The 57,671-nt window shown below is 33.2% G+C and carries 64 protein-coding genes and 1 tRNA gene (2 of these 65 running past the window's edge); 51 read left to right on the plus strand and 14 right to left on the minus strand.

Annotated elements, in window-relative coordinates; all coding sequences use genetic code 11:
• The 11 genes from CLV33_RS04245 to CLV33_RS04295 form a co-directional block, all read right to left on the minus strand.
• On the minus strand, window positions 1–465 hold the start of the coding sequence (locus CLV33_RS04245; RefSeq protein WP_105472854.1) for an N-6 DNA methylase. It extends 1,575 nt beyond the left edge of the window; 465 of the gene's 2,040 nt are visible here — the first part of the coding sequence; its start codon is at window positions 463–465; its stop codon lies beyond the left edge, outside the window.
• A 25-nt stretch (window positions 466–490) separates the two neighbouring features.
• Window positions 491–685, minus strand: coding sequence for a helix-turn-helix transcriptional regulator (locus tag CLV33_RS04250; protein ID WP_211297534.1), 195 nt, complete (start codon window positions 683–685; stop codon window positions 491–493).
• A 121-nt stretch (window positions 686–806) separates the two neighbouring features.
• Complete coding sequence (locus CLV33_RS04255; RefSeq protein WP_105472856.1) at window positions 807–1,835, minus strand: DUF3871 family protein; 1,029 nt, start codon at window positions 1,833–1,835, stop codon at window positions 807–809.
• A complete protein-coding gene (locus CLV33_RS04260) occupies window positions 1,816–2,781 on the minus strand; it encodes an AAA family ATPase (protein WP_244906380.1) in 966 nt (321 codons plus the stop codon). The genes CLV33_RS04255 and CLV33_RS04260 overlap by 20 nt, the downstream gene beginning before the upstream one ends.
• A 28-nt stretch (window positions 2,782–2,809) precedes the next feature.
• Entirely contained in the window at window positions 2,810–4,018 is a 1,209-nt protein-coding gene (locus tag CLV33_RS04265) for a site-specific integrase (RefSeq protein ID WP_105472857.1), read from the minus strand.
• A gap of 69 nt (window positions 4,019–4,087) precedes the next feature.
• Window positions 4,088–5,365, minus strand: a complete 1,278-nt coding sequence (locus CLV33_RS04270; protein ID WP_105472858.1) for a DUF3987 domain-containing protein — start codon at window positions 5,363–5,365, stop codon at window positions 4,088–4,090.
• Complete coding sequence (locus tag CLV33_RS04275; RefSeq protein ID WP_105472859.1) at window positions 5,358–6,116, minus strand: DUF5131 family protein; 759 nt, start codon at window positions 6,114–6,116, stop codon at window positions 5,358–5,360. The genes CLV33_RS04270 and CLV33_RS04275 overlap by 8 nt, the downstream gene beginning before the upstream one ends.
• Window positions 6,109–6,396 carry a helix-turn-helix domain-containing protein gene (locus CLV33_RS04280; protein ID WP_105472860.1) on the minus strand — a complete coding sequence of 96 codons (288 nt, stop codon included), beginning with the start codon at window positions 6,394–6,396 and terminating at the stop codon, window positions 6,109–6,111. The genes CLV33_RS04275 and CLV33_RS04280 overlap by 8 nt, the downstream gene beginning before the upstream one ends.
• Window positions 6,397–6,528: 132 nt before the next feature.
• Window positions 6,529–7,326 carry a hypothetical protein gene (locus tag CLV33_RS04285; protein WP_105472861.1) on the minus strand — a complete coding sequence of 266 codons (798 nt, stop codon included), beginning with the start codon at window positions 7,324–7,326 and terminating at the stop codon, window positions 6,529–6,531.
• 115 nt (window positions 7,327–7,441) lie between these two features.
• Window positions 7,442–7,515 (minus strand) — tRNA-Arg (locus tag CLV33_RS04290).
• Window positions 7,516–7,626: 111 nt separating this feature from the next.
• Complete coding sequence (locus CLV33_RS04295) at window positions 7,627–8,715, minus strand: M42 family metallopeptidase (protein ID WP_042247203.1); 1,089 nt, start codon at window positions 8,713–8,715, stop codon at window positions 7,627–7,629.
• 104 nt (window positions 8,716–8,819) lie between these two features.
• On the opposite strand from CLV33_RS04295, the gene CLV33_RS04300 reads away from it, so the two are divergent.
• Genes CLV33_RS04300 through CLV33_RS04310 form a run of 3 tightly spaced genes read left to right on the plus strand, consistent with a single transcriptional unit; the run spans window position 8,820 to window position 10,620 of the window.
• Window positions 8,820–9,500 (plus strand): DUF4294 domain-containing protein, encoded by a 681-nt coding sequence (locus CLV33_RS04300; RefSeq protein WP_042247199.1) that lies wholly within the window; start codon window positions 8,820–8,822, stop codon window positions 9,498–9,500.
• A gap of 2 nt (window positions 9,501–9,502) precedes the next feature.
• The gene (gene trhA / locus CLV33_RS04305; RefSeq protein ID WP_105472862.1) at window positions 9,503–10,129 is read left to right on the plus strand and encodes a PAQR family membrane homeostasis protein TrhA; all 627 of its coding nucleotides are present in this window, start codon (window positions 9,503–9,505) and stop codon (window positions 10,127–10,129) included.
• Window positions 10,126–10,620, plus strand: a complete 495-nt coding sequence (locus tag CLV33_RS04310) for a GNAT family N-acetyltransferase (protein WP_105472863.1) — start codon at window positions 10,126–10,128, stop codon at window positions 10,618–10,620. Before trhA ends, CLV33_RS04310 begins: the two co-directional genes overlap by 4 nt.
• Before the next feature lie 85 nt (window positions 10,621–10,705).
• On the opposite strand, the gene CLV33_RS04315 is transcribed toward CLV33_RS04310, so the two are convergent.
• Window positions 10,706–11,092 (minus strand): group III truncated hemoglobin, encoded by a 387-nt coding sequence (locus CLV33_RS04315; RefSeq protein WP_105472864.1) that lies wholly within the window; start codon window positions 11,090–11,092, stop codon window positions 10,706–10,708.
• Window positions 11,093–11,182: 90 nt separating this feature from the next.
• On the opposite strand from CLV33_RS04315, the gene CLV33_RS04320 reads away from it, so the two are divergent.
• The 17 genes from CLV33_RS04320 (at window position 11,183) to CLV33_RS04400 (ending at window position 26,101) form a co-directional block, all read left to right on the plus strand.
• Complete coding sequence (locus tag CLV33_RS04320; RefSeq protein WP_042247043.1) at window positions 11,183–11,950, plus strand: Rossmann-like and DUF2520 domain-containing protein; 768 nt, start codon at window positions 11,183–11,185, stop codon at window positions 11,948–11,950.
• Window positions 11,931–12,461: a KdsC family phosphatase gene (locus tag CLV33_RS04325; protein ID WP_105472865.1), complete on the plus strand. Its 531-nt coding sequence runs from the start codon at window positions 11,931–11,933 to the stop codon at window positions 12,459–12,461. Before CLV33_RS04320 ends, CLV33_RS04325 begins: the two co-directional genes overlap by 20 nt.
• A 56-nt stretch (window positions 12,462–12,517) precedes the next feature.
• Window positions 12,518–13,447 carry a geranylgeranylglycerol-phosphate geranylgeranyltransferase gene (locus tag CLV33_RS04330; protein ID WP_170063974.1) on the plus strand — a complete coding sequence of 310 codons (930 nt, stop codon included), beginning with the start codon at window positions 12,518–12,520 and terminating at the stop codon, window positions 13,445–13,447.
• On the plus strand, window positions 13,447–14,040 hold the full coding sequence (locus tag CLV33_RS04335) for a Maf-like protein (protein ID WP_105472866.1): 594 nt from the start codon (window positions 13,447–13,449) through the stop codon (window positions 14,038–14,040). Before CLV33_RS04330 ends, CLV33_RS04335 begins: the two co-directional genes overlap by 1 nt.
• Before the next feature lie 30 nt (window positions 14,041–14,070).
• Window positions 14,071–14,994, plus strand: coding sequence for an aldose epimerase family protein (locus CLV33_RS04340; protein ID WP_105472867.1), 924 nt, complete (start codon window positions 14,071–14,073; stop codon window positions 14,992–14,994).
• Window positions 14,995–15,030: 36 nt separating this feature from the next.
• The gene (locus CLV33_RS04345; protein WP_042249786.1) at window positions 15,031–15,588 is read left to right on the plus strand and encodes a mechanosensitive ion channel domain-containing protein; all 558 of its coding nucleotides are present in this window, start codon (window positions 15,031–15,033) and stop codon (window positions 15,586–15,588) included.
• A 32-nt stretch (window positions 15,589–15,620) separates the two neighbouring features.
• The gene (corA, locus tag CLV33_RS04350) at window positions 15,621–16,688 is read left to right on the plus strand and encodes a magnesium/cobalt transporter CorA (RefSeq protein ID WP_042247049.1); all 1,068 of its coding nucleotides are present in this window, start codon (window positions 15,621–15,623) and stop codon (window positions 16,686–16,688) included.
• A gap of 88 nt (window positions 16,689–16,776) precedes the next feature.
• The gene (locus tag CLV33_RS04355; protein ID WP_105472868.1) at window positions 16,777–17,082 is read left to right on the plus strand and encodes an ArsR/SmtB family transcription factor; all 306 of its coding nucleotides are present in this window, start codon (window positions 16,777–16,779) and stop codon (window positions 17,080–17,082) included.
• 51 nt (window positions 17,083–17,133) lie between these two features.
• A complete protein-coding gene (locus tag CLV33_RS04360) occupies window positions 17,134–17,370 on the plus strand; it encodes a thioredoxin family protein (protein ID WP_042247052.1) in 237 nt (78 codons plus the stop codon).
• A 12-nt stretch (window positions 17,371–17,382) separates the two neighbouring features.
• The gene (locus CLV33_RS04365) at window positions 17,383–17,790 is read left to right on the plus strand and encodes an OsmC family protein (RefSeq protein WP_105472869.1); all 408 of its coding nucleotides are present in this window, start codon (window positions 17,383–17,385) and stop codon (window positions 17,788–17,790) included.
• A complete protein-coding gene (locus CLV33_RS04370) occupies window positions 17,783–18,760 on the plus strand; it encodes a permease (protein WP_105472870.1) in 978 nt (325 codons plus the stop codon). Before CLV33_RS04365 ends, CLV33_RS04370 begins: the two co-directional genes overlap by 8 nt.
• Before the next feature lie 19 nt (window positions 18,761–18,779).
• Window positions 18,780–19,217, plus strand: coding sequence for a nitrophenyl compound nitroreductase subunit ArsF family protein (locus CLV33_RS04375; protein WP_211297535.1), 438 nt, complete (start codon window positions 18,780–18,782; stop codon window positions 19,215–19,217).
• A complete protein-coding gene (locus CLV33_RS04380; protein ID WP_105472871.1) occupies window positions 19,218–19,919 on the plus strand; it encodes an aromatic aminobenezylarsenical efflux permease ArsG family transporter in 702 nt (233 codons plus the stop codon). It abuts the gene before it with no gap.
• Window positions 19,920–20,127: 208 nt separating this feature from the next.
• Window positions 20,128–20,610 carry a hypothetical protein gene (locus tag CLV33_RS04385; RefSeq protein WP_146109709.1) on the plus strand — a complete coding sequence of 161 codons (483 nt, stop codon included), beginning with the start codon at window positions 20,128–20,130 and terminating at the stop codon, window positions 20,608–20,610.
• A 173-nt stretch (window positions 20,611–20,783) separates the two neighbouring features.
• Entirely contained in the window at window positions 20,784–23,309 is a 2,526-nt protein-coding gene (locus CLV33_RS04390; protein ID WP_105472873.1) for a PIG-L family deacetylase, read from the plus strand.
• A 112-nt stretch (window positions 23,310–23,421) separates the two neighbouring features.
• Window positions 23,422–25,131, plus strand: coding sequence for a sodium:solute symporter (locus CLV33_RS04395; RefSeq protein WP_105472874.1), 1,710 nt, complete (start codon window positions 23,422–23,424; stop codon window positions 25,129–25,131).
• Window positions 25,112–26,101: a Gfo/Idh/MocA family protein gene (locus CLV33_RS04400; protein WP_105472875.1), complete on the plus strand. Its 990-nt coding sequence runs from the start codon at window positions 25,112–25,114 to the stop codon at window positions 26,099–26,101. Before CLV33_RS04395 ends, CLV33_RS04400 begins: the two co-directional genes overlap by 20 nt.
• A 206-nt stretch (window positions 26,102–26,307) precedes the next feature.
• Here CLV33_RS04400 and CLV33_RS04405 read toward each other — a convergent pair whose 3' ends face one another.
• A complete protein-coding gene (locus CLV33_RS04405; RefSeq protein WP_105472876.1) occupies window positions 26,308–27,156 on the minus strand; it encodes a DUF2911 domain-containing protein in 849 nt (282 codons plus the stop codon).
• 252 nt (window positions 27,157–27,408) lie between these two features.
• Between CLV33_RS04405 and CLV33_RS04410 the strand changes: the two genes are divergently transcribed.
• The 26 genes from CLV33_RS04410 (at window position 27,409) to CLV33_RS04540 (ending at window position 46,917) form a co-directional block, all read left to right on the plus strand.
• Window positions 27,409–28,065 (plus strand): TetR family transcriptional regulator C-terminal domain-containing protein, encoded by a 657-nt coding sequence (locus CLV33_RS04410; RefSeq protein WP_105472877.1) that lies wholly within the window; start codon window positions 27,409–27,411, stop codon window positions 28,063–28,065.
• Window positions 28,066–28,075: 10 nt separating this feature from the next.
• Window positions 28,076–29,389 carry an ABC1 kinase family protein gene (locus CLV33_RS04415; protein WP_105472878.1) on the plus strand — a complete coding sequence of 438 codons (1,314 nt, stop codon included), beginning with the start codon at window positions 28,076–28,078 and terminating at the stop codon, window positions 29,387–29,389.
• A gap of 2 nt (window positions 29,390–29,391) precedes the next feature.
• The gene (locus CLV33_RS04420) at window positions 29,392–30,024 is read left to right on the plus strand and encodes a flavin reductase family protein (protein ID WP_042246765.1); all 633 of its coding nucleotides are present in this window, start codon (window positions 29,392–29,394) and stop codon (window positions 30,022–30,024) included.
• A 67-nt stretch (window positions 30,025–30,091) separates the two neighbouring features.
• The gene (locus CLV33_RS04425; RefSeq protein WP_105472879.1) at window positions 30,092–31,561 is read left to right on the plus strand and encodes an SDR family oxidoreductase; all 1,470 of its coding nucleotides are present in this window, start codon (window positions 30,092–30,094) and stop codon (window positions 31,559–31,561) included.
• A complete protein-coding gene (locus tag CLV33_RS04430) occupies window positions 31,509–31,658 on the plus strand; it encodes a DUF2256 domain-containing protein (protein WP_081956313.1) in 150 nt (49 codons plus the stop codon). The genes CLV33_RS04425 and CLV33_RS04430 overlap by 53 nt, the downstream gene beginning before the upstream one ends.
• Window positions 31,628–32,938, plus strand: a complete 1,311-nt coding sequence (locus CLV33_RS04435; protein WP_105472880.1) for a DASH family cryptochrome — start codon at window positions 31,628–31,630, stop codon at window positions 32,936–32,938. Before CLV33_RS04430 ends, CLV33_RS04435 begins: the two co-directional genes overlap by 31 nt.
• Window positions 32,939–32,998: 60 nt before the next feature.
• Window positions 32,999–34,531: a cryptochrome/photolyase family protein gene (locus tag CLV33_RS04440; protein ID WP_105472881.1), complete on the plus strand. Its 1,533-nt coding sequence runs from the start codon at window positions 32,999–33,001 to the stop codon at window positions 34,529–34,531.
• Window positions 34,521–36,002 carry a cryptochrome/deoxyribodipyrimidine photo-lyase family protein gene (locus CLV33_RS04445; RefSeq protein ID WP_105472882.1) on the plus strand — a complete coding sequence of 494 codons (1,482 nt, stop codon included), beginning with the start codon at window positions 34,521–34,523 and terminating at the stop codon, window positions 36,000–36,002. Before CLV33_RS04440 ends, CLV33_RS04445 begins: the two co-directional genes overlap by 11 nt.
• A gap of 124 nt (window positions 36,003–36,126) precedes the next feature.
• Window positions 36,127–36,555: a hypothetical protein gene (locus CLV33_RS04450; protein WP_105472883.1), complete on the plus strand. Its 429-nt coding sequence runs from the start codon at window positions 36,127–36,129 to the stop codon at window positions 36,553–36,555.
• Entirely contained in the window at window positions 36,552–36,824 is a 273-nt protein-coding gene (locus CLV33_RS04455; protein WP_105472884.1) for a TIGR03643 family protein, read from the plus strand. The genes CLV33_RS04450 and CLV33_RS04455 overlap by 4 nt, the downstream gene beginning before the upstream one ends.
• Before the next feature lie 113 nt (window positions 36,825–36,937).
• Window positions 36,938–37,636: a GTP cyclohydrolase I FolE gene (gene folE, locus CLV33_RS04460; RefSeq protein WP_042246779.1), complete on the plus strand. Its 699-nt coding sequence runs from the start codon at window positions 36,938–36,940 to the stop codon at window positions 37,634–37,636.
• A gap of 4 nt (window positions 37,637–37,640) precedes the next feature.
• Entirely contained in the window at window positions 37,641–37,865 is a 225-nt protein-coding gene (locus CLV33_RS04465) for a hypothetical protein (RefSeq protein WP_042246781.1), read from the plus strand.
• A gap of 145 nt (window positions 37,866–38,010) precedes the next feature.
• Window positions 38,011–38,226, plus strand: coding sequence for a hypothetical protein (locus tag CLV33_RS04470; RefSeq protein ID WP_042246784.1), 216 nt, complete (start codon window positions 38,011–38,013; stop codon window positions 38,224–38,226).
• A 21-nt stretch (window positions 38,227–38,247) separates the two neighbouring features.
• Entirely contained in the window at window positions 38,248–38,931 is a 684-nt protein-coding gene (locus CLV33_RS04475; RefSeq protein WP_105472885.1) for an SDR family NAD(P)-dependent oxidoreductase, read from the plus strand.
• Window positions 38,932–38,935: 4 nt separating this feature from the next.
• A complete protein-coding gene (locus tag CLV33_RS04480; RefSeq protein ID WP_105472886.1) occupies window positions 38,936–39,472 on the plus strand; it encodes a glutathione peroxidase in 537 nt (178 codons plus the stop codon).
• Window positions 39,473–39,478: 6 nt separating this feature from the next.
• Complete coding sequence (locus CLV33_RS04485) at window positions 39,479–39,655, plus strand: Lacal_2735 family protein (RefSeq protein WP_042246788.1); 177 nt, start codon at window positions 39,479–39,481, stop codon at window positions 39,653–39,655.
• Window positions 39,642–40,103, plus strand: a complete 462-nt coding sequence (locus tag CLV33_RS04490) for a TspO/MBR family protein (protein WP_105472887.1) — start codon at window positions 39,642–39,644, stop codon at window positions 40,101–40,103. Before CLV33_RS04485 ends, CLV33_RS04490 begins: the two co-directional genes overlap by 14 nt.
• Window positions 40,104–40,105: 2 nt before the next feature.
• Window positions 40,106–40,567, plus strand: a complete 462-nt coding sequence (locus tag CLV33_RS04495) for an SRPBCC family protein (RefSeq protein ID WP_042246792.1) — start codon at window positions 40,106–40,108, stop codon at window positions 40,565–40,567.
• 2 nt (window positions 40,568–40,569) lie between these two features.
• A complete protein-coding gene (locus tag CLV33_RS04500; RefSeq protein WP_105472888.1) occupies window positions 40,570–41,874 on the plus strand; it encodes a cryptochrome/photolyase family protein in 1,305 nt (434 codons plus the stop codon).
• A 432-nt stretch (window positions 41,875–42,306) separates the two neighbouring features.
• Entirely contained in the window at window positions 42,307–43,089 is a 783-nt protein-coding gene (locus CLV33_RS04505) for a hypothetical protein (protein WP_105472889.1), read from the plus strand.
• 200 nt (window positions 43,090–43,289) lie between these two features.
• Complete coding sequence (locus CLV33_RS04510) at window positions 43,290–43,544, plus strand: DUF6364 family protein (RefSeq protein WP_105472890.1); 255 nt, start codon at window positions 43,290–43,292, stop codon at window positions 43,542–43,544.
• The gene (locus CLV33_RS04515; RefSeq protein WP_105472891.1) at window positions 43,534–43,965 is read left to right on the plus strand and encodes a type II toxin-antitoxin system VapC family toxin; all 432 of its coding nucleotides are present in this window, start codon (window positions 43,534–43,536) and stop codon (window positions 43,963–43,965) included. The genes CLV33_RS04510 and CLV33_RS04515 overlap by 11 nt, the downstream gene beginning before the upstream one ends.
• A gap of 140 nt (window positions 43,966–44,105) precedes the next feature.
• Complete coding sequence (locus CLV33_RS04520) at window positions 44,106–44,738, plus strand: hypothetical protein (protein ID WP_105472892.1); 633 nt, start codon at window positions 44,106–44,108, stop codon at window positions 44,736–44,738.
• A gap of 137 nt (window positions 44,739–44,875) precedes the next feature.
• A complete protein-coding gene (locus tag CLV33_RS04530; protein WP_105472894.1) occupies window positions 44,876–45,679 on the plus strand; it encodes an alpha/beta fold hydrolase in 804 nt (267 codons plus the stop codon).
• A 104-nt stretch (window positions 45,680–45,783) separates the two neighbouring features.
• Complete coding sequence (locus CLV33_RS04535; protein ID WP_105472895.1) at window positions 45,784–46,206, plus strand: hypothetical protein; 423 nt, start codon at window positions 45,784–45,786, stop codon at window positions 46,204–46,206.
• Between the two features lie 198 nt (window positions 46,207–46,404).
• On the plus strand, window positions 46,405–46,917 hold the full coding sequence (locus tag CLV33_RS04540) for an IS1096 element passenger TnpR family protein (RefSeq protein WP_105472896.1): 513 nt from the start codon (window positions 46,405–46,407) through the stop codon (window positions 46,915–46,917).
• Here the strand turns inward: CLV33_RS04540 and CLV33_RS04545 are convergent.
• Entirely contained in the window at window positions 46,914–47,987 is a 1,074-nt protein-coding gene (locus CLV33_RS04545) for a hypothetical protein (RefSeq protein WP_105473129.1), read from the minus strand. The two genes, CLV33_RS04540 and CLV33_RS04545, sit on opposite strands and share 4 nt — an antisense overlap.
• A gap of 122 nt (window positions 47,988–48,109) precedes the next feature.
• Here CLV33_RS04545 and CLV33_RS04550 point away from each other — a divergent pair, with 122 nt between their 5' ends.
• The 5 genes from CLV33_RS04550 to CLV33_RS04570 form a co-directional block, all read left to right on the plus strand.
• A complete protein-coding gene (locus CLV33_RS04550) occupies window positions 48,110–49,006 on the plus strand; it encodes an ABC transporter ATP-binding protein (RefSeq protein WP_105472897.1) in 897 nt (298 codons plus the stop codon).
• Window positions 49,007–49,016: 10 nt separating this feature from the next.
• On the plus strand, window positions 49,017–49,844 hold the full coding sequence (locus CLV33_RS04555; RefSeq protein WP_105472898.1) for an ABC transporter permease: 828 nt from the start codon (window positions 49,017–49,019) through the stop codon (window positions 49,842–49,844).
• 29 nt (window positions 49,845–49,873) lie between these two features.
• Window positions 49,874–52,591: a T9SS type B sorting domain-containing protein gene (locus tag CLV33_RS04560; protein WP_105472899.1), complete on the plus strand. Its 2,718-nt coding sequence runs from the start codon at window positions 49,874–49,876 to the stop codon at window positions 52,589–52,591.
• Between the two features lie 4 nt (window positions 52,592–52,595).
• On the plus strand, window positions 52,596–55,055 hold the full coding sequence (locus tag CLV33_RS04565; RefSeq protein ID WP_105472900.1) for a T9SS type B sorting domain-containing protein: 2,460 nt from the start codon (window positions 52,596–52,598) through the stop codon (window positions 55,053–55,055).
• 116 nt (window positions 55,056–55,171) lie between these two features.
• Window positions 55,172–57,671 carry the 5' portion of a T9SS type B sorting domain-containing protein gene (locus tag CLV33_RS04570; protein WP_244906381.1) on the plus strand. 2,348 nt of this gene lie beyond the right edge of the window, so only the first 2,500 of its 4,848 coding nucleotides appear in the window; it begins with the start codon at window positions 55,172–55,174; the stop codon falls past the right edge of the window.

A 57,671-nucleotide genomic window follows, 5' to 3' on the forward strand; every position in this document is an offset into this window, starting at 1 on the left:
ATTTTTATTACTTAAATCTACAGCATCTAAATAGTTGATTAATGAAGATACAACTTCAGGGTGTAGTTTTTTTCCACCAGAACCATCAGGTGCGGGTTCATTCCAACGTACCGTATTAATTACACCTTTTAAAACAGGATTAGCATCTGCAATTGCATTTACAGACTTATGCAATTTATCATTCTTTTTATCTAATGGTGCTTTTCTAACATCGTCCCAAAAATGTCCATCAGGAATAATAAAGTCATGAGCTTTATCAAGTATTTTTTGAATTTGTTTTGCATTTAATGTACCATAAAGTTCTTCTGCTTCAGCTACTTTTGTCTTTGACTCCCAATTGTAATTATCGGATAATCTTTTAAAAAATAATAGTGTTAATATGTATGCTTTATAATCTTCTACCTTACCTCTTAATATGTCCGCCATACCAAAGAGCGTATTTCCTAATGCTTGTTTAGTGATCAATTTATTCTAATAATTTTTGAATTGGTTAGATTTTATTTGGTTGAAGTAATTCTCTGGCTTCAACTTTTAATATTTCAGCTATTTCATAGAGGACTTCCAAACTTGGTTGTGTTCTATTTTGGGCATAAGCATTAACTGTATTAAAACTTTTTCCGAGTTTATCAGCTAGCCAAACTTGCTTTATACCTTTTTCTTCTAAAACTTCCTTTGTGCGATTCATTGTAAATGAAATTGAGTGATAAATATAATGTTTACTTTGTAGAAATACACAGTTTTGCTTTGTGTTTTTAATAACTATAAAAAGAAACCCAGTTTCTACTTAAAGAAACTGGGAATCCTGATCAACTCAAGAACCAATAGTAGGAATTTGAATCTCCATTAACAGTATCGGCTAATCCATTTACAAATTGAAATGCATTTAAGTTCCGATTTAAGAATGTATCGATATAACTAGACTTAACAGCTCCTGTAAATAAATTATAAAGTTTCCACAAGTCTATGCTACCATCTTTATTTCTGCAAAAATTAACATCGTTATAATAATCCTTTGCAATAGAACTAAACTGATTATCTGTCAATAGTAAACTTGGTAACTCTTGCTTTTCATTTTTCGGTAAATAGTTATAAAGTTTTGCTTTACCTATAAGTTGACCAAACTGTTTTTCACTTAAAGTAAATTGTGATAATCGCTCCATAGCATTTAGATGATAATCAGCATCATAATTGGAAACCAATTGTTCTACTTTTTCACCAAGCTCATTGGTACTCATAACTTTAATTTCGTCTTTATATCCATCTGTTGAAATATTTAAGTTTGTGCAAATTCGGTTTATCCAACCTATAAATACTTTAAAGCGTTGCACAGAATGATTACCTTGTAGATTATCCGTTGAATAAGACTTTACACCACCAACACACAATGAAACTTCATTTCCATTAATGATTTTGGTTTTTGATGGTATTTTAGAAACCCATGCAACACGCTCATAATAGATAGTTTTTTGATGGTCTTGTAATTCCTTTGTTGGAATATGCAAAGCATCAGGCGTTCTCCCTTTTACCATATGTGAAACCCTTAATTGAGGTCTATTTATTTCAACATTTCCTAAACTTGCAGAAACTGCATTAATTGCAGTTTCTACAAATTCGGTATGGCTTATTGCAACCTCGTTATTTTTAAAAACAGGCACAATGCAATCTTTTTTTAAGTGTTCCATTGTCACTTGCGTTGTATTAGCTTCTATAAATGGGTTAGGCTCTTTTCTCTCCTTTTCTGATAGTACTAGACGATTGTTTTGTAGTTGCTTAGTACTATCAGGAAAGAAAGTATTATTACTCCCTTGATTTTGCTTAACTTTTATTAATTCCATTGCTTGAGAAATTTGAAGGTTTAACTAAATTTTCTAATTGTTGTTTTTTACTTTGAAACTGACTATTTAATGTCTGCTGAAACTGTGGAAACTCCTTGTAGAGCTTCATTAACTCACTTATGGATAAACATTCATTAATCCTTGATTCAACTTCATTTTGGCTGATACTACCTTGGTTACACCAGTCCAAAAGCTGGCGACCTATTTTTGAGGTAATGACAAATTCACTTTTATTCATATATAGTCCCGTTCGGTCCTTTGAAGCTCTAACAAGGTGATTGTCATTTATTAACTCAAAGTTTAACGTCAGCTCGTACTCATAGCCGTCAGCCGTGATTTCTTTTGTACCATGTTTAACAACTTTTGATTTCCCATTACTACCAATATCTAATGAGTAATCAATTTTTCGTCGTGTAGTTGTAATAATATGGCATTTTGATTGTAGAATACTATCAATAAAGGCTTGATGTCTTTTTTTTACAGGCATCCAGTCCTGAAAACGACCACCGAGTTGTTCGTGAATTTGTAGGCAACCACCTGTTCCTGACCACTCAGGGCTGACGGAATCAATAATAATAACTTCCATACCTGCATCCTCGCAGACTTTGATAGCTTTAATATATCTTTCTGGACTAAATGGTGCTGATAAATCCAATGTATTATAGTTTCCTAGGTGACTGTAAAGTGATCCTGATGAGTTTTCACTGTCTATGAGAGCAATTTTACTCCAATCGTTTGTCATGCCATATGCTAGTAGTAATGCAGAATGGGTTTTACCAAACCCTGATGCACCAGAAATTCCAATTCTTAGCTTTACGCGTTCTCTCTGACTTTTCTTCAGTTCCATAATTTGTGTATTTAAAATGATTAATAATTGTTGTTTATGATTGTTCAGTTTTACCTGAATAAATTCCATGAAAAAAGGATGAACATTTTTAATATTCATCCTTTACATATTTTAAGAAGTTTCTTAACTAAAGGTCCAATAGTTTTTCGTTGGCATCATCAATAATGTCATTTTCAAACTCCTTTAGGTAGCTGTTAGTAACATCTAAATTTGCATGTCCCATGGATTCTGAAATTACATCTGTCCTAATGCCTTTATATTTCATTATTGTAGCATATGAGTGACGTGCAACATAACTGGTAATGTTTTTGTTAATACCTTGGATAGATGCAATCTCTTTAAGTTCTCGATTAAATACTTTAAGCATTTTATCTTTTCTATATTCAATTTGCATCGGTTCTAATCCAACTTTACCAAGTATAGGAAACACATAAGGTGTGTTTCTGTTTTGTACTTTATAATAATCCAAGATTTTCTGTACAGGTTCAAGTATTTTAATGATAAAAATCTTTCCTGTTTTAGAACGCTTATAATACACTTTTCCATCTTCAATATTCTTCCATTCTAGTTTCATCATATCTACATAATTAATACCTCGTAGATAGAAGCTAAATAAGAACATATACTTAGTATCCGTAAGATGAGGATGCTTATTTAGGTCAAGAGCTTCAAACTTTTTAAATTCTGAAACTGTTAATGCTCGTTTTACATTTTTACCTTTAAGTTTTGAAATTTTATAAACTCTAAATGGATAATTTTGAGCATTAGCTTCTCCCATTTTAATAGCATAATTGTATAATGCCCTAATGGTTCTCATTTTAAGAGAGATACCTCCATCTGTGTTTTTTCTATTTCTTAAATAAACCTCGTACTTGTCCAATAACTTAGGGGTAATATCCCTAAATAGAATATTCTTGTTTTTATTAAACTTGAAAAATGAATTTTTGACATCCTTATATGCACGTGCATTTCCTGTTTTATGTGATTTCCTGAGGTCGTTTATTCTTTCGTCCCAAAACTCTAATACAGTTGTAACATTTCCTTTCCTCTTATTTCTGAATTTATTCTCAAATTCGGATAAAGTAAAATCAATACCATTAACAGAAAATTCGTCAATGACTGCATAAGCACGTTCTTTAAACTTGTTAAGCAGTCGATTACGTTTTATATAATTTGGATGATTTCTTTTAAACTCATTGCCATCCCATTCATCTTTTGGACAGCTTAAATTCAAGCTAATACGCTTTACCTTACCATATTTAATAATTTGAAGGTAAATTGGATACTCTCCACTGGACAAGACTTTAGATTTTTGAATAACCTTTATACTTGCCATATTTTTTATATTTATTAAACATCCCCAAAACTGAGGCTGTTTTTTGTTGAAATTGCAGAAATTGCAACCTTATCCTAAAATTCTTTTATACTTACCATGTTTTAATTTACGGATAACTTTTTTCTTTCTCCATTGTTTTAATTTTTCATCCATGGTTCGCTCAGGAATACCAAATTTTTCTGCTTTCTCAATAGCTTCCTTTCTCATAAAAGTTTCATTCAAGGAAAACAGCAAATCATCTTCTTGCTGATTCAATAAGGTATCATTGAACTCGCTGAAAATTTGTAGTGCATGTCTCAAAAGATTCTTAGTCAATGAAGCCGCTATATCATAATCTACATTATTACAAATTATTTCTTGTGATAAATCAAGATTATCTTTATTGTAATTTCTGATAACGGTTAGTACCATAGCTATTCTAAATAAAATCAAGCCGTGTCTTCTAACATTAGAAATAAAATCTTCAGAATTATTTTCAAATACAGAATCTGAAATATGAGTCATTAGATTATTAAAATATTCTATTTGTTCAAGTGAAAACTTGAACTCAATTTCAGATGGGTTTTGGAATAGCTTTCCATATAGAGGATAGATACAGTCATTCCCTATAGATTCAAAATGTTTAGATATATCTTCACTATAACCAAATACATCTTTCCAACCTGAATAGTTTTTAAATTTAAAGTACATGAACCTACTAAAAAGTCCATTTTCTTTAGACTGAATTAGAGGTTTTACTTGGTCAGGTGTTCCACAAAGGACCATAGAAAGTCTAGGATTATCAATCTCTAAATTTAAGTTGTCTTTCTTACGTGTTATTGATAGTTTTTCGTGGTGAAATGCTTTACGCAAAACATCACTAAAATTTCCCCAGTCATTCGTCATAGCTCCTGTTATAGAATCAGCTTCAGACTCTAAAATAATACTCCCATAATGTGAGTCTGCTAACGATGAATATATTTGAGATGAACTTGTATTTCCTGCAATAATCTTGTACTTAATACCAGGACAATCGTCATTGTCAATGTCCTTGTTTTTTTTACAATCTTTTGCTTCTTTTTCACTATCATTTTTAATTTTTTCATGAATAGATTTTACAAGACCAATTGCATATTTTACAGCTCCTTTTCCTGATGCGGCTGGTGCAACAATAAAAAAGTATAGATTAGAGTAAACTTTGCTACCACCATATATACCATATACTTTAGGTAAACATCCACTTAAAACTCCTAAGCAAGACAGCAGAACAATATCTCGTTCTCTGTCTTTAAATAAATCAGTTAATTGTTTTAACGGTTCAGGTAGATTTTGATATACCTGTTCGTTTATTATCATATTATTATCCATTGTCTTTAATTTTTGGATATTGTCTTATTCTAAAAAACTCATTAAAATTCGGGCAATACTTTTCACCTTTCCAGTCTCTTAAATAGAAATGGTTATGATGATACCATGTACCGAATTGTTTAAAGAAAATAGGTGTTTGCGAATCTCTTAATTGATACAATAATGATAAGAACCAAGATAGCTCTGGCTTTCTGTAATTTCCATTAGTACCAGATTCACCACCAATTACAGCCCAATCAATTATATCAATCTCATCTTTTGAAAGAAATATTTCCCCTAATAAAGGTTCAAAAGAAACCCACCGTAACTCACATGGAACATCTTTAAGAGTATGAAGCCTATGAAGCTCATTCATGGATTCTATACTTACTCCAAGCCACACATTTGAGTAGTTTTTTTGACACCAATCTTTAGGTAAACATTCCTTGATTCGTTCAGGTCTTTTTGTCAAAATCTGAAAAGTATGATGCTGAGAGTTTTTGATTATTTCCCAGACTTGAGGTCTGACTTTATCAGCTTCTTGCAAAAAGAAATCTGACATTGAACATGTAAAAATCAGTTGTGATTTTTTTATTGATAGTGGTTTAAATAATTGAGAGGTATTTATAAAAACGTTTTTAGCATCTTGATTTTGATTTTCAAAATTTCGATACAAATAACAGAATTTACATCCTGCTGAAACTTTATGGCAACCCATCCATGGATTCCAAGTAAAGTTAGTCCATGAAATTGAGCTTTCTTTTTTAGCCATGATTACCACGCTTTAAAAAATTATCAACTTCATCTTCCAACTCATTAGTCCCAGACACTTCATTTCTAAGCATCCAATCATCTAAATCTGTACGCTTAAAATAGATGAGTTTGCCATTCGGCTTGTAATATGTGATTTCACCTTTAGAAGTCATTTTATATAAAAACGACTTGCTCACCTTGAGATAGCTCAATGCTTCCTCAAAGTTTAGAATATCCTTAATTACTAGGTTTTGTTTTTCTAGGATATTCTTTATTTCTATAAGAATTTCATTATTCATAATATACTTATTAGGAAGCCCATAAATTTGAAACCGCGGTATGGGATTCGATTATTATGATGCGAAATAACTATTTTATAGAAGGAAAGTTTGAAACAGTTAAGTGGTCAAAAAAATGGTTTTTTGTTTCAATTAGATTAAAAAATCTTTTTTACGTGCAATAAATTTTTGACGAAGAGCCTTAATATCTCCATTAGTTAAATTGATGTTGTCTTCTATATTATCATATAGCTCAATGCAATCTGTATTATTGTCATTTGTGTATTTAATTTGAGCTATACGAAGAAAAAAGTCTATAAATTTTAAGGCATTCGTTTGATTAAAATCTCTATTAATAAGAAATTGACATACTGTATTAACAACATAATAAGGTATATATTCTTCGGAATATTTAAAGTCTAAATTATTTTCATCCTGTAAGATAGAATTATAATCTTGTTCAGTGATTCCGTAATAATATATCAAAGCATTAAAAATATCTTTTTTTAAAAACCAATTATCTATTTTGAGTGCCTTTTCTTTTAAAGGGTTAAACTGTATGGAAGTAATATTTTTCTTGTCTGATTGGTAAAGTTTAAGAGCTTTAATAATTTGCTTTTTTTGCTTTATAGTATTTACGAAATCATTTGTAAGTGATTCGTTTAGGTCTGTTTCAAAATATAATAAATGAGTACTTTGGAAACTACATAACAACGAGATAAATTCTTGCTCAAAATCTTGTAATTTATAATGATTTAAAAGTTCCTTTAAATGGTTGATTATAAATTCTGGAATTAACCCTTTATTATAAGTATTACTAAAACTAGAAATCTCTTGAATATCAAATTCAAAAAATTGAAACGAATTTATATTCACTTCAATTAAATCATCTGAGACAAAGTTTTGATATTCGTTATTTTTATACTCTTGAAAGATATACGTTTTACTCATCCAATTTAATTTGAGAAACTAATTTATGAAAAATTGAACCCATATTGAACCCAAGGAAAAAATGAAAAAAGTAATAAAAACAAAAAAGCCACGTCATAACTGACATGGCTTTATGTGATCGCGACAGGATTCGAACCTGTGACCGTCTGCTTAGAAGGCAGATGCTCTATCCAGCTGAGCTACGCGACCATTATATTTTTAATAACTTTGCTGTTAATACTTAAATTAAAAGCGGTGCAAATATAATATATCTTGATAATAAAACAAGACAAAAGTTTTTTAATTTAACCTAAATTTTTGCTACTCGAAATAACTAAAACTTTCGCCATCTTTTATCTTTAAGACAGTCTCATAGATTAATTTAATAACATTTTCAACATCATTTCTATGAACCATTTCTACAGTAGTGTGCATATAGCGCAATGGTAAAGAAATTAATGCAGAGGCAACACCACCATTGCTATACGCAAAAGCATCGGTATCTGTTCCTGTAGCCCTGGATAGTGCAGAACGTTGAAATGGTATGCCTTTTTCCTCTGCTGTATCTGTAATTAAATCGCGTAACTTTTGTTGTACAGCTGGTGCATAGGCCACCACTGGCCCTTTTCCTATTTCTAAATGCCCTTCTTTTTTCTTTTCAATCATAGGCGTTGTAGTGTCGTGGGTAACATCGGTTATTATAGCCACATTGGGTTTAATGGTTTGGGTAATCATTTCTGCCCCTCGCAAACCAATTTCTTCTTGTACAGCATTGGTAACATACAAACCAAATGGTAATTCTTTTTTGTTTTCTTTTAGTAAACGGGCTACTTCAGCTATCATAAAACCACCCATACGATTATCTATAGCACGACACACAAATTTGTCCTTGTTTAAAATATGAAATTCATCAGGATACGTAATAACACACCCTACGTGAACCCCTAATTTTTCAACCTCTTCTTTAGTAGCGCATCCACAATCTATAAAAATATTATCGGGTTTAGGAGGCTCTTCTTTAGACTTGTTTCTTGTATGAATTGCAGGCCAACCAAATACACCCTTAACAATACCTTTTTTAGTGTGAATATTTACCACCTTACTCGGTGCAATTTGGTGATCGCTTCCACCATTTCTAATCACATAAATCAATCCGTCGTCACTTATATAATTAACATACCAAGAAATTTCATCGGCATGTCCTTCTATAACTACCTTATACTTAGCCTTTGGATTAATAACACCAACTGCACTACCATAAGTATCGGTGATAAACTCATCAACATATGGTTTTAGGTAGTCCATCCATAATTTTTGTCCGTCCCACTCATACCCAGTAGGCGCTGCATTATTTAAATATTTCTCTAAAAATTCTAATGATTTTTTGTTTAAAATCGTCTTTTTCGTCATGTGTTCAAGATTTTGCACTAAAATAATAATATAAATGTTAAATGAATGTTTAAGAGCATGTAAATTATTAATTTTGAAACTGAATTTGCTCCAGGAGACTTAACATGAATTACTTAAAATACATCTTCGTCATTATTCCTTTTTTAGCTTCTGCCCAAATAGGTAAAGTTGAACAAGATTCTACTGATGTAACGTATATAATTATTGAAGGGGATTCCATACCAAAAACCGCTATAGATCTGGATGAAGTTATGCTACTCCACAAACTAGAATTTGATAGCAAAAAAGATAGAATTCGTTACTTAATATTACGCCGTAAAACCATAAAGGTATACCCTTATGCAAAACTTGCTTCAGAACGATTAGACTCCCTAACCAAACGCTTAAAAACCATTACAAAAAAACGCCAGAGAAAGCGTTACACAAAACATGTACAAAAGTATATTGAGGGTGAGTTTTCAGAAGAGTTAAAAAAACTAACCCGAACAGAAGGACAAATTTTAGTAAAACTTATTCACCGCCAAACAGGACGTACTGCTTTTGATTTGGTAAAAGAATTGCGTAACGGTTGGCGTGCGTTTTGGTATAATACCACTGCTAATGTTTTTGATATTAAGCTAAAAAAAGAGTACGACCCGTGGAACGACAAGGAAGATTATCTTATTGAAGACATTTTACAACGCAACTTTCAAAGCGGACGCTTAGAACGACAAAAATCTGCCCTAGATATTGATTTTTATGAACTCACCGATAAATGGGTTTACAATAAAACTGAAGACAATTAACCATGCGCATACAAACGCCTTTTGAAGAAAAACTAAATGCTGCAAGTCATGCCATTGGGGCACTTTTTGGAATAACCGCCCTTATACTTCTTATTATTTTTGAAACCCAAAAAACCCATAATAGCTTAATTAGCGTAGTTGTGTATGGCATTTCTATAATTGTATTATTTACTGCATCTACCCTATATCACTCAGCCAAAACAGAATCTAAAAAATACTATTTTAGAATTATAGACCACATAAGTATTTACCTTTTAATAGCAGGCACTTACACTCCTGTACTTCTTATAACTTTAGAGCAAAGTTTAGGTTGGACCCTTTTTTATACCGTTTGGGGCATTGCCCTGTTTGGTGTTATCTTAAAACTTTTTTTTACAGGTAGGTTTGAAGTTTTTTCAACCTTACTATACCTTGCCATGGGTTGGTTAATTGTGTTTGATTTTACCAACCTATCCAACCTTATGCACAGTAATGGTATTCTCCTTTTGTTTGCTGGTGGATTATCTTATACTATAGGCATAGTGTTTTACGTTGTGGAAAAAATACCGTTCAACCACGTTATATGGCATTTATTTGTGTTGGCTGGCGCTATCTTTCATTTCTTTATGATATTTTTATATGTAATATGATTGAATTTATTAAAGCCACCACAACAGAACAATGTAAAACTATAGCGTTACTCGCTAACAATATTTGGCGAGAACATTACACCAAAATTATAGGAAAAGCACAGGTAGATTTCATGTTGGAGAAATTTCAATCTGCTAACGCCATTAAACAACAGATAGCTGAAGGTTACATGTATTATATTATAACTGTTGAAGCTACTGCAATAGGTTACATATCAATAAAAAAAGAAGATAAAAACCTATTTCTCAGCAAATTTTATGTTATAAAACCTGAGCGTGGAAAAGGTTTTGGTAAAACCGCCATGACATTCTTAGAAACAAAGGCTAAAGCACTAAATTGTAATAGTATTTCGCTTACCGTAAATAAAAACAATGGTAACGCAATTAGCGCCTACGAAAAACTAGGTTTTAATAATGTAGGTACTATTGTAATAGATATTGGAAAAGGTTTTGTGATGGATGATTATAATATGTGTAAGCAATTAACATAAAGTGCCTTGTATCATTAAAAATACAGCTAAGAATATTATTTTTTTAAAAAGAAATTCTTCAGTCGTAACTCCTTGTGAACAAAAGCTAGCCTCTAGCCTCAAAAATTTTCAAGTGCATAAAAGTTGCCATTTTTCTAGCACGTCGCTTTGCGTTTTCGGCATAATCGCCCTCAAACAACTCATTTACAGTTTCAAACCATAGGTTAAGCCAAATACCAAAATGCAGCTCTGAAATACTATGATTAAACGCTTTGTCAACCTCAATATGCGCTTTAAGCGGGTCTCCCGTATAACGTGTTTTTAAAAACAAGCTCGATTCCCAAAAGGTAGTCAACAACTCCAAATGAGCGTCCCAATCTTTGATGGTATCATTAAAAAACGGCCCCAAAATAGCATTAGCTCTAACTTTGGAATAAAACGCACTCACTAACGCATAAATATCTTCTCTATTTTTTAAATCCCGTTTTTTCACGATTCAAAATTAAAATTTTAAATCATACTAAGTCATTAAAAAAACATAAATCATAAATTGTAAATCGTAATTCTTCTTTATTTTAGCACTATGATTTCTGTAACACTTCTTGGGGCTGGCAATGTAGCCACCCATTTATTTAAAGCATTTAATGCATCCAAAAAAACAACTGTTAACCAATGGTTTAACAGAAACATTAATGCTATACACCAATACAAAAACCAAGTAAAAATTACCGATAACCTTAATACTCTAGAAAAGGCAGATGTGTACATTATTGCCGTTAGCGATAATGCCATATCTAAAATATCATCTAGCTTGCCATTTAACGACAGGTTGGTTGTACATACCTCTGGAAGCGTAAATATTCACGATTTAGATAAAAAGCATAAACGCGGTGTATTTTATCCGCTACAGTCTTTTAGCAAAACTGCTAAACTCAATTTTAAGGATGTGCCTATTTGCATTGAAACTATAGACAAGAAGGATTATAGTATTTTAAAAGAAATAGCTACAGATTTAGGAAGTCCTGTAAAAAAAGTAAATAGCGACCAACGCCGTATCTTACATTTAGCTGCGGTATTTGTAAATAATTTTACAAATCAGCTATACAGGGTTGCCCATGAAATTACAGAAAGTGAAGCTGCCGAATTTGATTTGTTGAAACCTCTTATTTTAGAAACTGCCAAAAAAGTTCAAGATATATCGCCTTACATGGCACAAACAGGGCCTGCAAAACGCAACGATACAAAAACTATTAAAAAGCATTTAGCGCTTTTAAATAAAAATCAACATAAAGCTATTTATAAATTATTAACCCAATCAATTCAAGATACCCATGGCGGAAAAAAGCTATAAGGAATACTTAAACCAAATTACTACTTTTATTTTTGATGTAGACGGCGTATTAACCGATGGCACGGTGCACATTACAGCCTCTGGAGATATGTTACGCTCTATGAGCATTAAAGATGGTTATGCCATTAAAACTGCAATAGACAAGGGGTATAATGTATGTATAATTTCCGGTGGAAGCAACGAAGGTGTGCGTATACGTCTAGAAGGGCTGGGAGTTAAAGATATTTACTTAGGCGCCCATAATAAAATTGAACAACTGGACCATTACTTTTCTAAAAAAAACATAACATCTGAAAATGCCTTGTATATGGGTGATGATATTCCAGATTTTCCTGTAATGAAAGGTATTGGATTACCTTGTTGTCCGCAAGATGCTGTACCAGAAATTAAAGCTATTTCTAAATACGTATCCCATAAAAAAGGCGGCAAAGGTGCGGTACGCGATGTTATTGAACAAGTTTTAAAAGTTCAAGGGAAATGGAGCGGTAATTTTAATGCGAAATATGATTGAGTTCGGTGGTTAGTGCCCAGTCGCAGTATGTAATAACACCATTCAACTTTTAGCCTTTGGAATTTAGTTTTAAAAACTTTTTAAACCTTATACGTTGGAAAAACTTAGCTATAATTGCTATTACGCAATTACTAATAAAGTATGCCTTATTAGAACCCTTTGGAGTTAATACCGCTTTAAACGAATTGGGGATTTCGCTTTTAATACTTGCCACACTTTGTATTGCTGCCGCGGGCAATATTATTAACGATATTTATGATGTAGACATCGATTTTATAAATAAACCGAATAAACTTATTGTTGGCAGATCCATTTCAGAAAAAACAGCTTATAATCTCTTTATTGCTTTAAATATTATTGGTGTTGGTGTTGGGTTTTATCTATCGCGCGCTATAGGTAAAAGTGGCTTCTTTAGCATATTTGTAGTTGTTTCAGCCCTGTTATACATCTACACAATATATTTAAAAGGCATAGTATTGGTAGGCAATATTGTAATTTCAATTTTGGTAGCTTCTAGTATTCTTATTGTTGGCTTGTTTGAGCTCACTCCAAATTTAACTCCGCTGAATAGAGATATTCAACTCACATTTTTTAAAATACTCATAAATTACGCCCTATTTGCTTTTGGTATAAACCTGTTGCGGGAAATTGTAAAAGACATAGAAGATGTGGATGGCGACTACAAATCTGGCATAAATACTTTAGCTATTGCCATAGGTAGAGAACGCACTAAAAACGTGGTGCTTGTTTTAAACAATATTCCAATTGTGACACTTATTTTTTATGTAGTTTCTGAATTTTACAAGCATCAAATTGCACTAATATATTTTTTAGGTTTTGTAATTGCGCCTTTAATCTACAACAGTATCAAACTTATAAACGCAAAAACCAAACAGGATTTTCATCATATTGCTTCTATTTACAAATTAGTAATGGCTTTTGGAATGCTTTCATTACTTTTATACAAGTTTGTAATTTTAAAATAGTGCTTAACGAAAAACTAAAACATCACAATATTATTCTAGCTTCTGGATCTCCCCGAAGACAAGCCTTTTTTAAAGAATTGGGGTTAGACTTTACAATCCGCCTAAAACCCGTAAAAGAAGAATACCCGCCCCGATTAACCCATTTTGAAATTAGCAATTATCTTGCACAACTTAAAGCACTGCCATTTAAGGACGAATTACAACCAAAGGACATTTTAATTACTAGCGATACTATTGTATGGCACCAAAATAAAGCCTTAGGAAAGCCCCGTGATACAGCCGAGGCATTTTCAATTTTAAAATCGTTAAGCAATACAACTCACGAAGTAATTACTTCGGTATGTTTTACAACTACTAATTTTGAAAAAACATTACACGATACCACCAAGGTAACTTTTAAGGCACTTTCAAACGAAGAAATAGAGTACTACATAAAAAACAACAAGCCTTTTGATAAGGCCGGTGCGTATGGCATACAGGATTGGATAGGGCGAATAGGTGTTACCAAAATAGAAGGTTCTTATTTTAACGTTATGGGCTTGCCAGTTCACCTTGTTTACAAAACGTTAAATGCCATTGCAAACCATAATTAGTTTGTAATTTTATAAAAAAACAGAATTATCATGAAAAAGAGCAAAAACTTTATAGTTTTTTTATTCGCGATATTTATAAGCTCATCAGCATTATACACTTGTAAAGAAGCAGTAAAAAAGGAAACTATATTGGCTACAAATACCCATAAACAAAACAAAAAACAAGCACAACCATTATCACAAGAATTTAAGGACTATTGGTATGCTGGTACTGCCGAAATTTCATCATATAAGCTCAATCAAGCACGCTATGGCGAAAACAGAGAAGGTACAGCTGTTTTAATTTATGTAACCGAAGATTTTCTTCCAGAAATTCAAGTAAAAGCCAATAATCAAAATGCTACAAATATTCCTATTTTAAAACTAAACGCCACAAAAAATTTTAATACAGGCATTTATCCGTATTCCATAATGCAAAGTACATTCTATCCTGTAGCCAACAATCAACATGCTTTAAAAGTATCTAGTTCTATGCAAGAATGGTGCGGGCAAATGTATGTGCAATTAAATAATAAAGAAAAATTCAATATTGCATCGCATTCTTATTTTGAAGGAGAAGCTGATGAAAACTTTAAACTAGACAAAACCACTCTAGAAAACGAATTGTGGATACAACTACGTATTAACCCAAAATCCTTACCTACTGGAAATTTAAAAATTATACCCTCGCTAGAGTTTTTAAAAATGAAACATAAAGAGATAAAGCCCTATAATGCAAATGCCATTTTAACAGATAGCACCTACACACTAGCCTATAAGAATTTAGACAGAACTCTAACTATTGATTATAACCCTGAATTCCCATATGAAATTTTAAGCTGGAAAGAAACCTTTAAGAGTGGTTCTAAAATTATGGAAACCACAGCTACAAAATTAAAAACCATTACATCTGCGTATTGGCAAAAAAACAGTAATACCGATGAAGTTTTAAGAGATACACTACAACTAAAATAATTTTGCGTGTATCTTTGTAGCTAATTAAATAATAATATGATTGAAGATTTTCTTAGAGAATACCAAGGCGCATTTATTAAAACTGGTTTTGTAATTCTTATACTTTTTATAATAGGCCTTATCTCTAATATACTAATACGAAAATTAGGCAGGCGAAGTGGCATAAACGAAGCCAGAATTAGTCTTATTTGTCGTTATGTTACAGTTAGTTTATTTTTACTTGCCCTACTTATAGAAGCTTTTGTTTTTGGTGCAAAATTCGAAGATATTGCTGTAATTTTTTCATCTGTTTTTGCTATTTTAGGGATTGCCCTTTTTGCAATTTGGTCCATATTAAGCAATGTAACTTCTGGAATTATCATGTTTTTTAACTTCCCTTACAAAGTGGGCGATAAAATAGAAATTCATGATAAGGATTTTCCAATAAAAGCGATTATAGAAGACATAAGGGCTTTTCAACTACATTTAAGATTAGATAATGGCGATTTGGTAACCTACCCTAATAACCTTATGCTACAAAAGGCAGTTACACTAGTAGAAAAAGATGCTATAGATAGCGAACATAGTGATGATGATGGTTCTGATGCTGTTTAAATATTCCATATATTTAGTTTAAATATGTAAAAATGGCTAGAAAAAGAGTGTACCGGTCTAAAAAAAAATTAGGACAAGTTCCAGGAAGTGTAATTTATACTGGCGAACGTTCTAAACCTAAACTCTCCCTAGAAGCCTTTGATTATACTAAACAAAACTGCGTTGAAAAAGAACTACAAAATATAGAGGAGAGTTTTCAGTTTAAACACACCGATTCAATAACATGGATTAACATAAACGGCCTAAATTATGTTACCGAAATAGAAAAACTAGGGCAACATTATAACATACATCCACTTGTATTAGAAGATATTGTAAATATTGCACAGCGTCCCAAAATAGACGAACACGAAAATTACCTTTTCATTGTATTAAAAATGCTGTATTACGATAAAGATCAAAATATCGTATCAGAGCAAGTTAGTTTTATTTTGGGCAAAAACTATGTATTATCCTTTCAAGAATCAGAAGGCGATGTGTTCGATAGTGTTAGAGACCGGTTACGTCATGCTAAAGGGCGTGTTCGTAACATGGAAGCCGATTATCTATTATATACCCTTATAGATGCCATAGTAGACCACTACTTTAGTGTTATTGAAATACTGGGCGATAAAATAGAGGACTTTGAAACCAAAATATTCTCTGGCCATATTGAAGACGATGCTAGCCGAAGTATTCAAGACTTAAAACGTGAAATTTTAAGAGTACGACGCAGCATTTTTCCGTTGCGAGAAATTATTGGACGTATAGAAAAAAACGACAATAAGCTTATACACCAAAATACAATTACCTACTATCGTGATATTTACGATCATTTAATCCAAGTCTCAGAAAACATAGATATTTATCGTGAAATGATTTGGAGTTTAATGGATATGTACATGACCACCATTAGCAATAAAATGAATGAGGTTATGAAAGTGCTTACCATAATGGCTACTATTTTTATACCGCTTACCTTTATAGTTGGTGTTTATGGTATGAATTTTCAGCACATGCCTGAACTACAATACAAAAATGGCTATTTTATTGTTTGGGGAGTAATGGTTGCTATTTTTATAGGTCTAGTTTACTATTTTAAACGCAAAAAATGGTTGTAAATATTGTGCCATAAAAAATGTTTACGACATAAAATGATAAAAGTCAGTCTATAATTTAAAAACTCATCGTATATTTGCGATAAGCAATATGAAAAGAAGTTTAGAACATATAGAATATAAGGAAGATACCGAAGCATTGGCAAAATTTGCTAAAGCTTTAGGACATCCTACCCGTATTGCTATTTTAAAACATCTTGAAAATCAATCTTGTTGTTTTACTGGTGATTTGGTTGACGTATTGCCAATTTCTCAATCAACAGTTTCACAACATTTAAAAGAATTAAAAAACGCTGGTTTAATTCAAGGCGAATTAAAACCGCCAAAAATAAAGTACTGTATCAATCAAGACAACTGGAACATTGCAAAAGCTTTATTTCAACAATTTTTTGATTGATATTTTTTTAATAATCCCATCGTCTATTGGCGATAAACAAATTAAAGTATTATGACTAAAGTAATTAAAATTTTAGGAACAGGTTGCCCAAAATGCCAAACCATGACTGGTGTAGTTAAAGATGTAGTTTCAGAAAACAACATTGATGCAACTATTGAAAAAGTTGAGGATATCATGGAAATTATGAAATTCAACGTCATGACCACACCAGCTTTGGTTATAGATGACGTGATTACAATAAAAGGTAGAGTGCCTTCAAAAGATGAAGTTTTGGCACTTTTAAACTAATTCAACCCAACTATGAATTATCATATCAAGGCTTCATCAATTTCAAATCAAGATGCAGTTGTTCGTATAAAGCAATCGAATATAGATTTTGGCACAACTTCAAAAACTGCCGAAACCTTGCCAAATCCTGCCGAATTATTCTTGGGTGCTTTTGCTTCCTGTATATTGAAAAATGTGGAAAGGTTCTCGGGTATGATGAAATTCACCTATTCAAAAGCTATCATTGAAGTTAATGCGACACGTCTTGAACATCCGTCAAGAATGGAACATATTGTTTACAATCTCACAATTTACAGCAATGATAAAAAATTGAATCTAGATTTACTTAAAAAGAATATTGAAAAGTTTGGCACGATTTACAATACCGTACAATTGTCTTGTTCAATTTCAGGTACTATTAGCATCATAGAAAATGTTTGATTGGATACAAAATATAGCGGATTGGTTTGTTTATGATGTTTTGAATATGAACCAAGGACAACATCTTGCAGAAGCCTTAAATTTCTTTATTTATGACACTACAAAGATTTTAATCCTGCTTTTTGTCGTTATCTTTTTTATGGGAATTGTCAACAGTTACTTTCCTATAGACAAGGTTAAAAACTACCTGTCGCGACATAAATTATACGGATTGGAATACCTTATGGCAAGTCTTTTTGGTGTGGTAACGCCTTTTTGCTCGTGTTCATCTGTCCCTTTATTTATAGGTTTTGTTCGAGGTGGCATTCCGTTAGGTGTTACTTTTTCATTTTTAATCACGTCTCCTTTAGTTAATGAGGTTGCTATTGGACTTTTTATAGGTTTGTTTGGCCTAAAAACAACCATAATTTATGTAATAAGTGGTGTACTATTAGGCACTATTTCTGGTGTAATACTTCAAAAATTGAAATTGGAATCCTATTTAACACCTTGGGTAAAAGAGGTTTTAGAAAACGCTCAAAGAGAACAAGATATATTTCAGGCAGAAAAACAACCTTTTAAACAACGCTTGCCAATTATTTGGGCAGAAGTAATAAAAATTCTTAAAGGTATCATTCCTTATGTTTTAGTAGGAATCGCCATTGGTGGACTCATGCACGGTTATATTCCAGAAGGGTTTTTTGAAAAATATATGGACAAGGACAACCTTTTTGCTGTTCCTATTGCTACGATTTTAGCTGTACCAATGTATTCAAACGCATCAGGCATACTTCCTGTAGTTCAGGTATTGGTTGCTAAAGGCATTCCGTTAGGCACCGCAATTGCATTTATGATGGGCGTTGTTGGATTGTCGCTACCAGAAGCAATGCTCTTAAAAAAAGTTATGACCTTAAAACTCATTGCCATTTTCTTTAGTGTTGTTACACTTTGCATCATCATTTCAGGCTATGTATTTAATATTCTATTATAAATTTAAAATCAAATATAAAATGAAACCAATAAAAGTAATTTCCGTTTTAGTGCTTAGCATCTTTCTTACGTCTTGTAACAATAAGAACAAAACACAAACCAGTGTAGTTGATGAATCCATTTCAAAAATTGAAGTGTTGGATTTTCACTCTACGCACAGATGTATGACTTGCAATGCGATTGAAGCCAACACAAAATATACATTAGATAGGTATTTTGAAAAAGAACTTAAAGAAGATAAAATTACATTTCAGGTTATTAATGTAGATAAAGAGGAAAATGAAAAGATTGCCGAAAAATTTGAAGCGGCAGGAACAGCTTTATTCTTAAACGTAATTAAAAACGGAAAAGAAACCCAAATAAATCTAACCGATTTTGCTTTTATGAATGGAAATGACCAAGAAGCATTTTCTGAAGAACTGAAAGCTAAAATAGACGCAGAATTAAAAACGCTCTAAATGGATTTTTTACAATCGCTTTTAGAGCATTATAATATCCCAATATTATCGGCATTGATACTCGGACTAATGACAGCCATTAGTCCGTGCCCTTTGGCGACCAACATAACTGCAACGGCGTTTATTTCTAAAAACATTTCGAGTAAACGAAAAGTGTTGTTAAGCGGATTGCTTTACGCTGCAGGAAGAGGTTTTAGTTATACTGCAATTGGTTTGCTATTATATTTTGGTGCCAATAAATTTCATATTGCTCGATTTTTCAATCAGAATGGAGAGAAATATTTAGGACCTTTATTAATAATCATTGGTTTGATTATGCTAAATATTATCAAGCTTAATTTTTTAGGAAAATCGAATTTTCAAGAAAAACTATCTGAAAAATTTAAGGACAAAGGACTTTTAGGCTCTTTTTTAATAGGTGTCATTTTTGCTTTGGCATTTTGCCCTTATAGTGGCGCATTGTTTTTTGGAATGTTGATTCCTATGACAATTGCATCAGCAGACGGACTTTATTTGCCCATTGTATTCGCATTTGGAACAGGATTACCTGTAATTCTTTTTACGTATTTATTGGCTTTTACGGCAGGAAAAGTTGGCATATTCTACAACAGAATTACAAAAATTGAAAAGGTAATGCGAAAAATAGCAGGAGTTGTTTTTGTAATAATAGGTCTGTATTACATTTATATTTTTATGGTGTAAAAATACCAGAGTTATAACGTAGAATTTAGGATCCAACCATTTTTTATTTAAGCAAACTAAAATTTTAAAAAACCTCGAAAAGAAATATCTAAAATTTTATTTTTCTCTGTCAACTTGACATTTAAAACTTAAAAACTCCCACCCTATTTCAACTGGCATATTTTTTGGAAATTATTTTTAAAATCGACGTATAATTTTAAAATAAATAATGATGAAAACATTGCAATTAATCCCTTTGTTTTGTCTCTTATTTTTTAATTGTTCAGGACAAGACAAATCACAAAAAACTGAAGACAACAACATCAAACCTGAAGAAAATATTACCGTAAATAAAGAATACGACGAGTTTGGAAACCTAAAGCGTTACGATTCTATTTACTCTTACAGCTATTCTTCCAACGGAAAATTAAGTGACAGTTTAAAATTACAATTTCAAAAGCATTTTAAAAACCACTCACTTTTTAACGATACGTTCTTTGATGATTTCTTTGGAAAAGATTCCAGTTCGGGTGGCGGTTTTTACCCAGACAATTTTTTTCATAATGGTTTTATAAATCAAGATGAGCATATTAAACAAATGATGAAGCGTATGGATTCCATACAGCAACTGTTCTTTAACGATAGTAGGGGCATGATTATTCCTCCAGAACCAGAAAAGAAACCAAAAACTAAAAACATGAAACAGATTTAACGTCTCGTTATTGCTAATGCAATATAATATTAGTCTTTACATAAACTAAGATAATTTCAGTCGTTCTTGCTATGCAATGGCGAAAGAATGTGTTCATCACGTTAAATAAATTTTAAAACCAGCTTATGCGCTGGTTTCTTTATTTATATTTGGCTTATATCTAACCGCTAGTTATGCAAAAACACTTACTTTACGTAGTATTAACATTAGTATCGTTATCTATAACGCAAGCCCAAAAGCCTAAAACCCCTTCATCCTCAGAAATATACGAATCCATTCAAAAACTAAACTTTTTGGGTTCGGTTTTGTATGTGGCCGCACATCCTGACGATGAAAACACACGGTTAATTTCATACATGTCTAACCACATTAAAGCCAGAACCGCTTACTTATCTTTAACACGAGGTGATGGCGGACAAAACTTAATTGGACCAGAACTAAGAGAATTACTAGGCGTTATTAGAACCCAAGAACTTTTAGCAGCAAGACGTGTGGATGGTGGCGAGCAGCTATTTACAAGAGCCAACGATTTTGGCTACTCTAAGCACCCTGACGAAACTTTAGAAATTTGGGACAAAGACAAAGTATTGAGCGATGTGGTTTTAGCCATTAGGAATTTTAAACCAGATATTATAATTAATAGATTTGACCACAGAACACCAGGGCGCACACATGGGCACCATACCACTTCTGCCATGTTAAGTATGGAAGCTTTTGATCTGGCCAACAATAAAACCGCATACCCAGAACAACTAGATAGAACTAGCCCTTGGGAACCTAAACGCCTATTTTACAATACAAGTTGGTGGCGTTATGGAAGTAAGGAAGCATTTGATAAAGTAGACAAAACCAATATGATTACGTTTGATATTGGCACTTACTATCCATTAAAAGGTATGTCTAACAACGAACTGGCAGCCCTAGCAAGCAGTCAGCATTTATGCCAAGGTTTTGGGCGTTTATCGCAACGCGGTTCACAAACCGAGTATATTGAATTTCTAAAAGGCACCCCTCTAGAAAACAATGAAAATATATTCTCTGGCATTAACACTACTTGGAGCCGAATAGAAGGTGGGAAAGCTATAGGCACTATACTATACAATATAGAGGAGAACTTTAATTTTAAAAATCCTTCAGCACATATACCAGCATTATTAGAAGCTTACAAGCTTTTGCAAAAAATTGATAATACCCATTGGAAAACACTTAAAACCAAAGAACTTAAAGTTATTATAGAAATGTGTGCTGGCTTGTATTTAGAGGCCTCTGCTAGTACCAATTGGGCAACCGCAGGCGATGTTGTAGATGTTTCTTTAGAAGTGCTAAATCGTAGCGAAACACCTATAAAATTGCTTAGTATAGCTAACATTAGCGACATAAACATGTCTAAAAATATCAACCTTGAAAACAATACGAGTTATACTTTTAAAGAAGTTTTAAAAATTGATGATAATGCTACACCTACCACACCATATTGGCTGGATAAAAAAGGGACTTTGGGCATGTATCGGGTAGACGATAATACCTTAATTGGTAAACCAGAGTCTCCAAGACGTTATACTGTAGATTTTAATCTTTTAATTGAAAACACACCTATTACATTCACCAAACCAGTAATCCAACGATTTTCTAAACCAGACAAAGGGGAATTGTACCGCCCGTTTGAAATTATTCCAGAGGCTTCTGCCAAAATAAAGGAAAACGTCATTATTTTTGAAAATAATCATCAACAAGATATTACAGTTATTGTTAAAGCTGGCAGAGATAATTTAGAAGGTGATATTGAGATTTGCCATCCAGAAGACTGGAATATATACCCTAAAAAGCAAAAAGTATCTATTGCGCACAAAGGCGAAGAACAAACTTTAATATTTACGGTATTCCCTCCAACGAATCAAAGTGAAGGGCTTATAAGTCCAATTGTTCATGTTGGCGATAAAGACTATTCTAAAGAACTTATAGAAATAGATTACGAACACATCCCGTTTCAAACGGTAGTATTACCAAGTGAAAGTAAAGTGGTGCGTTTAGATATTAAAAAGTATGGTGAAAATATTGGCTATATTCAAGGTGCTGGCGATGTAGTTCCCGAAAGTTTACAACAAATAGGTTACAATGTACGCAGTATTACACCAGATGAAATAGATGCCGAAACCCTAAGTAGGTTTGATGCAATTGTAGTAGGCATTAGAGCCTACAACACGTTAGACAACCTACAATTTAAACAACAACAATTATTTGATTTTGTTGCAAATGGCGGAAATATGATTGTGCAATACAACACATCTTACCGATTAAAAACAGATAATTTATCACCATATAATTTAAAACTATCACGCGATAGGGTTACAGACGAAAATGCCGAAGTACGCTTTCTAGCCCCAAACCATGATGTATTAAATTTCCCTAACAAGATTACCCAAAAAGATTTTGAAGGCTGGACACAAGAGCGCGGGCTATATTTTGCAGATGAATGGGGAAGCGAATTCTGCCCTATTCTATCCATGAATGATAAAGGTGAAACCCCAAAAAATGGAAGTTTACTGGTTGCCAAACATGGCAAAGGCCACTACATTTACACAGGCTTGAGCTTTTTTAGAGAGTTTCCCGCTGGTGTTTCAGGAGCATACCGCTTGTTTGCAAATATGCTATCTTTAGGAAAAGATGACATTAGAGAATCTTTAAAACTAGAAGACTAAGAATGAAAGAAGAGATACCAAAACAAAAATGGCATAAACTATACACTATCGTTCTCGTGGCCAATGCATTATACTTTGTAATATTTTACATCATCACAAAAGCCTTTTAATTATGCAAGTATTAAATTGGGTAGATTGGTTGGTACTTGCAATAACCTTAACTGCTATTGTAACTTATGGGACGTGGCAAACCCGAGGCAGTAAAAATGTAAAAGATTATTTGCGAGGTGGCAATACCTCTAAATGGTGGACTATAGGGTTATCGGTTATGGCTACACAAGCTAGTGCAATAACCTTTTTATCTACTCCAGGTCAAGCATTTAACGATGGTATGGGTTTTGTTCAGTTTTATTTTGGGCTACCAATTGCAATGATTGTAATTTGTATGGTATTTATTCCGCTATACCACCGCTTAAAAGTATATACCGCTTACGAATTTTTAGAAAACCGATTTGATTTAAAAACCAGAACCTTGGCAGCAATTTTATTTTTAATTCAGCGAGGTTTAGCGGCAGGAATTACCATTTTTGCACCTGCTATCATACTATCGGTAGTTTTGGGTTGGGACCTACTAACCCTAAACATCGCTATTGGTTGCCTTGTAATTATTTATACCGTTTCTGGTGGTACAAGAGCTGTAAACGTTACACAAAAGCACCAAATGGTAGTTATTTTCTTTGGTATGCTTGTAGCTTTCTTTTTAATCGTTAATAAATTACCTGAAGATATTACATTCACTAAAGCTCTAGAAATTGCTGGTGCAAGCGGTAAAATGGAGGTGTTAGACTTTTCGTTTAGCTTAAACAACCGCTATACCTTTTGGAGTGGTATTATTGGGGGTACATTTTTAATGCTATCTTATTTTGGGACAGACCAAAGTCAGGTACAACGGTACCTCTCAGGTAAATCGGTTAAAGAAATGCAATTGGGCTTAATTTTTAATGGCCTTTTAAAGGTGCCTATGCAGTTCTTTATTTTATTGGTTGGTGTTATGGTATTTGTCTTTTATCAGTTTAACGAAGCACCTGTAAATTTTAATCCAACGGCAACCGATGTTGTTTTAAATTCCGAATATGCCAATGCCTACAAAACACTTCAGAAAGAACAACAGCAAATTTTTAGAGACAAACAAAAAATTATAAAAGCGTATACAAGTTCTAACAATCCTGATGCCGCTAAATACATATCGGCTGCAAATGCAGCAAATGAAGAATTAAGGCAAGAAGCAAGGGTTTTAATTGATAAAGCGGGCGAAAGCAAGAATTTAAAAGTAGAAAGTAATGATAAAGACTATGTGTTTATTCACTTTATTTTGAACAACCTTCCTCGTGGATTAATTGGTTTACTCTTAGCTGTAATATTAAGTGCCGCCATGTCTAGTACCGCAAGCGAACTAAATGCATTAGGCTCTACAACAACCATGGATTTATATAAGAGAAACGTTGGAGAAAAAACCGAAGAACAAATGGTAAAAGCCTCTAGATGGTTTACGTTTTTATGGGGAATTGTTGCAATAGGTGTAGCTTGTATTGCAAATCTTGCAGAAAATTTAATTCAGTTGGTAAATATTATCGGGTCTATTTTTTACGGCAATGTACTGGGGATATTCCTGCTAGCCTTCTTCTTTAAATTCGTAAAGGGTAATGCTGTTTTTATTGCTGCTTTAATTACCCAAATGTTGGTAATTGCACTATACCTATTAAATGAATATGAGTATATTAACCTTCCGTTTTTATGGTTAAATTTTGTTGGCTGTATTATTGTTATTTTTATAGCTACTTTGCTTCAAGTATTTTTAAATGATGAAAAACAAACCACCTAAAACCATAAACTGGGGCATTATAGGCCTTGGAAACATTGCTCATAAATTTGCAACAGATTTATTAACTGTTGAAGGTGCAACATTATATGCTGTTGCTTCCAGAAACCAAGAAAAAGCTGATGCATTTGGAAAAAAATATAACGCCATAAAAAGCTATAGCAGTTATGAGGCCCTTGCCAAAGACGCTAACTTAGATGCCGTTTACATTGCTACACCACATGCGTTTCATAAAGAACATACACTATTGTGTTTAGAAAACGGTATCGCTGTACTTTGCGAAAAACCTTTTGCAATGAAAGCGAATGAAGTTGCAGAAATGATTACCAAGGCTAAAGCTAAAAATACGCTTTTAATGGAAGCGCTGTGGACGTATTTTTTACCACATTACCAATACGTTTTAAAAGCTTTGAAAGATAACATGTTTGGTAAAATACTAAAACTAGAAGCAGACTTTGGGTTTTACAGAACCTTTGATGATTCGCACAGGCTTTTTAAAAAATCTGTGGGTGGTGGTAGTTTATTAGACATTGGCATCTACCCTATTTTTGTAGCGTTATCTACTTTGGGTGTACCAAAAACAATGAATGCGAGTGCAACTTATTTTAATAATGGCGCAGACGCATCTTGCGATATGGTGTTTGAATATGAGAATGACGTTAAGGCGTATTTAAAAAGTTCTTTAATAGAGGATACGCCAACCGAAGCTATATTTTATTGCGAAAAGGGCATTGTAAAAATTAATAGACAATTTCATGCACCTACAACAGTAAGCTTAATACCTAATGAAGGCAAAGAAGAAATTATAGATTTTAATTACAACACTATTGGCTACAATTACGAAGCTAAACATATAAACAACCTATTAAACTCTGGTAAAACCGAGAGCGATATAATGACGTTTACATTTAGCAAACAGCTTATTAAAACTTTAGACGAGGTTAGGGCTTTAATTAACTTGCACTACAATTAGCAAATAGATTTTTTACATTTTGAATTAGCCTTTTAGCTAGCAAACACCTGCGTTAGCGATTGTAGTGGTAGCTTTTGGTGAGGCAATCATCGAACCAAAACTTTTAACGGAAAGCGCGACTACCGCATTAAGCGGGAGTAACGCCCAAAAATAAAAAAGCGCAACTTTAAAAAGTTACGCTTTTCTGTGTAGATTTTAAATATTTTTTACATCGCTCCCCACTCTTTTAAGGAATCGGTGTTCATTTTTATATAACCTTTATTTCCTGCTTTTTTAGCATGCTCTAAAGACGATTTTGCTGCTGCAATAGCGCCTTCCTTATCGCCTGCCTTAGCGTGTATTAAAGCTTGTTGCCTTAATATCCAAAAGCGCGGATTGTCTTTAGTCATTTCTACAGCTTTGTCAATCCATTTCATCGCTGTCTTCATGTCCTTATTCTCCTGTAAATAATATACGGCAGCTGCATAGTAATCGTTTACACCAGGACCACTCATTACACTATTAATACTAGCTAAAACAGCATTATCGGTTGGTACCGTAAAGGGTATGGCTACATAGGTTTTTTCCCAAATAATTTCTAAATGCCCTCCTGCATTGGTAATATTATTAATATCCATAGCAAAGGTTTCTACATTAAAAGGAATTTCAGAAGGCTCCACTGTTGTTTTGGCCGCTACTTTACTTTCATCCCAATTTTGTGGTGTTCCCCAGTTTTCGGTGTCTGTGTAAAAGTAAACGTCCCAAGAGGTTTCCCCTGGCTTTGTAAAAAGGGCATAAGATCCTGCTTTTAACGTTTGTCCGTCTACGGTTGCATCAGTACTAAAAGTTACAATAGTATTTTTATTGGCACCTGTTCTCCACATGTCTCCGTAAGGCACCAAACCTCCAAACACTTTTCTGCCTTTAACTCCTGGTCTTGAGTATTCTATAGTAATATCGGTTAAACCTACCTTTTGCTCTAATGTAGCACTAGGACTTGGTTGTGGTGTTTCTATCTGTGCTTGTACCGAATAAACAGTAGCACAGGTCATTAACAATAGTAATAATTTTTTCATTTTTTTGTAGTTTTTAATAATTAGGTTTTTACCAGCTAAAATTAACCATTATAAAAACACTTACTGTTAACAAAAGCTTAAAAAGAGTGTTTTACAACACTGCTACTCTTATTGTTTTAAGTCATTTCTAGGGCTTTCCATAAGCTTCCATATAAACACCATAACAAAATCTTATTGTAGTATATTTAATTTTGTTTAACTTATTTTAATATTCGTTAAACATTTTGTATCTTTACCATAAATAAACAAATCATGGCAAAGAAAAAATCTATTTCTAAAAACGACATTATAACTTGGTACATGGATTATGTGTTAGAGCATGGTTCTAATCCTAAAACCGTATTCGCATTTGCCAAAATGAATAATTTTGACGAGGCTAAATTCTATGAACATTTTGCTTCTTTCAATGCAATTGAAAAAGGCATATTCGAGGCTTTCTTCACTAATTCATTAAATGCTTTGAATAATAGTGAAGATTATAAAATTTTTGACGCAAGAAATAAGCTCTTAAGTTTTTATTACACCTTTTTTGAAAATCTTACAGCGAACAGAAGTTACGTAAAACATGTTTTAGATAAGTACAAAAAAGATTTAAAAGGCTTAAAAATGCTATCTGGTTTAAAACAACATTTTACAACATATGTTAGCGAATTAGGTATACAAATGCTAGATATAAAACAAGAACAATTTGAGAAATTACAAGACAATGCGCTTAAGGAATCTGCTTGGTTACAACTATTGCTAACTATGAAGTTTTGGCTAGACGATACCTCGGCATCTTTTGAGAAAACAGATATTTTTATAGAAAAATCGGTGAATACAACATTTGATGTTTTAGATATTGCACCTCTTAAAAGTGTACTAGACTTGGGTAAATTTTTGTTTAAGGAAAAATTTCAAATGAATTAAAGGCTACTACATGAAAACCATAGACAACATACCTACATCAAAAATCCAAAGAGCTACAAAATTAGTGTCTACAGGCGCTAAAGTTGGCGTAAACTATCTTAAATATTATGGCGATAAAATTGTAAAAACACCAGAAGAAGCCAAAGAACGCCTAAACAAAAATAATGCTTCCGATATTTATGATGGACTAAAACAGCTTAAGGGTAGTGCTTTAAAAGTTGCACAAATGTTAAGTATGGAAAAAAGCATTTTACCGCAGGCCTATGTAGAAAAATTTTCTTTGGCTCAATTTTCGGTACCACCGTTGTCGCCACCTCTAGTTATAAAAACATTTAAAAAATATTTTGGGAAACATCCCGATGAATTATTTGATACTTTCAATGCAACTTCTGTAAACGCTGCTAGCATCGGTCAGGTGCACATTGCAACTAAGAATGGGAAAAAACTTGCTGTGAAAATCCAATATCCAGGAGTTGCAGAGAGTATTGCTTCAGATCTAGCCATGGTAAAACCTGTGGCCATGAGCATGTTTAACATCAAAGGAAAAGATTCTGATAAATATTTTAAAGAAGTAGAATACAAATTGGTTGAGGAAACTAATTATATTTTAGAAGTGCAACAGAGCAAAGAAATTTCAAAGGCTTGTGCACACATTAATAATTTAAAGTTTCCTGAGTATTACGAGGATTTATCTTCTGAACGTATTATTACCATGGATTACATGCATGGTGAGCATCTTTCAGAATTTGCGGCTCACAATACCGACACCGAGAAAGCACATAAATTAGGACAAGCCCTTTGGGACTTCTACATGTACCAAATTCATAATTTAAAGAAAGTACACGCAGACCCTCATCCTGGGAATTTCCTTATTTCTGAAAAAGGAGAATTAATAGCTCTAGATTTTGGGTGTATGAAATCCATCCCTCAAGAATTTTATACACCCTATTTCGAGCTTGCTAGACCTGAGAACATCAATAACAATGCTTATTTTGTTGAAAAACTCCATGAACTTGAAATATTAAGGGATGATGATAGCGAAGCAGAAAAAACCTTTTTCACGTCAATGTTTCATGAAATGTTAAGCTTGTTTACGCAACCATTCCATCAAGAAACTTTCGATTTTTCAGATGCAACCTTTTTTGGTAAAATAGCAGAACTTGGCGAACGCTACTCTAAAAGTACCGATTTAAAGAAAATGAACGGAAATCGAGGTTCCAAACACTTTATATACATAAACAGAACATTTTTTGGTCTTTATAATTTAATGTTCGATTTAAAGGCAGAAAACATAAAAATCAACAATTATTTAAGGCTCTCTTAAGAATGAAATACTTTAATGAATCTGACATACAAGCTTTAAACCATATTTATAAAATAAATTTAATTAACAGTTGTTCGGGCTACAAATCTGCAAATTTAATAGGGTCTGTCTCACAAGATGGTAAAGAAAACGTAGCCGTATTTAGTTCGGTAACACACATAGGCTCTAGTCCTGCTATACTTGGTTTTTTTTTAAGGCCTACAACTGTAATTAGAAATACTTACGAAAATTTAAAAGCCACAGGCTACTACACCATAAACCACATACACAAAACTATTATTAGCGACGCGCACCATACTTCTGCCAAGTATGATGCCTCAATTTCTGAATTTGATGTAACCAACCTAGAAGCAGAATACAAACCAGAATTTAAGGCGCCTTTCGTTAAACATGCTCCCGTACAATTGGCTATGGAGTTTGTTGAGGAATACGATATTAAAGCAAATAATACCATTTTGGTTATAGGAAAGGTTGTGGGTTTATATGTAAACGATCATCTAATTGAAGAAGATGGATTTATAAACCTATCAAAAGCAGAAGTTGCTGCCATTAATGGTCTAGACGGTTACGCCGTTCCAGAAACAAAAACACGTTTTGGTTATCAAAGACCAAAAGCATTGGAAATTAAAAACTAATGTATCACCCAACTACGGCAGGTCTGTAGTTGTATAAATTAGTAGAATTTGTATAAAATAACATTAAATGAATATACTCGTAACAGGAGCAACAGGCTACATAGGCAAACGCCTTATACCCTTTTTATTGAATGAAGGGCATACTGTTATTTGTGTAGTACGAGATAAATTAAGAGCTGAAAAAAGTTATGCGGAAGATGAAAACATACTAGTAGTAGAAGCCGACTTTTTAAAACCAGAGACACTTAAAAATATTCCAAAAAAAATAGATGTAGCGTATTACTTAATACATTCTATGTCTAACTCTTCAAAAGATTTTGAATCTCTAGAAGAACGATGTGCTATAAACTTCAAAGATTACATTGAAACCACAGATGTAAAACAAGTAATATACTTAAGTGGCATTACCAACGAAAAAAAATTATCTAAACACTTACGCTCTAGAAAAAATGTAGAAGAACGCTTATCATCAAAACAATACGCGTTAACCATTTTTAAAGCGGGTATTATTGTGGGTTCGGGGAGCTCTTCATTCGAAATAATAAGGGATTTGGTTGAAAAGCTGCCCTTTATGATTGCTCCAAAATGGCTAAATACAAAAACACAACCTTTAGCGGTTAGGGATGTACTGTCGTTTTTAACCAAAGCCGCTGGTAACAAAACAGTTTACAATACCTCTTACGATGTTTTTGGACCAGAAATTATTACCTACAAAGAAATGCTTTTGCAATTTGCACAAGTTCGTGGACTAAAACGCTACATTTTAACCGTACCGGTTATGACACCAAAACTATCATCGTATTGGTTATATTTTGTAACGTCTACGTCGTATAAATTAGCTACATCTTTAGTAGATAGTATGGGCGTTCAAATTATAGGAAAAAAGAGTAATATAAACGAGCTACTAAATGTAAAACCTCTTACCTATAAAGAAGCCGTAGAATTAGCTTTTGAAAAAATTGAGCAAAATAGTATTGTTTCCAGTTGGAAAGATTCTATGGTGAGTAGTGGTAGATTAAGAAACAGCTTGCACAAATATGTTAACGTACCAAAGTTTGGGTGTTTTACCGATTATAAAGAACGAGAGGTTATTGATGCAAAACAAACCATAGATAAAATTTGGAGTATTGGTGGTAAAAATGGTTGGTACTATGGCACAGTGTTATGGCGCATTAGGGGCTATATAGACAAGCTTTTTGGCGGTATAGGCTTAAGACGTGGCAGAACTAGCCCAACTCAGCTAGATGCAGGAGACGCGCTAGACTTTTGGCGCGTAATTTTCGCAGATAAAAAACAACAGAAATTATTACTCTATGCCGAAATGCGCTTACCTGGTGAGGCTTGGTTAGAATTTAAAATAGAAGATAAAAAACTAAAACAAACGGCAACCTTTAGACCACGCGGACTTTGGGGCAGGTTGTATTGGTATGCTGTATTACCATTCCACGGATTTATATTTACAGGAATGATAAATAAACTCGTTAATGTTGAACCACAAAAAACAACACCTACCACAAAAAACGTGTCCGATTTGTAAACGGCCTTTCACATGGAGAAAAAAATGGGAAAAGAACTGGGAACACGTAAAATATTGTAGCGAAAGATGCAGAAGGAACAAAACAATACAGGATTAGTTTGGTTTAGAAACAACCTTAGGGTTAATGATAACATGGTTTTAAATGAAGCCATAAAACAGCAAAACCATATTATTGCTGTTTACTGTTTTGATCCTAGAAGTTTTGAAATTGGTGATTTTGGATTTAAAAAAACAGAAAAGTTCAGGGCAAAGTTTTTAATTGAAACTGTTGAAGATTTAAAGAAAAACCTAAAATCTTTAAATATTGAATTATTGGTGCACCATGAAAAACCAGAACTCATAATACCTGAACTCATAAAAAAACATGGTGTAAGTGCCATGTATTTGCAAAAAGAATGGACTGTGGAAGAACAACATGTTTTAAATAAGGTTAAATCTGCCGTTTCCAATAATGTTGAATATCATGAGTTTTTCGACCAGTTTCTATATCACCCAGAGGATATTGCTATGTCGTTTTCTCAAATTCCGCAAGTATTCACAAACTTTAGAAAAAAAGTTGAAAAATACAGTAAAGTTAGGAGTTCTGTGGGTATAGAATCCCAAACACCAAACACAAACATTTCAAATAGTACACAAATACCTACTTTAAAAGATTTAGGTTTTAAAGATTTTAAAACACATGCCAATACAGCATTTCCTTTTAAAGGTGGCGAAACTTCAGCTATACAACGATTAAACAATTATTTTTTTGAAACTAAAAAACTAGGTTTTTATAAAAAAACTAGAAATGGATTGGTTGGAACAGATTTCAGTTCTAAATTCTCGCCATGGCTTGCTAACGGTAGTATTTCTGCAAGAACTATTTATTGGCAAGTTAAAAAGTTTGAAAAAGAACACTATAAAAACCAATCTACATACTGGTTGATTTTTGAACTGATTTGGAGAGATTACTTTAAATACATTTCGTTAAAACACGGTAATACTATTTTTAAAATTGGTGGTATTCTTAACAAGGAATATGAATGGAAAACCAACCAAGCACTAATAAAACAATGGATAGAGGGCGAAACCCGTTCCACCTTTGTTAATGCTAATATGGTAGAACTTAAAAAAACAGGTTGGATGAGCAATAGGGGTAGACAAAACGTGGCGTCATTTTTCGCTAAAGATCTATTATTAGATTGGAGAATTGGCGCTGCGTATTTTGAATCGCTACTTATAGATTACGATGTACATAGCAACTATGGCAATTGGATGTATGTGGCTGGTGTAGGAAACGACCCAAGAGACCGAAAGTTTAATGTAGATACTCAAGCTGAACGCTATGACGCCAATGGTAAATTTCAAAATTTATGGTTGCAAGAAACATTATTTTAAAGGTTGTTTCACAGAAGTTTGCAGAGAAAATACGGAGTTGCACAGAGAAACATATAACAAATGAAAACACTTAGACTCATATTAGGAGACCAACTCAATATAAAACATTCTTGGTTTAAAGAAACCAATAACGATGTGGTGTATTGTCTGTTTGAAATGCGCCAAGAAACAGATTATGTTAAACACCACATCCAAAAGGTAATAGGCTTTTTTGCTGCTATGCGTCAGTTTAGTTTAGATATAGAATCGAATGGACATAATGTGATTTACCTTAAAATTAATGATGAAAAAAACACACAAAGTTTAACCGATAATCTATCAAAAGTAATTGAAGAACATCGCATTGAAAACTTTGAGTATATATACCCTGACGAGTACCGTTTAGATGAACAACTTAAAGCGTTTAGCAACAATTTAAACATCACATCAAAAGCTGTTTCAGCAGAACATTTCTATACTAAAAGAGACGATTTAAAACAATTCTTTAAAGGCAAAAAGCAATATCTCATGGAAAATTTCTACAGAGATATGCGCAAAAAACATGATATTTTAATGGTCTCTGACCAACCTGAAGGCGGTAAATGGAATTTCGACAAAAGCAACAGAAACAAGTGGAAAGGCGATGTAAGTATTCCCAATTATAAGCTTTTTAAAAACAACGTAGATACTATTGTTTCAGATATTGAAAACGCAGGTATTAAAACTATTGGAAGGTTTACAACAAAAACGTTCTCCTACCCTATTTCGCGGGCTCAAGCTATAGAACAGCTTAAATATTTTTGCGAACACCTTTTAATTCATTTTGGTGATTATCAAGATGCAATGCATACCGAAGAAACATATTTATTTCATTCTAGGTTGTCTTTCGCCATGAATTTAAAGCTTATTTCACCCAAAGATGTAGTGAAAACGGTAATGAACTATTACCGCAAACATGGCGATAACATTCACATTTCCCAAGTTGAAGGTTTTGTACGTCAAATTATAGGATGGCGCGAATATATGCGTGGTATGTATTGGGCATTTATGCCAGAATATAAAGATCTAAACACACTAGATAACCACAACAAACTCCCTGATTTTTTCTGGACCGGCAACACAAAAATGAATTGTTTAAAGCACGCCATTAACAATTCTTTAGATAATGGATATGCTCACCACATACAACGCTTAATGATTACTGGTAATTACGCACTATTAACCCAAACCAATCCTGACGAAGTAGACCATTGGTATTTAGGTATTTATGTAGATGCCATAGAATGGGTACAACTTACCAATACTAGAGGTATGAGCCAGTTTGCCGATGGTGGCAAAATTGCAACAAAACCTTATGTGTCCTCTGGCTCCTACGTTAATAAAATGAGTAACTACTGTAAAAATTGCCATTACAATAAGAGCAAAAAAACAGAAGACGACGCTTGTCCTTTTAATAGCTTATACTGGAATTTCCTTGACGAAAAGCGAGACCAATTAAGCAATAATTTTAGAATGGGTATGATGTATAATCTACTTGATAAAATGGATAAGCAGGACTTACAAAATATTAAAGAAAAAGCACAACATATAATAGCGCACCAAGATGAATACTAAGCCCCACATAACTGTAGTATGGTTAAAACGCGATTTACGATTGCACGACAACGAGGCTATTTTTAATGCATTAAATACTAAAAAACCAGTACTATTACTGTATAGTTTTGAGCCTTTATTAATGAATGATCCGCATTATAGTGAACGCCACTGGAATTTCATCAAAGAATCTATTGTAGATTTAAATGAAGCGTTACAAGCATACAATTCTAAAATACTTGCTGTACAATCTGATATTATAGCCAGTATAAACCAATTGCTTTCGCACTATCACATTTCTGATATTTTCTCTCATCAGGAAACAGGCATTCGCGTTACTTTTGAAAGAGACAAAAATTTTAAAAGATTTTGCAAAAACAACTTAATAAATTGGCACGAAAATATTAACAACGGTGTACAACGTGGTTTAAAAAACAGAGACGGATGGAACGATATGGTAGATGCATTTTATGCTATAGAACCATTGGCGTTTAGTCCAAACACAAACCAACTTATAACCATTGATGAAATACATGCGCTAGAACAACACTTTAATCTCCCAGATTTAAACACCCCAGAATTCACACCATTTCAAAAAGGGGGGCGCACCACAGGTTTAAGGTACTTAAAATCCTTTTTCAAAGAACGCTATCCAGAATATATGATTAATATCTCTAAGCCAGAAGCCGCTAGGAGTAGTTGTAGCAGGATTTCACCTTATATTGCTTGGGGAAATTTATCGGTAAGGGAAGTATATCATGAGGCTTATCATTTAAAAGAAACTTCAAAATATAAAAAATCCTTAGAAGCGTTTATGTCGCGTTTACGATGGCAAACACATTTTATTCAAAAGTTCGAGATGGAGCACACTATGGAAGATGCCAGTGTAAATAAGGGGTTCCATAAGCTTAAAAAAAGCATTTCAGAAAAATATCAAATCGCTTGGAAAACAGGGCAAACAGGCTACCCATTAGTTGATGCCTGTATGCGTTGCTTAAACGAAACGGGATATTTAAATTTTAGAATGCGCGCTTTGGTAGTATCGTTCTTTACCCATAACCTATGGCAACCTTGGCAAGAAGCCACTACGCATTTATCGCAAATGTTTTTAGATTTTGAACCAGGGATTCACTTTCCCCAGCTACAAATGCAAGCAGGAGAAACGGGTATTAATATGCTACGTATCTATAATCCGGTTAAAAATAGTCTGGAGCACGACCCCGAAGCATCCTTTATAAAAAAATGGGTACCAGAATTAAAGGCATTAGATACGCCTTTTGCCCACGAACCGTATTTAATGACCGAATTGGAACAGCAATTCTACAATTTTCAACTAGGAAAAGACTACCCACATCCTATAGTTGATTTGGATGTTACAAGAAAAAAGGCTGGAGACACTCTATGGAAACTCCGCAAAGACAAAACTGTACTAGAAGAAAGCAAAAGAATTCTTAAAAAACATACGCTTAGGAGACGTCTCTCAAACACGTAAACAACTAATTTTCAACATGCTAAACGAATTAATAAATCTTATCAATAGTGAGATGTTAATTTTTGTTTAACTTTTTTTAATAAACATTAAACATTTTGTATATTTGAGATATCAAGATGATTTAATGATACTAAACACAACATACCACAACAAAGAACATAAGCAACTTTTAGAGGATCTAGTAGGTAAAAGTTTTACGTTTTTAGAATCTTTAAAAATGAAAGGCGTGGGCTCTAAACGTATGATTGTTGGTGAGGTAAGCCCCAATCTACAAAATTACATGAATACCGTTGCAGACATAAATTACGCAAATATAGAGTTGCGCAAAAGTGGTATTCTCATCTTTATCAATAAAGGCTTGAAAAATTTTACCTGGGCCATACCCTATTACCAATTGGTAATGTATAAAACAAATGGTGCTAGCATACATGCACAGGGAAGATTCATTCATTTTAAAAACAATAAAACCTTTAAGGAAAACAAACGGTTTTTTGAAAAAATGTTGGATGAAAAAATAAAATATGACGAACAGTATAATTTTCAGAATATATGACCTTAACGGTAGAAGAAACAGATAGAATTATAGAAATGGCATGGGAAGATCGTACAACTTTTGAAGCCATAGAATATCAGTTTGGTCTGAAAGAGCAGGAAGTTATAAACTTGATGCGCCGAGAAATGAAACCTAGCAGCTTTAAAATGTGGCGAAAACGTGTACAGGGGCGACAAACAAAACATGAAAAATTACGCTCTTTTGAAAAAGGAAGATTTAAGTGTAGCAGACAAAAACAAATTACTCACAATAGAATTTCAAAACGCTAACGTGCTTTGATTAATTTAAAAGAATCTCTCAGCTATTTAGTTGAGAATCGATTGAAATTATCATTCTCATAAAAATGGGAACTTAAGTTAAAACAGCACATAAAAAAGATGATATGCAAATAGAAAAATTAAAAGTAAAGCAAAACAACGGTCACAAATTAAACGGATTTTCAATAGAAGATATAGGTGACGACCATCTAAGCACTGGCTTAGAAACTCCAATGAAAAAAGATGCCTTTAAATTATCTGACACAGAAAAAAAGGAGCGCATTGCCATTTTGTTTGAAGAAATAATGGACGTTATGGGTCTAGATCTAACCGATGATTCCTTAAAAGGCACTCCTAAGCGTGTGGCCAAAATGTACATAGACGAAATTTTCTCTGGATTAAACCCTGAAAACAAACCTAAGGTTGCATTATTTGATAATAAGTACCAGTACAACCAAATGTTGGTAGAAAAAAACATTACATTTTATTCTAATTGCGAACATCATTTCGTGCCAATTATAGGTAAAGCCCATGTAGCCTACATTTCTTCTGGTAAAGTTATTGGTTTATCTAAATTGAATAGAATAGTACAATATTACGCCAAACGCCCTCAAGTTCAAGAGCGTTTAACAAACCAAATTGCTAACGAGTTAAAAACAATTTTAGATACAGAAGATGTAGCAGTTATTATAGATGCAAAACATCTTTGTGTATCATCAAGGGGTATTAAAGATGATACTTCTGCGACGGTTACCGCATATTATGGCGGGCAGTTTAATACTTCAGAAAAAATTACAGAAATACAAAATTATTTAAACAGTTAACATCATGGATTTAATAGACAGAGCATTAGAATTTGAGCAAAGAAAAATGAGATCATTGTCTACTAGCGATCGCGTAAAAATCTCTAGAGAGGCAAAAGCCTTAATTTTAGATTTAAACAAAATCTACAAGGTGAAAAAAGATGAAAAAATTATGGATATCATGAAACGTTTAACTGCTATAAAACGAAAAGTAGAAAAGCGTTTAAAAGGTGCACCGTTAACAGTATAACTATCAAAAAGAGTTAGTTAACTCCTTAAAATATTAAATTTTCCTTAATAAATCTGTATAAAAATAGCTAATCTTCTATATTTTATTATATTGCAAACTTGTGCAAAACTAGCGCGCAACATACAAAATATAGTAAGCTAAAATTATGGAGATTATTGATAAGGCTTTAGAATTTGAACAACGCAGACACACGTTTAAAACAACTAGTGAACGCATAGAATCGTCTAGAGAAGTAAAAGATTTAATATTAAGTTTAAACGATATCTACAAAGTAGAAAAAGATCCTGAAATTATGGATTTAATGAAACGTTTAACAGTAATAAAACAAAAAATTGAAAAACGGCTAAAGGGCAGGCCATAAAAATAAAATGCCCTGAAACCTATGAAAACAATAATAGTAGTTGGTGGAAGTAAGGGCATTGGTAAAGCCATTGTTGCTAAGTTAGTATCTTACTGCAAAGTTATAAACATAAGCAGAAGCGCTCCTAGCATTTCACACGATAACTTAACACACTTTAATTGTGATGTTACCCAAGACGAATTACCCGAAATAGAAAATGCGGACGGTTTAGTGTATTGCCCCGGCAGTATTAATTTAAAACCCATATCTCGTTTAAGTATAGATGATTTTAAAGAAGACTTTGATATAAACGTACTTGGCGCAGTAAAAGTAATTCAAAAATACCTTCCAATTTTAAAGAATGGCAATACGCCTTCGGTAGTACTATTTAGTACTGTTGCCGCAAAACTTGGTATGCCCTACCATGCGAGTATAGCTGTAGCAAAATCGGGTGTAGAAGGTTTAGTAAAATCTTTAGGTGCCGAATTAGCACCTACGCTACGCATTAATGCCATAGCCCCTACTGTAACCAATACAGAACTCGCATCTAAACTTTTACGGAATGATAAAATGATCGACAATATTACGGAACGTCATCCCCTAAAAAAATTCCTATCTCCAGAAGAAGTAGCAGATATGGCAGAGTTTTTATTGTCTGATAGTTCTGCTTCAGTTTCCGGTCAGGTATTCGAAATGGATTGCGGTATCGTAAGCTTTAAAATTTAAAATTATGAATCCCCTAAAAGCATTTGTTGCTACCCTAGGTACAAAAAGCCCAAAACAAAAAATGGATATTGATAACATTTACGGTATTTCCATTAACGCTTTAAACGGTAAACCTATAGATTTATCTAGTTTTAAAGGAAAATATATTCTTTTTGTAAATGTAGCCTCTAAATGTGGGTTTACGCCACAATATAAAGATTTGCAGAAGCTTTATGAAACCTATGGTGAAACACTACAAGTTATTGGTGTACCATGTAATCAATTTGGTGCACAAGAACCTGGAGATGCCAATACCATAGAAACATTTTGCGAGGTAAATTATGGTGTTAGTTTTTTAATTACAGAAAAAATTGATGTAAAAGGCAAAAACCAACATCCGTTGTATACATGGTTAACCCAAAAAATAAATAACGGCGTAAAAGATTCTACCGTAAAGTGGAATTTTCAAAAGTATCTGGTAGATGCAAAAGGAGATTTAATAGACTATTATTATTCCACAACCAGTCCTTTAAGTTCAAAAATTGTAAAACACTTAAAATAAATTGCTATGTTTAGTTTCCTAAAGAAAAAATCAAAAAAAGAAAAATTAGAAGAAAAGTTTAAAAAATTAATGAAAGAGTGGCACGACCTCTCTACCGTTAATAGAGCTGCTAGCGATGAAAAATATGCCGAAGCACAAGAAATCGCTAAAATATTGAATGACATGAAACATGAAGCTGCTTAAATACACCGTCATTTTTTTAGTCATTAATTTTGGAGCATTAGCCATTGGCAGTTGGTTAATGGCTAATGGTCCGCAAACCAGTTGGTACATAAATTTAAACAAGGCGCCTTGGACGCCTCCCGGATGGGTGTTTGGTGCTGCGTGGACTACCATAATGATATGCTTTTCTATTTATATGGCCTACCTATACAAAGCGCTACCCAATGTAACAGTATTAGGTTTATTTAGCATTCAATTTGTACTAAATATTATTTGGAACTACATTTTTTTCAATCAACATTTAGTTGGTTTTGGTCTTACAATTATTACACTATTAACTTTTGTTGTTGCAGTCTTTACATTTTCTTTTATTAAGAAAATGAAAATAAAAACAATACTAGTACTCCCCTATTTAATTTGGTTGTGCATCGCCACATCGCTTAACGCATATGTACTTTTGAATAATTAAAAATGAAAATATACACCTTACACAAAAAACAGAATTTACCAATTACTGTAGACAAGGCTTGGGAATTTCTATCAGACCCTAAAAACTTAAAAACCATTACCCCAGATTATATGGGGTTTCATATTTTATCTGGAGCCGATAGACCTATGTTTGCGGGTCAAATTATTCAATACATTGTAACACCTGTTTTGGGCATTAAAACCAAATGGGTAACAGAAATAACCCATTGTGTTAACAAACACTACTTTGTAGACGAACAACGCTTTGGCCCTTATGCCCTATGGCATCATAAACATTTTATAAATGAAATTGAAGGTGGTGTAGAAATGGAAGATATTATAGATTATAAAGTGCCTTTTGGTTTGCTTGGGCAACTTGTACACCCTATTTTAGTAAAACCAAAACTCGAAGAAATTTTTAATTACAGAACCCAGAAATTAGAAGCATTATTCGGTAAATATTAACAATGAAACAACCTCTAAACATTTTTTGGTTTCGACGCGATTTAAGACTAGATGACAATGTTGGCTTTTACCAAGCCCTAAAAGGAGACCATCCTGTTTTACCAATTTTTATTTTTGATTCTGAAATATTGGATAAATTGCCCGAAGACGACGCACGAGTTACCTTTATTTTTGAAACCTTGCAAAACATGCGCAATAAACTGCAAGAAGAACACGAGAGCAGTATTGCAATGTTTCATGGTAAACCAATTGACATTTATAAGCAATTGGTGAAAGATTATGATATAAAAACGGTATTTACCAATAGGGATTACGAACCTTACGCTAAGGAGCGCGACACCGCCATAGAAACATTTTTAAATGAAAACACTATTACATTTAAAACGTTTAAAGATCAGGTTATTTTTGAGAAGGACGAGGTTGTAAAAAAAGATGGCGATCCTTACGTGGTGTACACGCCTTATATGAAAACCTGGAAAGAAAAATTTGAGTCTGTAGACCTAGAAATCTACTACACAAACAACTACTTAAACAATTTGGTAAAACACTCTAGGTTACCAAATTTAAGCTTATCAGACATAGGTTTTAAAAAGTCTAGTCAAGAAATAGCTGCTTACGATGTAACGCCAACCCTTATTCAAGACTATGAAGATACGCGTAATTTCCCAGCAAAAGATGCCACCTCTAGATTAGGGCCACATTTACGCTTTGGTACCGTAAGTATTAGAAAAATGATAAAGAAAGCCATAGCAGAAAAAAACGAAATTTTTTGGCAAGAACTTATTTGGCGCGAGTTTTTTATGCAAATCCTTTGGCATTTTCCACATACAAAAGACGAAAGTTTTAAATCTAAATACGACCGCATACAATGGCGCAACAACGAAGCCGAGTTTAAAAAGTGGTGCGATGGAAAAACCGGGTATCCTTTGGTAGATGCAGGTATGCGCCAACTCAACCAAACTGGTTTTATGCATAACCGTGTGCGCATGTTGGTTGGTAGCTTTTTATGCAAACATTTGTTAATAGATTGGCGCTGGGGCGAAGCCTATTTTGCCGAAAAATTACACGATTACGAAATGGCAAGCAATGTAGGAAATTGGCAGTGGGTAGCCGGTAGTGGTGTAGATGCCGCACCTTACTTTAGAATATTTAACCCTACAACGCAAATACAAAAATTTGATAAGGACTTAAACTACATAAAAAAATGGGTGCCAGATTTTCAAGAACTTACCTATCCTGAACAAATTGTAGACCATAAGTTTGCAAGAGAACGCTGTTTAGAAACTTACAAGGCAGCTTTAAACTAATAGCTTGTTTCATGATTATTAAATAACTGATTTTAAAATAATTACACATATTACAAAAAGATTTTATAACCTTGTAGATCTTCAGGATCTTACAAGGTTTATAATTTTTTTTAATAAACAGGTCTCTATAAACAATTACTTACGCCAGTAATTAAACTAAATATACTCTTAGGTTTTATAGTGCTAAACCATAACTAAATTCTTTTAAGTTTACGCTTCCCACAATTTTTATTTAAACTACTTAAACTTAGTAAGTAATACACCACTATAGAAATAAGATATTTATACAAAACCTTTGTGTAATATCTTAAATTTTATATTTTTAACAAAGCAATTAATAACACACTTTTTTACACCAAAACCATGGTTATCCTAACAAAAGGATGGGATAATACTCTAAAGGGTGTTGATATGATTTAGTTGCCCACAATTATGAAAAACATTTTTGCAATCATATTTTCACTTCTGCTAGTTCAGTATATTTTTGGGCAAAAAACACCAGTTTCTTATGTGAATGATTCACGGATTGGAAATAATCAAGGTTGGGTAATTGACAATAAAATATCTGAAATAACTCTCAAAACAGATAGTGAATTTGAATTTTGGAGTAGACAAGTAATTAATTCTTGTTTAACTTGGAGAGAATATAATGGAATTTGGGAAAGAAAAAACGATACAATCTTTTTTTATGACCAGTATGAGGTAAAAGCAAGTGATTCTCATTTTAGTTTTTCAACTAACGACCAAAACGAATTTTTCCAACTGGAATTTAAAACGGATAAAGGCTCTGACTTAACTAACAAAAATATCAATATCGCATTTCTTTTTGATTTGGGCGAAGAAGATTGGGAAATTGAAGAGTTTGAAATGATACTGGAAGATGATTTCAGCTTAAAAATTCCCTTTAAAAATATTCCGAATATAAATAAGCTCGCAACAATACGTTTTTTATACTCTTTAAGTAACGGAGAGAAACGATTTGGATTTATATCAGCAGACGAAACACCAACTGAAAAAGAAAAAGAGCTTCCAAATATGATAGAAGTGACTTTAATAGAACAACCTGAAAAGGAAATAGTCAAAAGAATAACTAAAGGGATTTTCATCGATGATGAAATTAAAATTATATCTACTCATAAGAACAAAACGAAATTAAAAGATGAAACGCCTGAATTAATATTTAAAGAATTTTATAAAAAAGAAACTGAAAAATAACTGTGGGCAACAATGTGTATAATTCATTGCTAGTAAAGGCTTACTTACGAAAATCCTCGCGGATTTTCTATTCGGTATATATTTGCTAAATTAGTTGTTGAGACACGCAACGAAATCATACACTGGTCCGTTAGCTCTTATTTGAAACACGTGTTGCAAATAAAAAAAAAACACGTATCTTTGTTTAAAAGACGAATAGTATGAATACCAAATTAACTTTGACAATAGAAAAAGAAGTCATTGAAATTGCAAAAGAATATGCAAAGGAAAAAGGACAAAGTCTTTCGGAAATGGTAGAAAATTATTTCAAGTTTGTAACTGTCAAAAGAATGAAAATCAAGGAAAAACAACTTTCACCTAAGGTTAGAAAATTAAGAGGAATTATTAAAACCAATGATAATTTTGATTATAAACAAATTTTAACCGAAGAACTGTCAAAAAAATATGGAGTATAAACTTTTTGTTGATTCGGATGTGGTGATTGACTTTTTTACTGACCGAGAACTTCACGTTAATCCTGCGAGCGAACTTTTTGAATTAAATGAACAAGGTGATGTTAAATTATACTTATCTGCTGTAAGTATAAACAACATCTATTACATAGTGAGGAGGTTTTTAGGGCACAAGAAAACACTTGAAGTTGTTGAAACATTAACCGAAATGACCGAAATTGTCGGAACTACAAAAAAAGAGATTATTCAAGCGTTAAAGAATCGATTTACAGACTATGAAGATTCTATCCAATATTCTTCTGCTCTTACAATTAAAGGTTTAGATGCAATTATTACTCGGAATATAAAAGATTATAGAACCTCTTCAATCGCAGTTATGACACCCCTGAATTTTCTGAAAATGAAAGAAAAAAACGAGAGCTAACAATGTATAAGAAATAATAGCGGTTTTATCGCTAAAACGAAAGAAAGTGAATAAAAAAAGGTCTATGTTTAATCGAAAAGTTAGTGAGTAAAATCCGCTACTATTATCATACGTTACCGCCGTTAGCAAAAATTTACAAAATGAAAATAACCTTAACTATCTTATTAATATGTTTTTTTCATCTTTTTTCATTTGCTCAGAAAAAAGAACTTTACGTCAATGATGATTTTGAATATATATCAAAAACTGAGTTTGACAAAAAGTCTGAACAGCCTTTTGACTATAATCTAAGATTTGAATTAGACTCTGCTTACTTAAATGTAAAAGTTGCTAGATACAAGAAAGGTAAAATAGAACTAAAGGTTCTTAACTCAATTAAAAATACATTTTGTAAAAATGAGGAGTTCAGCGATAATGAAATATTTCTAATAAATTATTACCCTGGAAATGACAAATGCAGTACAAATGGATATAAATCAAATTTTAAATCAAAATATAACAAGTATCGTAGAAAGTTTGATAAAATAGAAAATTTAAAACAACTGTTTGTATATAAATCAGATGACGGACTAAAAGGATTTGGTAATAAAATTGACTGGCAATCTGATATTAATAGTCTGATTGAAAAAACATTTTATCCTATTCCTTATCCTTGTGGAGGCTATCTGATTATTGATAGTAAAGGCAATTACATCTCTGAAAGAGGAGAATATTGCTATTCGAAAATATTAATAGATGAAATAAAAACTTTTGCTAACATTGACTATAAGTAATTGCTTGTTCTCGTCTACTTCTAAAAATCCTATTAGATTTTCAGTTTGGTGTGTAATTGCAAAGTTAAGTGCTAAACCACGCAACGAGCTATATACAAATCTGTTAGTCCTAATTGACGCTCCTAAATCAATATACAATGAAAATTAAACATTCCTTTTTAATTCTATTTTGCTCAATTGTATTTAGTTGTTTCTCACAAACTAACAGAAAAGAAAACACTATTAATTTTAAAATAAAAGGAACTGGAAGTCCTGTTGTGGTATTTGAATCTGGTCTTGGAGAAAATTTAGAAGGTTGGAAACAAGTTCAAGACAGTATTTCTAAAATCACCACTACAATAAGTTACGACAGACTTGGTTTAGGCAAATCTTCTACAACCGAAAAAGCTAGAACTATAGATAATCTTGTAACTGAGCTAAATAGTTTCCTTGAAGACAACAAAATTAAAGAACCATACATTTTAGTTGGGCACTCACTAGGCGGTTTTATTGTACGAAAATTTCAAAATTCATATCCTGAAAAAGTGAAAGGATTAGTATTGGTCGACCCATCTCACGAAAAACTAATGGAAAGTATATTAGCAACTAAATCTAAGGAAGAAGCAGAAATGATGACTAATGGTATGAATGGTTTTTATGCTAATCAACCAATCGCTATTCAAAATGAATTTAAAGAATTACCGAATATGCAAAAGGAACTGAAAACAATTGATTTTCCAAAGGACATACCAATTACACTACTTGCGTCTTATCAAGTTCCACCACCATTTAAGCCTGAAGATGTAAAAATTAAGAAAGAGCTATTTAATAATTGGATTGAAGATAGGCCAAAAGCAAAACTTATAAGTACAGTTAAAAGCGGACATTACATACATTATTCAGAACCAACAATTGTAATTAACGCAGTAATTGAGATGATTAAAAATGTAAAAAACAAATAAAAACTATACCTAAGAACAACCACAAGTAACAGCTTGTTTGTAGACAGTTAGTTTCTAACTAACTTTTTAAAGTTCCGAATTCGAAATCATAAATAAATAATAAAATGAATCTAAAACATCAAATTTTAATACTCGTTATTACAATGTTTAGCTTTAACAGTTACTCACAAATATCAACGTCCTTTTACCTAAACGACACCAATTCTAAAATTGCAATTGGTTATGAGTTTAATGAAAATTTATGGGGAGATTTTAGAATGTACTCTGGTACGAATATTGAAAATTTTACACCTGAGATTGTCTTAAACTATAATTTTATAAAGAGAGCACTGTATGAAACTTATATTGGAGCAGGTTTATCTTTAAATAACATTAATGGAATTGTTTTACCCGTTGGAATTGGAATTAAACCGTTTGAAAACTTAAAAAAATTATCATTTAATATTGAATTAACCCCTACTTATGAAACGGATTTAAGCGACATATTAATACGTGGTTTTATAGGAATAAGATACGTTTTAAAATAAAACGTAGTAAACCTAAGTACCATGGCAGAAAAACAATTAAAAATCGCATTAATTTATCACAAAAGCCCTGTTAGTGTATAGCGTTGTTTTATAAAAAACTTTAACCAAGCACTAAATGAATAATTTTAGGCATAACTGAAAAAGTTTAAACGAGTTCCGTAACAAAAATTATATCTTTGCACCTCAATTTTTTTTGTTATGATTTATAGATTTAGAGTCATTTTAGATAATGATACCGAAGACGATATTTTTCGCGATTTAGAAATTCGTGAAACCGACTCTTTAGAAGACCTACACAACATTATTACCCAATCTTTTGGGTTTGATGGTACGGAAATGGCTTCTTTTTACATTAGCAACGACCAGTGGGACCAAGGTGAGGAAATATCTTTATTTGATTTAAGTGATAATGGTACTGCACGTTTAATGAACGAAACCGAAATTTCTGCTGTAGTACACGAAGCGCAAACCAAACTAATTTATGTGTACGACTTTTTAAGCATGTGGACCTTTTATGTTGAACTGGCAGAAATTGTTGATGTTGTTGAAGGACACGACTACCCCAACCTAATGTTTGTACAGGGGCAAGTACCCGATACTGCACCAGACCGTGTGTTTGAAGCCGAAGGTGGCGACGATTTTAACGATTTTGATGATGATATTGATGTTGAGGACTACGACAATTTAGACTTCGACGAAAATTGGAATTAAACACGTTTTCGCATAACATGCAACGGGTTTACGTTTTCGTAGTTATGCACCAAAAACTCTAAAGCCTTTTCTAAAATATCGCCCATAGTTTTACATTTCTTGAAATTTACATCGTGCGTAAACTCAAAAATTTTCATTTTTAATAAATCTATGTGCTCTTTTTTAGAGATATTATCTACCACAATACACTCTAAAAGCTCATTAATGCGGGCATTGTAACTTTTTAAGCGTTTTACCAGTATAGAACGTTCTTCAATTTTATACTGTTCTATAGATAACTTTTGAAACGACCCTGAAACTATTTTTACCATTTCTACGTTTTCTTTAAAAAACTGCGGACGGTAAATATTAAACTTGCCTTCGTAACATTGCTGGTCGAAATCTATTGCCCTAATCTTATAAACCACTTTATCAAAATCGTGCGTAGGTACAATAACATAATTGTACGAGCGCATATCGCCCAAAAGACGAATCATACAACGCTCATTAAATTTTACAAACTCTTTTGCTATTTGTGCTTTTTCGCGCTTTGTACAATTGGGCAACATATCTTTTATAAATACATCTCCAGGAATACCTGCAATATGCTCCTCTATTAACGTGTTATCGCTTACTAAAAAATTTAAGTTGTAGGGCGATAACATGTGCTCTAGTTCTAAGCCGTAAATTCTAGATGCATCGGCTACCTTTACATAAAAATAGGTGTAATTATCGTTTAAAATATTTCTCACCTTTATTCTAAAAGGTTTAGAGTTTCCAAACGTACAGTAATCTATAGCATCTACACTTAAAAATGGAAAAATATCTTCATTCCCATCAGAATGTAAAATGGTATATACTTTTTTTAGCGAAGCATCTATCTCTTGTCTATCAAATTCGCTGTAGTACACGCGTACCCATAGCGTATCTTCATCATCCTCATCCAACACTTCAATAGCGCCTTGAAATCTTAACAGATCATCGTACAAAATAGGCAGTTTTAAGCTTCTACTATATTCAGAAAGATAGCTATCTAATTTATCTGAAATTGGGTAAGACGGTTTTTTTTTCGAAATTTTTAAATCATCCATATCTTTAACATTATTCAAATTTAAGATTTTCTTTGCATTAATGTAACAAAAACAGCAGACCTTCGTCTTAATTACATAACTAATCTATAACTGAATTTATTTCGGTTTAAATCTTTTTACGTTTGGAACCCATTTTAACAATAAACAATCTTACCAAAAAATTTGGTTATCTCACGGCAGTTAAAGACCTCTCATTCACCATAAATAAAGGTAATGTTTACGGTATTTTAGGACCTAATGGCAGTGGAAAATCTACCACATTGGGCATAGTGCTAAATGTTGTAAACAAAACATCGGGCGATTTTAAGTGGTTTGATGGCAATACAACAACCCACGATGCGCTTAAAAAAGTTGGTGCCATTATTGAAAGACCAAACTTTTATCCTTATATGACTGCGTACCAAAACCTAAAACTGGTTTGTAAAATTAAAGGCGTAAGCCCTAATAAGATTGATGAAAAACTAGAAGTGGTTGGCTTATTGGAACGTAAAAACAGCAAGTTTAGAACATATTCCTTAGGGATGAAACAACGCTTAGCCATTGCCTCTGCCCTATTAAACGATCCTGAAATTTTAATTTTAGACGAACCTACAAATGGCTTAGACCCACAGGGAATCCATCAAATACGACAAATAATTAAGGATATTGCCCAACAAGGCACAACCATTTTATTGGCGTCTCACTTGCTGGATGAAGTAGAAAAAGTATGCTCGCACGTTGTGGTGTTGCGTAAAGGTGTAAAACTATATTCTGGCAGAGTTGACGAAATGATTTCTAGCCATGGTTTTTTTGAGCTAAAGTGTAACAATCAAAAAGCGCTTTTGGATGTTATTGAAAAAGACCCCGTTTTTGGTAAAGTAAAAACCAACGACGATTTAGTTACGGCTTTTTTAAATGAACCGTTGAGTTCTGAAGACTTTAACAAGCAACTTTTTGAAAAAGGCATTGTATTAACCCATTTAGTACAACGTAAGGAAAGCCTTGAAGAACAATTTTTACAACTAACCGATAACAACTAACCCACTACCAATGTTACGACTTTTACAACTAGAATTACAAAAGTTACTGCTTAACAAAACAAGTAAAGTACTTATTTTTATATCGTTTATCTTACCGTTTTTTGTTATTCTTTTATCATCCCTTAAAATTAATGTTTTTGGTTTTTTTACTCTAGAATTGGGGGAACTAGGAGTTTTTAATTTTCCTATAATCTGGCACCTAACTACATTTTTTTCATCACAGTTTAAATTCTTTTTTGCTATAGTAGTGGTAAGTATGATTGGGAATGAATACAGCAACAAAACCTTAAAACAGAATTTAATAGATGGCTTGAGCAAAAAGGAATTTATCCTCTCTAAATTTTATACCATCGTATTCTTTTCGTTTGTGTCTACCATTTTAATTGGGTTAATATCGTTGTGTATTGGCTTGTATTATTCTAGCTATAATGAATTTGGCATTATTATTCAAGAAATAAACTTTTTGTTGGCATATTTTGTGAAACTAGTTGGCTTTTTTAGCCTATGTTTATTCTTAGGTATGCTAGTAAAACGTTCTGCTTTTGCTTTGGCATTTTTGTTTGTACTCTACATAGTTGAATGGATTGTATTTTGGGGGTCTTATGAGATATTAGGAAATACCGAAAGTGCCTTTAAAGTAAAACGCTTTATGCCTTTAGAATCTATGTACAAACTTATAGACCAACCTTTCCAGCGTGTTGCTATGACAAAATTTCCTGAAAAAGCTGAGTTGGTTTACGACTACGCCGTACATTGGCACGAAATAGTTATAGTTTTAGGTTGGACTGCACTATTCATCTTTTTATCGTATAGTTTATTAAAAAAGCGAGATTTATAATATCTTTGATAGCGTTTGCTGTGTGAAAGATGAAAAAAAAAATTGTATTAGTTCTATTATGCATTACCACCTTAGGGTTACACGCCCAAAGACAGGCTGCTAATTGGTACTTTGGTGAAAATGCTGGTCTTAATTTTAATCTCGATAACAATAGTGTAAACGTTGTTACAGACGGACAATTAAATACTAGAGAAGGGTGTTCCAGCATCTCGGATGTACAAGGTAATTTATTATTCTATACCGATGGTGTTACCATTTGGAATAGAAACCATAATGTAATGTCCAATGGTACTGGCCTACATGGAGATTCCTCTAGTACGCAATCTGCAATAATTGTACCCAAACCCAATGATACCGACATCTTCTACGTATTTACGGTTGATAATTTTATTGATAATGTAAACCTAGGTCTTAACTACTCTATCGTAGATATGTCGTTAAACGGTGGTTTAGGGTCGGTATCCACTAAAAACGTTAACCTATTAAAAAACTGCTCCGAAAAAATTACTGCTGTAGTAAAAGATTGTTTAAATGGCTCTTTCTGGCTTTTATCTTTTGCCTCATTAGATGGTACCGAGCCAGTGTATAATACCTTTCATGCTTTTGAAATTTCTAACACCGGTGTAAATACAAATTCTGTAAAATCTGCATTTCCAATTAATATAACAGATGCTAGAGGCTATTTAAAACTATCACCAGATGGTGAAAGACTAGCTTGTGCCAATGTAAGTGATGGCATGTTTATTTATGATTTTGATTCTGATACGGGCATAGTATCCAACCAAAAATCTGTAACCTTCAGTGCCCCTAACAACACTTTTTTTCCTTATGGTGTAGAGTTTTCACCAAATAGTAATTTGTTGTACATAAACGCTACAAACGATTTTTTCGATCAAAATCCAGCTATTTCCAATAATCCTGCTAATCATTTTGCAACCTTATATCAATTCGATTTAACTGCGACCAATTTTCAAACTACCGAAACCATTCTCGATGAGAGGCAATTATATAGAGGCGCTCTTCAACTTGGTCCGGACGGAAAAATATACAGAGCTTTAAGTGCCTCTTACTCGCAAGGTTTAAGCGGATTAAGCACTATAGAAAACCCAAACCAAGCTGGTATCGCTTGCGATTATAGGCATAACAGTATTAATCTATCTCCTACACAATCGTCACAAGGACTACCGCCTTTTGTAGCTTCGTTTTTTAATGCACAAATTGATATTATAAAAAATGGGGAAAGCCAGATAAACTTAAATTTATGCGAAAACAGCACGTATACACTAACCTCTGAAATTGTTCCTGGGGCAACGTATAGCTGGACAAAAGATGATGTAGCGATAACCAATAACACATTTGATTTATTAGTAACAGAAGCTGGCCATTACGAAGTGTTTATAGACCCCAACAATGGTGAATGTGCCATTGAAGGTCAGGCATTTGTTGTTTTTAACGAAAACCCCGTTGGATTTAACCATACACTATTGCAATGTGATGAAGACGGCACCAAAGATGGTTTAACATTATTTAATTTAGAAGAGGCTATTGTTAATTTAACAGGCGGTGTTGAGGGTTTATCTGCTAGATTTTATGAAGATCCTGCAAGAAGCGTTCCTGTTGTAGATGCCCAAATGTATTTTAATAGTTCAAACCCACAAATAATTTATACCGAAGTTTATAATATTAAAACCGAGTGCAAAGTAGATGTAGAGCTAACCCTTGATGTTAGCGTTACAGATTCTTTTAACACCAATATTCCCGTTTGTGATGATGATGGTTTAGATGATGGTTTCTATGTATTTAACCTAACAAATGCAAATAGTGCTGTTACAAATGGGCTACCTGCTGGTTTAAATATTACTTACTATGAAACGTATGAGGATGCCCTTTTAGAACTAAATAGTCTAAATGAAACTTACACCAATATTGAACCTTTTTCGCAAACCATTTATGCAAGAGTAGAAAACGATAATAATTGTTACGGCATAAGCGAAGTGATTTTAACCGTAAATAGCCTACCAGAAATTGAAAATAATGGGTTTGCAAATTATTGTACCAATTTTTTCCCAGAACCAATAGCAATTAATGCTGGCCTTATAGGTTCTAATTATTCTGATTTTACGTATAATTGGTCCACAGGAGCACAAACATATCAAATAGATATTAATGCTGCGGGCACTTATAATGTTACAGTTACCAACATCGTTACAGGGTGTTCATCTGAAAGAGTTGTAACGGTAGATGCTTCTAATCTCGCAGTTTTTGAGTCTATTGAAGTGATAGATGTAACTCAAAACAACAAAATAACCGTAAATGTTTCAGGAGAAGGTGTTTATCAATTTAGCCTTATAAATAAAGTTGAAAGTATTACAATACCTTACCAAGACAGTAATATTTTTGAAAACGTAAAACCAGGAATTTATACCGTAGCGGTTAAGGATGTAGAAAATAATTGTGGTTTTGTTGAGGATGCTGTATCTGTAATTGGATTTCCCAAATTCTTCACTCCAAATAACGATGGGCAAAATGACACGTGGCAAGTGTACGGTGTATCTGAAATGTTTCAACCAGATACTAAAATCATGATTTATAATAGGTATGGTAAGCTTATGAAAGAACTATCACCACTGGGTGACGGTTGGGACGGTTTAATGAATGGGCAAATATTACCCTCAGACGACTATTGGTTCTCTGTTAAACTTCAAGATGGAAGAGTTTTTAAAGACCACTTTACATTAAAAAACTAGTAGATTGAAATTATATCTAAAACTAATACTATGCTTCTATGTTGTGCTTTGTAATGGTGCAATTACAGCACAAGAACCTACCGATTGTATTGATGCCGTAATAGCCTGTGGCAACTCCCAATTAAATTTAGATGTTGATGGCGTTGGTACTCAAGAACTAGGTGTTGGGATAAATTGCTCCAGTCAAGAAAATAATAGTGTATGGTTAAAGGTTACAACCATTACATCGGGTACTTTAGGATTTACAATTAGGCCCTCTGTAGCAGATATAAATGAAGATTACGATTTTTTTGTCTTTGGCCCCAACGTGTCGTGTAGTGCTATTGGTACCGCTATTCGTTGCTCCACTACAAATCCCGTGCAAGCAGGTTTAACAAGTAATTTTACGGGAATGAATGGCTCTTCATCTGATACTAGCGAAGGTCCTGGTGCAAATGGCGATAGCTTTGTACAGTGGCTCGATGTGCAAGCAGGGGAAACATATTTTATTGTAATAGACAGACCCATTGGCCGAAGTGCATTTTGGCTAGAATGGACAGGTACTGCTAGGTTTGCTGACCCACCTGTTAATGATGCTGATACGTCTGGTGTACCAATTAATTTAGAAAGCTGCGATATTACAGCACCTTTTAACGACGGTTTCATGGCTTTTGATTTAGAAAGTAACACTAGTAATATTTTAGGAACACAAACAGATGTAACCGTAACGTATCATATTTCTGAAAGCGATGCCAACATAGGTATAAATGCTTTAAGTAGCCCATATACCAACATAGCTAATCCGCAAATAATCTATACAAGAATTACTAACAATACTACAGAATGTTTTGATTTAGCTCAATTTAATATTAGGGTTAATATTGGTCCAGATTTTAGACCTCCATCCGATTATGTAATTTGTGATGATTTAAGCGATGGAGACGATACAAATGGACGAGCGATATTCACACTTTCCAGTAAAACCAGCGAAATTTTAAATGGTCAAAATCCTTCAGATGTAATAATTACATACCATAGCACTTTAACTGGAGCTGAATTAGGTATAGCTTCTACAATTCTACCAGATAGTTACTACAATAGTATTGCATTTAACGAAGAAATTTTTGTTCGCATACAAGATGCATTTAATCCAGATTGTGTAAGCACCGCTACATTATTGTTAGTTGTAAACCCAGCATCTACCAGAATAGACCACAGTATATTGCAATGTGATGAAGACGGGTTTTTAGATGGTTTTACACTTTTTAATTTAAACGAAGCAAATGCAATTTTAACGAATAATGTAGATAATTTATCTACCAAGTTTTATGTAGATGCGGCCAGAACACTTGAAATAACTACTCCCGAAAACTTCGCTAATAGCTCTAACCCACAACGCATTTATGTTGAAGTTATAAACAATGTTACATCTTGTATAACCGATGCCGAATTAACCCTAGAAGTAAGCGTCACAGATACTTTTGATACAGATATTACAACATGTGACGACGATGGTGTGGAAGACGGTTTTTATACATTTAACTTAAACGACGCAGATGATGCTATTGTGAACGGACTCCCAACTGGTTTAGATATTACATATTACCCTAGTTATAACGATGCCCTTTTAGAACAAAACAGCTTAGAAAATTCTTATACAAATACTACAGCGTTTGCACAAAAAATTTATGCTAGAGTAGAAAATAGCAACAACTGCTATGGTATAAGCGAAGTGAATCTTATAGTAAATGCATTACCAGATATAGAAGCAGAAACTTTTACTAGCTATTGCCTTAATTTTTTTCCAACACCAATAACAATAAATGCAGGTGTTAGTAACGCTAACATCTTAGACTATACATATAGTTGGTCTACGGGCGAGCAAGACTACAGTATAGAGATTAACCAAATTGGTACTTATACAGTAAACGTTACCAATAGCACAACAAACTGTACAAAAACAAGAACAGTAAATATTGAAGCATCAAATATTGCTACTATAAACGCTATAGAAATTACAGATGCCTCGCAAAATAATAGTATTGTAGTAAATACTTCAGGTGAAGGTGTTTATGAGTATAGCTTAATTAACGTAGATGGCACTACTAATTATGAGTATCAAGAAAGTAACACTTTTGAGAATGTAAAACCTGATATTTATACCATTTTAGTAAGGGATATTAAAAACAACTGTGGTGTAGTACCGCAAGACGTATCTGTAATTGGATTTCCTAAATTTTTTACACCAAATAATGATGGTAATAATGATACTTGGCAGGTATTTGGTATTTCCAGCGCTTTTCAATCTGAAACAAAAATTTTTATTTACAATAGGTACGGTAAACTTTTAAAGGAATTATCGCCACTTGAAGAAGGTTGGGATGGTATGTTTAGAGGCCAACGCTTACCTACCGATGATTATTGGTTTTCTGTATTACTAGAAGATGGGAGAATATTTAAAGACCATTTTACGTTAAAACGCTAATTAAAACTTTTTTTAATGCTTTTTATCGGGTTTTTTTGCGTTTCGTCTAAAATATATTTACTTTCGACGTTTCAAATCATCTTTTAAAAGTTGTAATTTTACCCAAATTAAATACATTGAAAAAGCCCCCACATTTCAATTTTATAGTAATTACACTTTTGTTGAGTGCATACTCGCTTGTGGCACAACAAATTAGCGTTAATGGAAATGTTACTATAAATCAACTTATTGAGGATAATTTAGTGGACGGTTGTGTAGAAGTTTCAAACATAACCTCTAGTGTTAACGGTGATGCCAATGGTTTTAGAAGCTTTGCAGAGTTTAATCGTGGCGGTTCTAATTTTCCTTTTGAAAGTGGTATTATGCTATCCACAGGCAATGCAGAATCTGGTGGTAACAATCTAACAACAACCGATCTTAGTGAGGGTTCAACCACTTGGGGAACAGATACCGATCTTGAGACAGCCTTAGGTAACAATAACTTTTTAAATGCAACTTCGATTGAATTCGATTTTGTATCAATTTCCAATCAAGTACAGTTTAATTACCTTTTAGCTTCAGAAGAGTACTCAGGCATTAATCCTTGTCAGTTTTCAGACGGTTTCGCATTTCTTATTAGAGAAGCAAGCAGTACTGGTCCCTATCAAAATATTGCTGTAATACCAGGCACCTCAACACCAGTAAGCACCAATACAGTACACGATGAAATTGTAGGGGTTTGTGCCGCACAAAACGAGGAGTATTTTGATGGTTATAACATTGGAGACACCAATTACAACGGAAGAACAGAAGTACTTACAGCAACCGCATCTATAACGCCTTACGTACAATACCACATAAAATTAGTAATTGCAGACCAAAGCGACCAAAGATTCGACTCCGCCGTTTTTATTGAAGGTGATAGCTTTAGAATATTAGACCTAGGGGAAGACATTACAACTTGTGCCAGCTCTGTTAACCTCAATGCAGATATACAAAATCCTTCGTCTACTTACGAATGGTTTTTAAATGGAAGCACCTCTCCCATTCCTGGAGCTACCAATACTACATTAAACGTTACCCAAAGTGGCACTTATAAAGTTGAAATTACAACGCCTTTAGGTTCTTCTAGTTGTGTTGAAGAGGATGAAATTGTGGTTACCATTCAAAATGAAATTACACTAAACGCCATCTCTAATTACGAACTTTGTGACGATTTAAGTGGCAACGAAGTAGAAACCTTCAACTTATCTACTAAAGATGCAGAACTTGCAGGTATCGTATCATTTACAAATTATACCTTTAGCTACCATCTATCTGATACTGATGCAAGATCTGGCACCAACCCAATAACAAATCCCATTCAAAATACATCATTATCTCAACCAATTTATGTAAGGATTGATGATTTAGATTCTGGTTGTGTTGCCTACACTACATTTAATATTGTTGTTAACACCATACCTAATATTACTAATCCCACAAACCTTCCTATTTGTGATAGTGATAACGACCCCAGTGACGGTATAACGACCATAGATTTAAGTGTTAAGGACGACGAGATAACTTCTGGTGATACCAACTTATTTGTAACCTATCATTACAACGCCTTAGATGCCGATACAGGAAACAACCCTATACCTATACCATACATAAATACTAATACACCTACCGAGTCTTTATTTGTTAGAGTTGTAAATACAACAACTGGTTGTTACACAACGAGTACTTTAACAGTAGAGGTTACCAACAGCCCTATTGTAAATAGGGAACCTGTACCTCTGGATGGCTGTGATTCTGATCATGATGGCACTGATAACTTTGACCTAACACAGGCCATTAACGATATTTTACAAGGCCTTACAGGAGTTACTACCACATTTCACGAAAGCTATGATGATGCTAACGAAGGCATTAATCCCATAGCTAACGAAACAAACTACCAAAATATAACGCCTGATGTACAGACCGTTTTTGTACGTGTTGAAGATAATACAACAGGTTGCGCATCGGTAGTATCACTCGAAATCCATACCAATTTATTATTAACAGGAACCGATACAGGTGAGTTTGCGTTATGTGACGATGGTACAAATGACGGTGTTGAAGATTTTAATTTATTTGTTGTAGAAACTTATATAGCAAACGAACTTCCCGGTATAACAGTAACCTTTTATGAAACCCAAACAGATTATGACAATAATAATCCACTAGATAAAAATCAAATCTATACCGCTTCAAACCCAACAAATTTAATTGTAAGCATTGGCAACGGAAATTGTACTGAAGTATCGGATATTAATTTAATAGTAAATCCTATTTTAGTATTTAATCCCCTAGCGCCTATTCCTTATTGTGACGACGACGACGATGGAACGGTAAGTATCGAGATGGCTACTTTTGATGCACTTATTACTGGCGGAAATACCGATTTTACAGTGTATTATTATGGAAATCAAACCGATGCTGAAACAAACATTAATCAACTACCGCCATTTTACACCAATACCGCACCAACAGAAACAATATATGCAAGAATAGAAAGTTTAACTTCTGAATGTTTCACTATTGAAACTTTTGAAATTGAAGTGCGTCCTGCCCCTCCAATAACTCAACCTTCACCATGGCTAATTTGCG

Source organism: Jejuia pallidilutea, from assembly GCF_002973595.1.
Classification (GTDB): domain Bacteria; phylum Bacteroidota; class Bacteroidia; order Flavobacteriales; family Flavobacteriaceae; genus Jejuia; species Jejuia pallidilutea.

Excerpts from the sequence above, each read along its gene's own strand:
- CLV33_RS04250 (WP_211297534.1), bottom strand. The coding sequence starts at position 685 with ATGAATCGCACAAAGGAAGTTTTAGAAGAAAAAGGTATAAAGCAAGTT.
- CLV33_RS04255 (WP_105472856.1), bottom strand. The coding sequence starts at position 1,835 with ATGGAATTAATAAAAGTTAAGCAAAATCAAGGGAGTAATAATACTTTC.
- CLV33_RS04260 (WP_244906380.1), bottom strand. The coding sequence starts at position 2,781 with ATGAATATTAAAAATGTTCATCCTTTTTTCATGGAATTTATTCAGGTA.
- CLV33_RS04265 (WP_105472857.1), bottom strand. The coding sequence starts at position 4,018 with ATGGCAAGTATAAAGGTTATTCAAAAATCTAAAGTCTTGTCCAGTGGA.
- CLV33_RS04270 (WP_105472858.1), bottom strand. The coding sequence starts at position 5,365 with ATGGATAATAATATGATAATAAACGAACAGGTATATCAAAATCTACCT.
- CLV33_RS04275 (WP_105472859.1), bottom strand. The coding sequence starts at position 6,116 with ATGGCTAAAAAAGAAAGCTCAATTTCATGGACTAACTTTACTTGGAAT.
- CLV33_RS04280 (WP_105472860.1), bottom strand. The coding sequence starts at position 6,396 with ATGAATAATGAAATTCTTATAGAAATAAAGAATATCCTAGAAAAACAA.
- CLV33_RS04285 (WP_105472861.1), bottom strand. The coding sequence starts at position 7,326 with ATGAGTAAAACGTATATCTTTCAAGAGTATAAAAATAACGAATATCAA.
- CLV33_RS04295 (WP_042247203.1), bottom strand. The coding sequence starts at position 8,715 with ATGACGAAAAAGACGATTTTAAACAAAAAATCATTAGAATTTTTAGAG.
- CLV33_RS04300 (WP_042247199.1), top strand. The coding sequence starts at position 8,820 with ATGAATTACTTAAAATACATCTTCGTCATTATTCCTTTTTTAGCTTCT.
- trhA (WP_105472862.1), top strand. The coding sequence starts at position 9,503 with ATGCGCATACAAACGCCTTTTGAAGAAAAACTAAATGCTGCAAGTCAT.
- CLV33_RS04310 (WP_105472863.1), top strand. The coding sequence starts at position 10,126 with ATGATTGAATTTATTAAAGCCACCACAACAGAACAATGTAAAACTATA.
- CLV33_RS04320 (WP_042247043.1), top strand. The coding sequence starts at position 11,183 with ATGATTTCTGTAACACTTCTTGGGGCTGGCAATGTAGCCACCCATTTA.
- CLV33_RS04325 (WP_105472865.1), top strand. The coding sequence starts at position 11,931 with ATGGCGGAAAAAAGCTATAAGGAATACTTAAACCAAATTACTACTTTT.
- CLV33_RS04340 (WP_105472867.1), top strand. The coding sequence starts at position 14,071 with ATGAAAAAGAGCAAAAACTTTATAGTTTTTTTATTCGCGATATTTATA.
- CLV33_RS04345 (WP_042249786.1), top strand. The coding sequence starts at position 15,031 with ATGATTGAAGATTTTCTTAGAGAATACCAAGGCGCATTTATTAAAACT.
- corA (WP_042247049.1), top strand. The coding sequence starts at position 15,621 with ATGGCTAGAAAAAGAGTGTACCGGTCTAAAAAAAAATTAGGACAAGTT.
- CLV33_RS04355 (WP_105472868.1), top strand. The coding sequence starts at position 16,777 with ATGAAAAGAAGTTTAGAACATATAGAATATAAGGAAGATACCGAAGCA.
- CLV33_RS04360 (WP_042247052.1), top strand. The coding sequence starts at position 17,134 with ATGACTAAAGTAATTAAAATTTTAGGAACAGGTTGCCCAAAATGCCAA.
- CLV33_RS04365 (WP_105472869.1), top strand. The coding sequence starts at position 17,383 with ATGAATTATCATATCAAGGCTTCATCAATTTCAAATCAAGATGCAGTT.
- CLV33_RS04370 (WP_105472870.1), top strand. The coding sequence starts at position 17,783 with ATGTTTGATTGGATACAAAATATAGCGGATTGGTTTGTTTATGATGTT.
- CLV33_RS04375 (WP_211297535.1), top strand. The coding sequence starts at position 18,780 with ATGAAACCAATAAAAGTAATTTCCGTTTTAGTGCTTAGCATCTTTCTT.
- CLV33_RS04380 (WP_105472871.1), top strand. The coding sequence starts at position 19,218 with ATGGATTTTTTACAATCGCTTTTAGAGCATTATAATATCCCAATATTA.
- CLV33_RS04385 (WP_146109709.1), top strand. The coding sequence starts at position 20,128 with ATGATGAAAACATTGCAATTAATCCCTTTGTTTTGTCTCTTATTTTTT.
- CLV33_RS04390 (WP_105472873.1), top strand. The coding sequence starts at position 20,784 with ATGCAAAAACACTTACTTTACGTAGTATTAACATTAGTATCGTTATCT.
- CLV33_RS04395 (WP_105472874.1), top strand. The coding sequence starts at position 23,422 with ATGCAAGTATTAAATTGGGTAGATTGGTTGGTACTTGCAATAACCTTA.
- CLV33_RS04400 (WP_105472875.1), top strand. The coding sequence starts at position 25,112 with ATGAAAAACAAACCACCTAAAACCATAAACTGGGGCATTATAGGCCTT.
- CLV33_RS04405 (WP_105472876.1), bottom strand. The coding sequence starts at position 27,156 with ATGAAAAAATTATTACTATTGTTAATGACCTGTGCTACTGTTTATTCG.
- CLV33_RS04410 (WP_105472877.1), top strand. The coding sequence starts at position 27,409 with ATGGCAAAGAAAAAATCTATTTCTAAAAACGACATTATAACTTGGTAC.
- CLV33_RS04415 (WP_105472878.1), top strand. The coding sequence starts at position 28,076 with ATGAAAACCATAGACAACATACCTACATCAAAAATCCAAAGAGCTACA.
- CLV33_RS04420 (WP_042246765.1), top strand. The coding sequence starts at position 29,392 with ATGAAATACTTTAATGAATCTGACATACAAGCTTTAAACCATATTTAT.
- CLV33_RS04425 (WP_105472879.1), top strand. The coding sequence starts at position 30,092 with ATGAATATACTCGTAACAGGAGCAACAGGCTACATAGGCAAACGCCTT.
- CLV33_RS04430 (WP_081956313.1), top strand. The coding sequence starts at position 31,509 with ATGTTGAACCACAAAAAACAACACCTACCACAAAAAACGTGTCCGATT.
- CLV33_RS04435 (WP_105472880.1), top strand. The coding sequence starts at position 31,628 with ATGCAGAAGGAACAAAACAATACAGGATTAGTTTGGTTTAGAAACAAC.
- CLV33_RS04440 (WP_105472881.1), top strand. The coding sequence starts at position 32,999 with ATGAAAACACTTAGACTCATATTAGGAGACCAACTCAATATAAAACAT.
- CLV33_RS04445 (WP_105472882.1), top strand. The coding sequence starts at position 34,521 with ATGAATACTAAGCCCCACATAACTGTAGTATGGTTAAAACGCGATTTA.
- CLV33_RS04450 (WP_105472883.1), top strand. The coding sequence starts at position 36,127 with ATGATACTAAACACAACATACCACAACAAAGAACATAAGCAACTTTTA.
- CLV33_RS04455 (WP_105472884.1), top strand. The coding sequence starts at position 36,552 with ATGACCTTAACGGTAGAAGAAACAGATAGAATTATAGAAATGGCATGG.
- folE (WP_042246779.1), top strand. The coding sequence starts at position 36,938 with ATGCAAATAGAAAAATTAAAAGTAAAGCAAAACAACGGTCACAAATTA.
- CLV33_RS04465 (WP_042246781.1), top strand. The coding sequence starts at position 37,641 with ATGGATTTAATAGACAGAGCATTAGAATTTGAGCAAAGAAAAATGAGA.
- CLV33_RS04470 (WP_042246784.1), top strand. The coding sequence starts at position 38,011 with ATGGAGATTATTGATAAGGCTTTAGAATTTGAACAACGCAGACACACG.
- CLV33_RS04475 (WP_105472885.1), top strand. The coding sequence starts at position 38,248 with ATGAAAACAATAATAGTAGTTGGTGGAAGTAAGGGCATTGGTAAAGCC.
- CLV33_RS04480 (WP_105472886.1), top strand. The coding sequence starts at position 38,936 with ATGAATCCCCTAAAAGCATTTGTTGCTACCCTAGGTACAAAAAGCCCA.
- CLV33_RS04485 (WP_042246788.1), top strand. The coding sequence starts at position 39,479 with ATGTTTAGTTTCCTAAAGAAAAAATCAAAAAAAGAAAAATTAGAAGAA.
- CLV33_RS04490 (WP_105472887.1), top strand. The coding sequence starts at position 39,642 with ATGAAGCTGCTTAAATACACCGTCATTTTTTTAGTCATTAATTTTGGA.
- CLV33_RS04495 (WP_042246792.1), top strand. The coding sequence starts at position 40,106 with ATGAAAATATACACCTTACACAAAAAACAGAATTTACCAATTACTGTA.
- CLV33_RS04500 (WP_105472888.1), top strand. The coding sequence starts at position 40,570 with ATGAAACAACCTCTAAACATTTTTTGGTTTCGACGCGATTTAAGACTA.
- CLV33_RS04505 (WP_105472889.1), top strand. The coding sequence starts at position 42,307 with ATGAAAAACATTTTTGCAATCATATTTTCACTTCTGCTAGTTCAGTAT.
- CLV33_RS04510 (WP_105472890.1), top strand. The coding sequence starts at position 43,290 with ATGAATACCAAATTAACTTTGACAATAGAAAAAGAAGTCATTGAAATT.
- CLV33_RS04515 (WP_105472891.1), top strand. The coding sequence starts at position 43,534 with ATGGAGTATAAACTTTTTGTTGATTCGGATGTGGTGATTGACTTTTTT.
- CLV33_RS04520 (WP_105472892.1), top strand. The coding sequence starts at position 44,106 with ATGAAAATAACCTTAACTATCTTATTAATATGTTTTTTTCATCTTTTT.
- CLV33_RS04530 (WP_105472894.1), top strand. The coding sequence starts at position 44,876 with ATGAAAATTAAACATTCCTTTTTAATTCTATTTTGCTCAATTGTATTT.
- CLV33_RS04535 (WP_105472895.1), top strand. The coding sequence starts at position 45,784 with ATGAATCTAAAACATCAAATTTTAATACTCGTTATTACAATGTTTAGC.
- CLV33_RS04540 (WP_105472896.1), top strand. The coding sequence starts at position 46,405 with ATGATTTATAGATTTAGAGTCATTTTAGATAATGATACCGAAGACGAT.
- CLV33_RS04545 (WP_105473129.1), bottom strand. The coding sequence starts at position 47,987 with ATGGATGATTTAAAAATTTCGAAAAAAAAACCGTCTTACCCAATTTCA.
- CLV33_RS04555 (WP_105472898.1), top strand. The coding sequence starts at position 49,017 with ATGTTACGACTTTTACAACTAGAATTACAAAAGTTACTGCTTAACAAA.
- CLV33_RS04560 (WP_105472899.1), top strand. The coding sequence starts at position 49,874 with ATGAAAAAAAAAATTGTATTAGTTCTATTATGCATTACCACCTTAGGG.